A 56646-nucleotide genomic window follows, 5' to 3' on the forward strand; every position below is an offset into this window, starting at 1 on the left:
AACACGCTCTGGGCGCTGATCCTTGTCTATACCGCCCAAGGATTACCGCTTGCCGTCTTCATCCTGTCGGAATTCATGCGTCAGGTCAGCGATGATCTCAAAAATGCAGGCCGCATCGACGGGCTTAGCGAATACCGCATCTTTTTCCGTCTGGTTCTGCCGCTGGTGCGCCCGGCGATGGCAACTGTAGCCGTGTTCAACATGATCCCGATCTGGAACGATCTGTGGTTCCCGCTGATTCTGGCCCCGGCCGAAGAGGTCAAAACGCTGACGCTCGGCAGCCAGGTGTTCATTGGTCAGTTCGTAACTGACTGGAATGCGGTTCTGTCGGCCCTGTCTCTGGCGATCCTGCCGGTCATGGCGCTCTATGTCATCTTTTCCCGCCAGTTGATCCGGGGCATCACATCGGGAGCGGTGAAATGAGAGTTGTTGTCGCAGGTCTTGGGAATATGGGGCGCAGCCACGCGCTGGCCTACCACAATCACCCCGAGGCGCAGATTGTCGGGCTGGTCAATCGGTCAGATGTTGCGTTGCCCGCGCCGTTGCAGGAATACCCCCGCTTCACCCGATTTGAACAAGGGCTGGCGCAAAATCCCGATCTGGTCTGCATCGCAACCTATTCGGACAGCCATGCCGATTTTGCCATCGCGGCCATGGAAGCGGGCGCGGATGTTTTCATCGAAAAACCTCTGGCCACGACGGTTGCAGATGCCGAACGCGTTGTTGCTACGGCCAAACGCCTGAACCGCAAACTTGTGGTTGGGTATATCCTCCGTCATCACCCCAGTTGGCAACGGTTGATTAGCGAGGCCCGCGCATTGGGTGGGCCATATGTCTTTCGAATGAACCTCAACCAGCAATCAGACGGACCAACCTGGGAAACCCATAAAGCGCTGATGCAAACCACCTCTCCGCTAGTGGATTGCGGTGTGCATTATGTCGATGTGATGTGCCAGATCACCGATGCCAAACCGCTCCGCGTCAGCGGCATGGGGCTGCGCCTGTCGGATGAAATTGCGCCTGACATGTATAATTACGGGCAGTTGCAGGTCTGGTTCGACGATGGGTCGCTGGGCTGGTACGAAGCCGGTTGGGGACCGATGATGTCGGAAACCGCCTTTTTCGTGAAGGATGTGGTGTCGCCCAACGGTTCGGTGTCCATCACCGATGGCAACAAGGGCGCCTCAGACGACATCGACGGACACACCTCTGTCGGCGGCCTGCTGGTGCACCGTCCCGAAGGCGACAGTCTGATAGACCTGCCAGACGAGCCCGGCCATCAGGCGCTTTGCGATGCCGAGCAGGCATTTATGCTCGATACCATAAGCAAAGACACCGACCTCACGCGTCACATGAACGACGCCCTGCAATCCCTGCGCATCTGTATTGCCGCCGATGAAAGCATCCGGCATGGCGCACCAGTCGATTTAGGAGATCTGAAATGACCGCTCTGACCCTCACGAATGTCCATAAATCCTTCGGGGAGATCGAGGTTCTCAAGGACATCAACCTCACCGTTGAAGATGGTGAGTTCGTGGTGTTTGTCGGCCCGTCGGGGTGTGGCAAATCAACCTTGCTGCGTGTTATCGCGGGGCTTGAGGATGCCTCCAGCGGTACCGTCAACATTGGCGGCGAAGTAGTCAATGCAGTGCCACCCGCCAAACGCGGAATTGCGATGGTCTTCCAGTCCTACGCGCTTTATCCGCACCTCAGTGTCCGCGACAACATGGCCCTGGGTTTGCGGCAGGAAAAGCAGCCCAAATCCGTCATTGAGGAACGGGTGGAGAAGGCCGTGGAGATGCTCGATCTCGCGGCATACGTGGACCGCCGCCCGTCTGATCTGTCAGGTGGCCAACGACAGCGGGTGGCGATTGGACGGGCCATTGTGCGAGACCCCAAGCTCTTTCTATTCGACGAACCGCTGTCGAACCTCGATGCCGCATTGCGGATGAATACACGGATTGAGATCGCTGAGTTGCATCGCACACTCAGCGCGTCGATGATCTATGTTACCCATGATCAGACCGAAGCGATGACGCTTGCCGACAAAATCGTGGTGCTTCGGGATGGCCGGGTTGAACAGGTCGGAAGCCCGATGGAGCTTTACAACAATCCGGCAAACCAGTTCGTTGCGGGATTTTTGGGATCACCATCGATGAACTTCCTGCAAAAAGCTCCGCTGGCGATCCCGGCAAACGGAACGCTTGGTATCCGGCCAGAGCATTTACGTATCGTGCCAAAGGGGCGGATCAAAGGCGCCGTCACCCATGTGGAGCGTTTGGGTGGTGATACCAATCTTCTGGTCGCAACGGACGAAAAAGAAGCGCTGACCGTGCGCCTCTTCGGTCAGAACGGCACGAACGTCGGTGAGAAGATCGAACTGGATTTCGATGATCACGCAGCATTTGTTTTTGACGCGGAAATGCAAAGAGCAGCGCTGTAGATAATCTGGAGTTCAGGTCGCCTGTGAACGGATGCGATTTGGTGCCAGCTTCTTAGGTTGGTCCGTTGCGCTTAGTTCAAAAGTAGCTGCGCACCAAGCTACTTGCGATCAATCCCCAGCCGTCGGCGATAACAAAAAATGCCAGTTTAAACGGAAGCGACACAATTACCGGGGGCACCATCATCATGCCCATCGACATCAACACGGCCGCAACAACCAGGTCGATTATCAAAAAGGGCAGGAATATCAAAAACCCAATTTGAAATGCACGGGATACTTCCGACAATAGGAAACTTGGCACCAAAACTGAAAGAGGCGCATCCGGGGTTGGCGAGGTGCCAATTGTATCTGGACGAAGCTCTGCCATGGCAAAATAGGTTTCAGGGTCCAACCGACTGGCCATAAATACGCGAAATGGTGCCAGCACGCGCTGAAATGCGACCTCAATTTCTATTTCCTCATTGTTCAATGGAACAATACCATCTGTCCATGCTGCAACGAAAACCGGTTCCATCACGAAATAGGTCAGGAACAGAGCCAGGCTGACGATAAGCATATTTGGCGGGGATTGTTGCAGTCCAATTGCCTGGCGCAGAATTGAAAGAACGGTGACGATGAAGGGAAAGCAGGTCACCATTATTGCGAGCCCAGGCGCAAGGCTCAAGACCGTTATAAGCGCGAATAGCTGGATCGTGCGCGCGCTTAGCGAACCATCCTCTCCCAGAGAAATGGATAGTTCCTGCGCGTTCGCCTCCCACGGAAATACTATGAGTACGAGGAGAACAGCTGCAAGTTGCCAGCGATGCCAGAACAAAAAATTACATACCCGCTTGAAGGTCGACGACTTCGGTCAACCTGACAATCAACTGACCATTCTGATCACCTTCCTGTTCTTCAAGGAGGCCCCGTGCGATCAGCCTGTCGCCAACATAAAGCTCGACAGGATCTTCAACTGATCTATCGAGCGCAAGTACGGCGTTTTCTCCAAGTGCGACAAGCTCTCTTATGAGCGGCCGAGCCTTCCCGACACACACGCTGACCTCAATCGGGACAGAGGTAAAGGGATTTGAAGAATCCAAGGCCGAACTCCGGGAAACACTAGCTTCATCCATCTTTATTCTCCTGCTCAGCTTCATGGAAAAACGCGGTCATCGCTTCTGAAATACCCGAAACAACCGCATCAAGGTCTACACTCTGCTCGGCGGACCCAATGCGGACAAAAGCCTGCCCTTCACCCAGCGTGGCTTCCGAAATCAACTCGAATGGGGCAGAAATCTTTCCCTGCGCCAACTCCCGAACGGTTTCGACATTGGCGGGTGCGACCACGATCTCTACTGGCTGCTCGGCATTTTCTTTGATCATCTGGCATGTCTGCTCGATGATGTGGGCGCCAAGTGCATTTTTCACGAGCTCTGGCAGCAGCTTGTCGATGATCTCTGCCATTATCGGCTCGATTGAAACCGTAAGCTTTGAAAGCGCCTCTTGGTATGTGAAGGTCATGTCCTGGAGGTTTTGACCAAAATCCGCACTGATCTTGGCGACGGTATCTGATTGCGCCTTTACGGCATCATCCCATCCAGCCTGATATCCTTTTTCAAAGGCGGCAAGCTTTTCATCTTCCAAACCTTCAATGCTGACGTCACCCGACGCCTCCTTATCAGCCTTCGAACCACCAAGATTGCGGTATCTGTGTGATAGGGACATCAGACACTCTCCTCTTTATCTTCCAACCAGCTCCGCAGAATTTCGACGGTTTCTTCCTGCCGTTCGCCGATCATTGCGCGAAGGCGATCTACCGGATCCTCCGAAAGCCCACCCGCCATTGGTAATTCTGGCAGCTCACCACCTTCACCCCCAAACCCGGAAATGATCGGCAACTCAGGCAAATCGAAATCCTCGGATGTAACTTCTCCGGTTAACCCTGCTTGGTCTGATGATGCGTCAGTGCCTGCTGGCAACGCCGGCACATTTGAACTCGCCGGCTCAGCTGGCTTCATCAAAAGCGGCCGCACAACAAACAGACCCAATATTAGCGTAACCAGCGCCAACACCGCCATCTGAATGGTCGACATCAAATCGATGTGGAACCCATCCAAAAGAGACGTTCCCGCTTCTGTCCCGACGGGCGGCACATTTTGGAGCGCCATTGATTTAATGGTGATGATATCCCCTCTGGATTCATCAAACCCGACAGCTGAGGCAACCAGATCTTTGAGCGCATTCAGCTCACTCTCTTCGCGTGGAGCAAACGTTTGGGACCCATCATCGCCCGCTATCGTCGCTTCATTTACCAAAACCGCGACAGTCAGCCTCTTGATTGCACCGGGAACGCGCACGATTTCCCGCTCAGTTTCAGAGACTTCGTAGTTGACGCGTTCGCGGGACTCACTGTTTTGGGAGGATGAGTTTTCACCACCAGCACCTTCTTCATCAGGTAGGTTCGAAGCAACCGTTACGTTTCCGCCCCCCGCTTCATTGGAGGTATTGCTCCGCTCTTCAGTGTCTGTGCTGATTGCAACACGGCTTTCAGGATCAAATGTCCTCTCCCGAATGGCTTCGCTTTCGGTCACTGTGTCGACGCTGACTTCGACAACTGCATTGCCAAAACCTACGCGCGCCTCCAACAGGCGTTGAACCTTGTCTCGCAACAATTGGGCTTTGTCATCGCCACCATTGGCAGGAACGACATCTTCCGCCGTACCAACAAGTGTCCCATTTGCGTCGATAACAGCAACGTCTTCTGAAGCCAGGCCTGCGACCGCAGAGGACACAAGGAAGCGAATAGCCTTCGCTTGCTGAGCGGTAATTGTGGCTCCAGTGGATGTCACGGCAACGGACGCCTTGGGTGTCACACCTCGTTGAAAGGGATTTGATCCGGTGCTGGCAATATGAACGCGTGCCATCCCGATATGAGGGCTCGAAACGATTGTTCTAGCGAGCTCCCCTTCCTTCGCGCGCCAATAGGCCGCGTCAAACATTTGTGACGTTGTGCCAAATCCGGAAAGCGTGTCGAGAAGTTCATAGCCACTGCTGGAATTGGCAGGAAGACCTTCACTTGCCAGCGTCATACGCAACTGGTCACGTTGCTGCGCATCGACGAATATTGATCCCCCGCGGACCTCGAATTCAGCGCCACGCTGTTCCAATGCGCGAACAACGTCTCCTGCCGCACCGTTCTCCAATCCTGCATACAAAAGTGTCATGGTCGGCGCTGATGCCATTCTCGACATTGCCAGGATCGCGAAGAACATTGCGCCAGTTGCTACGACAACAATTATTTGACGGCGTATATTCATCCCCGTCCAGGCATTTAGTAGTTGCTGCACATTCGCCTCCGTCAAGCCAAACGTTCTGTTTAGCGATGACAACAGCAATGAACGATCTGGCTTAACAATCGGTTAGTGCAATCGCGTCTATAACGATTTTCGTAACCGCAAACGGAAATAATATGGCAGATGCGACGGCCGACGAACCGGCAACTGAAACAAAATCATCGAAAATGCCTTTGATTATTGGGCTCGTTCTGCTTATGGCAGGCGGCGGTGGCGGGTTTTTCGCCACATGGTCTGGCATGATCCTTAGCAGCGAATCGGTGGATGAACATGCGGAAGAGGCGAAAGAACCGGATGCCCTTCCGGAAGTCGCCTTTGTAACGATCGATCCTATCACGATATCGCTTCCCAGTCGCAGCGTACAACAACATTTAAGGTTCAGGGCATCGCTTGAGGTACCAAGCGAACATGTCGACGATGTTGAAGCCATCTTGCCCCGTGTCGTCGATGTATTGAACAGCTACCTACGCGCACTTGAGTTAAAGGACCTCGAAAACCCTTCCTCACTGACGCGACTGAGGGCGCAAATGCTGCGCCGCGTTCAAGTAGTTGCCGGACCAGACCGCGTAAACGACGTACTGATCATGGAATTCGTGTTGAATTAAGGAGGGTGAAATGGACCTAATTGCAGACATTTTGTTGGCAGCAGGCGCTATTGGCGCCGGAATTTATTGTTTCGTCCTCGGGCGACGCCTCAACCGTTTCAACGACCTTGAAAAAGGTGTTGGCGGTGCGGTGGCGGTGCTTTCGGCGCAGGTCGATGATTTAACCAAGACCCTATCTGCGGCTCAGGCCACTGCATCGACGTCAGCTCAAACGCTTACCGATCTTACCCAAAGAGCAGAAGAGATGTCGCGTCAGCTAGAGCTTCAAATGGCGTCCTTGCATGATATCCCAACCGCCGGCCAAACAAGTGCGCCGATCACACCCAGCGAAGCCCCATCGCAGCAATCAAGCAATGAACCGATGTTTGTTCGGCATCGGGGAGCGGAGGCACATCAGTGATGATTAATTTGTCTTTCGGCGGCCGAAACGGTCGCGGGTCAATTTTGCTCATCGCCGGTCTTTTAATCGCGTCAGCTGCTCTTCGGGTCAGTTCGGGAGCGGGCCAAGCGATCGCTACCGAAAATCCCATGGCACCAGCTGAGGAAATGGCTGAGGCCAAAAACAATACGCCGTCTCTGACCAAAGCGGAAAAAGCCGACATGTCCAATATGCTCAGAGCATTTCAGGACCGCGAACAGCGCATCAGTGAGCGCGAAATTCAAATCGATATGAGAATGAAAGCTCTAGCGGTTGCAGATGAAGAAATCGAACGCCGCCTGACCGTTTTGCAAGATGCCGAAGAGACATTGAAGGGTTTGTTAGCGCTTGCGAATACAGCCGCTGAAGACGACTTGGCGCGGCTGACGTCCGTTTACGAGAACATGAAGCCCAAAGATGCCGCACCACTTTTCGAAGAAATGGAACCAGCATTTGCAGCCGGTTTTCTCGGTCGCATGAGGCCTGATGCCGCCGCCGGAATCATGGCGGGGCTTTCGCCGCAAGCCGCCTACTCGATCAGTGTGATTTTAGCCGGTCGCAATGCCGATGTTCCAAAAGGTTAGGTCTTGCTGAGGCTTTCTTAACCTCCATTTGCGATGGTGCAACAGTACTCTGGACTGGGGAATGACATGATTGGAATCATCGGCATTATCACCATTTTTGTCATGGTGTTCGGCGGCTACCTAGCCGCTGGCGGCAAAATGGGCATTATTTTCAAAGCATTGCCGTTCGAGCTCACGATGATTGGTGGCGCAGCGATTGGTGCTTTTCTGATCAGCAACGACATGTCCGCCATCAAGCAAACGGCTCGCGACATGGGAAGAGTATTCAAGGGACCCAAATGGGCACACGAAGACTATCGCGACCTTTTGTGCTTGCTGTTTGAACTCATTCGCCTTGCGCGTCAAAATCCAGTCGCAATCGAAGAGCATATTGAGGCACCCGATGATTCATCGATTTTTTCCAAGTATCCAAAAATCTTGAAGGACCGCGAGGCAATCGCATTGATTTGTGACACAATGCGATCCGCTTCGATGAACTATGACGATCCGCACCAGGTCGAAGAAGTTCTTGAAAAGCGAATGGAAGCCAACATGCATCACGCCATGCATTCAAGCCATGCCTTGCAAACAGTGGCAGACGGATTGCCCGCGCTAGGTATCGTTGCGGCCGTCTTGGGCATCATCAAAACGATGGCATCGATCGATCAACCACCGGAAGTCTTGGGAAAGCTGATCGGCGGGGCGCTGGTAGGCACATTTCTTGGTGTATTTTTAGCTTATGGTTTGGTCGGGCCATTTGCCGCAAAAGTGAAAACAGTAACGGAAGACGACGGTCATTTCTATCAATTGATCCGTGAAGTCCTCGTCGCCAATCTTCATGCACATGCAACTAATATCTGCATCGAAGTTGGTCGCCAAAATACTCCTTCACACTGTCGTCCCAGCTTCTCCGAACTGGAGGAAGCGCTGAAGTCTGTAAAACAGGGTGCCGCATGAAGATACTGTTGGCCAGCTTGTTGGTTGGTACCGCAACTGTAGCAGTAGCCGAACCAATTGTCGTCCGCTCTGGAGATCATGAAGGATTTACGCGTCTTGTAATGCAACTTCCACAATCGGTTGACTGGCAGCTGGAAGGTGCAGCAGGTCAACAATCGATATTGTTTTCAGGACATTCCGACGGCTTCGACACAAGCCAAGCATTCGATGTAATCTCCCGGGATTTCCTGACTGAAATAAGGACCTCTCCTTCACGATTGGATTTAGAACTTTCCTGCCTGTGCGAGCTGAATACATTCATTGACCAAGGGGATTTTCTGGTCATCGATATTCTGGACGGGCCCGCACTTCCGGAAGAACTCCCGTCCGCTACAGCCCGTCGTGTTCAAGCGGTACCCAGAACTGCGTTCAATTTCGGAGACTTGCTATGGTCCGCTCCGGAGTCGAGTTTAGAAACTCAAAACAGCTCGGAAATCGATACGACTGCACCTCAACTTTCAAGTTCGCCGTCTACAAATGACGAGAACAAACGGCAGCAAGCTCTGATCGAGGAAACCCGAAGCCAGCTTTTGGCGGGAGTAAGTAATGCGGCATCGCGAGGCATTCTGCAGCCCGCGACCCCAAATTTGGGAGACCTCGTCAAAAATAGCGATGAACAAGAGGTCATTTTTGATTCATCGGAACAGATAACAGAAGCGGCAAAGCCGACTCCCGGGAATATGAGAGTTACCAACAGCCGTGATGTTCCTGAGAGCGATTCCGATATCGATTTAATGACTTCAGGAGCAACCTGTGGGGATCCTAAAAAACTAGCAATTTCAGATTGGGGAAATGACGAAGCATTTTACCTACAAATCGCAGCTCAACGTACGGCGCTCTATAACGAACTTGACAAGCTTAACACTGATCAAGCTCTGCAACTTGCTCGATTGTACCTTTACTTTGGCTTCGGCGTTGAAGCCAAACAAGTTCTCCGACTGGCCGAAGATTTAGAAGCCAACTACCCAGAGTTACTCGACCTCGCAGATATAATGGAGTTTGGCCATGCTAGAAATCCCCGCTTCGCTCACCGATACCTCGATTGCGATTCCGATCTAGCGCTTTGGGCCCTGATGGCAGCAAAAGATGTGCCCGTAGATCAGATACTGAATGAAAAGGCAGCACTTCGTGCACTCTCAAAGCTCCCGTTCCACCTCAGAGCGTTTCTCGCTCCTATCGTGAGCAAAAGACTGACGCGTTACGGTGACTTAGAAGCTGCATCGATTGCATTGAGAAGTGTGCAATTGGGTAGTGCGACGCCCACAAAACAATCCGAGTTAGCAAAGGCTAAAATTGAAACTGAACTTGGAAACAATGCTACAGCAAACGAACTCTTGGAGGGCGTCATCCGATCCAATACTCAAGAGACACCTGAAGCGCTGATCGAGTTGGTCAATAGCTCAGTGGAGGAAGATAGCCCAATATCGGCGGATGTAGCTTTGCTAATAGAATCGTTTAATTTCGAACTTCGCGATAGTGACATTGGGGCGGAACTGCTTCGAGCTCACACGATTGCGTCAGCGAAATCAGGCCAATTCGAAAAGGCATTCCTCGCCATGCAGAGTCCGGAAATAGTCGCTGACAAACAGTTGATTGCGGAACTTCAGTCCCACGTTTTTCATGAGTTGGCGCGCTCTAGCGATGACATTATCTTTTTGGAGAACCTGTTTTCTCGATTCCCGCCGCAGCCTCAAGAGCTTGATCCAAAAACAATAGTGGCGACGGCTTCCAGGCTACATGACCTTGGATTCTTTCGGGAAGCTGAGCGCGTTTTAGCAAACGGGATTTCGGACAATCACAATCCTGAGACTTCGCTGTTGCTAGCGCAAATTCAGTTAGCCCTTGGTCACCCAAATGATGCACTCGTTTCGCTCGGAGATATCACTGGGCAGGACGCGAACAGAATCCGAGCGGAAGCATATTTGTCGCTTGGGGACGGTCGCACTGCAGCCACGCTGTTTCTTTCAGCAAATGACTTAGAATCCACATCGCGTTCAACTTGGTTATCCGATGATTGGGTTGATCTTGCGCCGACACACGCTCCAGAGTTATCTGAAGTTGGCGCTCTGACTAGCGAAACGGTCGCTGAGATTCCAAGTGACAACAGAATGCTGGCTGTTACTGGAACAGCTTTGAAGCAAAGTGCCTTAGCACGTGGAACTTTGGCAAATTTATTAAATGAGTTTTCTGTCACGAATTGAACGATTTTGGTAAATTCGCTGATTCATCTGTCGGTTACTAAAAATAAACTTTGAATAGCTACCCTAAATGCAATCCGCAGAATGCGGCTTTGAGGGATCAGAATGTCAATTGTTGAGCAGTTCAAGCATCTGTCATATTCGCGTTTGTTGGTTGTGCTCAGTTTAGTGTGCCTAAACGCGCCAGCACATTCCGCAGAAGATAACTTATGCGACCAAGCAGCAGCCATAGCCGCCGAAGAAGTTGGCGTTCCATTAGAGATACTTCGTGCGATCAGTAGAACCGAGACAGGGCGAACAACTAATGGCCGCTTTGAGCCTTGGCCATGGGCAATTAATGTCGAGGGAAAGGGGCTTTGGCTAACGACCGAGGTCGCAGCCGTAGATTTCACTCGGAACCACCTCTCTTCTGGAAAAGAAAATATCGATATTGGATGCTTCCAACTGAATTATCGATGGCATGGCGACGCATTCGCCTCGATCTCGGAAATGTTCGACCCCGTCAGAAATGCTCAATATGCCGCCAATTTTTTGTCTGATCTCTTTGCTGAGAAAGGTGATTGGGTGTCGGCTGCGGGAGCATACCATTCGCGAACGCAAGAGCACGCAACACGTTATCAACGGAGGTTTTCAAGGGTGCTCTCGGGCTTGGGCGAACCGGGCCTTCAAACTGTCGATGCGGGTTTATTGTCATCTCAACAAAATCAATTCCTCCTATTGCGAAAAACTAATCATAAACCTTTGCGAGGATCTCTTGTTCCTCTGAGTACAACGTCAGGCCGGTCGCTCCTTCGGCGTGGAACTAAAGGTAGCGGATTGTGAAAAACCTGTTTGACAAAGCTCTGTTTAACCCCACTATCCTCCTAGCGGTAGCTCTCATGGCCATCATCGTAATGATGATTTTACCCATGCCGGCGTGGGTGTTGGACGTAGGGCTTGCAGCATCTTTTGCGTTGGCAATACTGATATTTACTGTCACTCTTTTCATAGAACGGCCGCTTGATTTTTCAGCTTTCCCTACAATTTTGCTAGCGTCACTGATGTTAAGGCTGTCGTTGAATGTTTCATCGACCAAGCTGATCATTGGTCAAGGCCACACCGGGACGGATGCAGCGGGTGATGTCATTGAAGGCTTCGCTCAGTTCGTCATGGGCGGCAGCGTCTTCCTGGGTCTTGTCGTATTCTGTGTGCTTCTGATCGTTAACTTCATGGTAATCACCAAAGGTGCGACTCGAATGGCGGAAGTCGGTGCGCGGTTTGCGCTGGACGGAATGCCAGGAAAACAACTCGCCATCGATAGCGATATGGCAGCAGGGGCGATAACGCATACAGAAGCGCGCGAGAGACGCGAAAGAGAACAACAAGAAACCACGTTCTTCGGATCTTTGGATGGTGCGTCAAAATTTGTGAAAGGCGACGCAGTAGCAGGTTTGCTGATTACGCTGCTGAATCTCGTTGCGGGATTGGTGATGGGTGTTGCCGTTCATGGTATGCCTATCGGTCAGGCATTCGAAACATACGCAATTCTGACTGTTGGGGATGGGCTCGTATCCCAAATCCCTGCAGTTGTGATCTCGATAGCATCGGCCCTGTTGCTCGCTCGGGGCGGTGCGCAGGGTGCCACCGATCTCGCTGTCTTCAGCCAACTTGGGAAACACCCCTCAGCGATCGCAACTGTGGCCGCTCTAATGATCCTGTTTGCGTTGTTCCCCGGACTGCCTTTTGCACCCTTCATATTTGGCGGCGCCAGTCTGGGCGCGGCCGCATATTGGCTGCACCGACAAGCTAAGGCCTCAACGCAATTGTCAGAAACCGGTCCCACCGAAGAGGCATTGCCCAAAGACAAACCACTCGGAGATATTTTGGAACTGGATGACATTCACGTCGAATTCGCGCCAGATTTAGTGAACATGGTTCTTGATCCTGGAACGGGGTTAGATGCGCGCATTTCAAACATGCGTACGCATGTTGCTTCAGTTTTTGGCCTTATTTTGCCGGAGATTCGGCTTACCGATAATGCAGCATTACCAGTCGGAACCTATGTGTTGCGAATCCAGGGCGTTGAACAAGCGCGTGCCGAAATTAACCCAGACCAAATACTCGCGCTCGTTCCAGATGGTTCGACCACTGCGCCCAATGGTACTGACACGACCGAACCAGTATACGGCGCACCTGCGAGATGGATAAACAACCGGGATCAAGAACAAGCCGCTCTTGACGGGCTGACTTTGGTTACGCCTGCCGAAATTCTGGCTACGCATCTATTAGAAACTGTGAAGCGCAACTTCTCAAGATTGTTATCGCTCAAATCCTTGCGCCGACTGTTGTCTGAAATGGTAAACATTTCAGATCCCATCCGTGCCGAAGCAAATCGCAAACTACTCGATGAGATGATCCCGGACAAAGTGCCGATTGATGTATTGCACGCCGTGCTGCGACTCTTGGTCGATGAACAGGTCTCAATCAGAAACCTTCCCTTGATCTTGGAGGCAACGGCCGAAGCACGGGCACAAAACGCGCAGCCTGAGGCGATTTGTGAACATGTCCGGCAACGACTGGGCTTTCAGCTTGTTGCTGAGCTCAAAAGGGAGGATGGAACCTTACCACTTGTTCAACTTGCTCCGGAGTGGGAAGAAACATTTAATACCTATCAAGTCGAGGCAGATCGCGGGCTCGACATTGCGCTGCCGCCAGATCTCTTCAATCAACTTGCTGAAAACGTTTCGGAAAAGCTGCTCTCGGCAAGCCAAGATGGGATCAACGCAGCAATAGTCACGAACACTCGAAGAAGAAGATTCTTGCGGACTGTCATGCGCGCAAAAGGTATTTCCAATCCTGTTCTCTCCTTTGAGGAGATTGGTTTGGATGCCCGTCCTGCATTGGTCGGTGTTGTTGCTGCATGACTGCACTGGCGGAACTGATGCCAATTTTGAACGATGCGCTATGGCATGGTTTTTTGGTTTTCCTAAGGGTAGCGGCTTTGGCGTCGTTGTTACCGGCATTCGGAGAGCAATCTGTCCCTGCCCGCGTTAAACTAATCGTCGCCTTGGCTTTCACCGTGGCAGTGGCCCCAGCCATTGCACCCATACAAACACCTGTCGATCTGGGTAATTTCGTACTGGTGATGCTACCAGAGATACTGGCCGGGTTGGCACTCGGTATCGGCATCAGATTATTTGTCTTGGCACTTCAGACCGCTGGTACGATCGCCGCACACTCGACATCGCTCTCGCAGGTTTTTGGCGGTGCGGGCGTGGACCCGATGCCTGCAATGGGATACGTGCTTATCATTGGCGGGTTGGCCTTGGCCGTGATGACGGGTTTGCACGTTAAGGCGGCGGAAATGATCATCCTGTCCTATGACTTCATGCCGATGGGAAAGTTTACGGACGGATCAGTCCTTTCCGAGTGGGGCGCTGCTCATGTCGCACGGGCCTTTACTCTTGCCTTCACCCTTGCCGCTCCTTTCATCATCCTGTCGGTTCTTTATAACGTCGCGCTTGGCGCTATAAATAAAGCGATGCCGCAACTCATGGTGGCTTTTGTTGGCGCACCAGTTATCACCGCGGGCGGCCTGTTTCTGCTTCTCGTGGCGTCGCCGCTCATCCTGTCTGTTTGGGTGGGCGTCATGGATGAATTCCTGAGCAACCCCTTTGGTCCACTCCCATGAGCGAGCAAGCCGACCAAAGTGACAAGACATATGATGCAACGCCTCAAAAACTCCTTGAGGCGCGAAAAAAAGGCGAGATCGCACGCTCAACAGAAGTGTTGACAGCTGCCGCCTACGCGGGCTTGTTACTTGCCTTTGTATCGGCAGGCAGCAGCGGTTTGATACAATTGGGGTCTTCCTTGATGGTCCTGATCGATCAATCTGCTCAACTTGCACCGCTCTTTTTTGAAGGATCTGCGGCAGCGCCCACTCAAGGGCTACTAAGAAGCGTCACAAGTTCTCTGGCACCCATTTTCTTGCTACCTGCATTGGCAGTTTTATTGTGCCTCATTGCGCTCAAAGGGATTGTTTTCGCGCCTAATAAAATTGCGCCCAAACTTTCCAAAATCTCCATCATCTCAAATGCAAAGAACAAGTTTGGGCGAACTGGTCTTTTCCAATTTGTAATCAGTTTTGCGAAACTGCTGATTTACTCTGCTTGCCTGGCTATCTTCATCAACTCAAGATTGGAAGAAATGGTTTCGGTCCTGCAGACCAACCCACGGATCGTTATCGTTCTCCTTGCCGAAATCTGTCTTTCCTTCCTTCTCGTCGTGGTCGTTGTTTCCGGAATAATCGGTGTCATTGATGCGACATGGCAGCACTTCGAGCATCTAAGAAAAAACATGATGTCACGAAAAGAAATCATGGATGAAACCAAAAACAGCGAAGGCGATCCGCACATGAAGCAGGAACGCCGACAACGCGCGCAATCCATCGCAGGGGCACAAATGATGGCGGATGTGCCGACTGCTGATGTGATTATTGTGAACCCAACGCATTTTGCGGTTGCATTGAAATGGGATCGAAAGCCGGGTCAGGCACCAGAATGTGTGGCAAAAGGCGTCGATGAGATAGCCTTGCGGATAAGAGAAATCGCTGCGGAAAACAACGTACCCATTCACAGTGACCCTCCGACTGCCCGTGCCCTTCACGCGACCACGGAAATAGGCGATCAAATCGCACCGGATCACTATCGTGCGGTTGCAGCTGCTATAAGATTCGCAGAAACAATGCGTCAAAAAGCCAAGGCGCGTCCGTTTTGAAAATTGCTGAATTGGAACAGTTACGGAAACTGGTCGACGCCAGGTACCAGGTCAGGCAGCAAGCCTTTCGGTCTTTGCTGACCCGAGAAAACACACTGCGAAATGAATTAATCAAGTTAAGCGAACAAAAGCGCGCCTCCGAAAAGAATGGAGAGCTCCAGATGAGGGCTATTGGCGCTGACGTGATATGGAATGCTTGGTTGGAAAAAGCAAAAATATCTTTGAACATGCAGCTGGCATTGGTTCTGGCAGAAAAGGAGCAACACGTTCGACAAGTTAGACAGGCATTTGGAAAAGTGATGGCAGCTGATGAACTTCTGGATGATCAGCTATCCAGACTCCAGCGCAGTAAGAATGAAAGCCGGTTGGAGCAGGCTATTTCACAGACTGTTTTCAAGTAAGCGAGCGCTCGGAATTGGCGTTCTCTGTCAGATTTGATCTTCACAGCGGATTTTCATAGATTTTCCCCGAGAACAACTTTGCTGGCCCATTCCATTTCGCATGAGCCAACCGTCGCACCTAAGCTCGAAATGCAAACAGGTGCCCGTTGACCTGCTCGCCATTTAACCCGCCATTTTGCAAGCCCCGGTTCAGAAAGCCTCGCAAAGTTCTTTCTAATTTGACGATGATTGTTCAAAGTCACACGTAGAGCGGTGGGGGCGCTATGGATAATACGGATTCAGCAGATATCGAGATGGGCCCGGGCATGGATCTGGTGATTTCGCTTCTGGCTTTTGTGGTGGTTATCCTCACGCTCTTGGCTATTGAGCGCAAAGCCGAAGTTGCTTCACAAGCGCTAGGAAGCGCAAATATCGTGAGCATTCCAGCCGAAGAGTATCAGGAATTCCAAAGTTCGCAGGACATATCGGAAGGGCGTATTGTTGAGGTAGAAAACGATCTGGCGCGAAGTCAGGCAGAAGCGAATGCGGCGCGCGATGATGCCCGGGCGGCAGGCATTGCTCGCGATCTGGCACAATCCGAAGTTGATGCGTTGCGTGCAGAGATTACCGCTTCCGCAAACGCCGCGATTGATCTGGGCAAACAGTCAGATTTTCTTAGTCGTAGAGAGGGCGAGTTGACCAAGCGGTTGGATGAGCTTGGCCGGAGTTTGAATACAGCGCTAGCCTCGCTTGCTCAAAAAGAACGCGCGCTGAACGGACAGACCGAACGTACCAATAAGCTTGTTGAGGAAAACGAACTGTTGGCGCAAAAATTGGCGGTGAAAGTACTAAATAAAGAATCTGCTTCCAATGCCGGGCAACAATCCATCAGCGAGGTGGACAATCTTAAACGCGCTTTGGAGCGGCAACAGTCCGAAAACGCAGCACTCCTGGAGGACGCGAACGCGCAACTTTCTGCGTTTGACTCACGGATAGCTCAATTGCAGCAACTGCTGGATGCGGCCAACGAGCAGCTTCGGCTGCAAGAAAGGCGCATTGCCGTAAATTTGAACGACAGCAGTGATCTCGAAGTATTCGAGCAAGGTAAGGCAAATCTGACGCCCCGAGGTCGGATCGAAATGTACCGGCTGCTGCCGGGGCTGTTGAACAATATGGCGCTACAGAAAACCAATGTTGTACGCGTTGCGGGCCACGCGTCGCCCGAGCGCATGGCGCGGGGTATTCGCCGTGGTTTCGACAACCACCTCCAGCTTTCTGCGGAACGGGCCCTGACCATTGCATATGAATTAGCATCTTTGGGGGTGCCGATGCGTTGTATTGCGATCGAAGGGTATGGGCGCAGCCGTTCCGCGACCCTGCAGAATTTTCTGCAGGGATCACTGGATCTGGATAGTTTCGACAACATTTACTCCAAAGTGGATTCGACGCAGCGGCTCTTCTGGCGGCGGAGTTTTCCAAAAGAACGTCGTGTCGAGATTCTCGCCACCTTTGAGAAAGACGGACAATGCAGTTATCAATTGCTGCTGAATGGCTTTCGCAAAGCGGTTACCGAAGCGCGTAGCCGGGTCAGGTAGGCGTCTGTAGCCGCGAACCCAATTCCTCCAGCGGGACCGGTGCCATTTCTTCTATGAGCGGCGCATACAAGGGGAAGCCGCCATATAGTGCCGCGCCGGTCAACCCCAGCAGAATTAGAACCCAAACCCAACCATCTTTGCGCTTCCTTTTTGGCGCTTAGTCTTTGGCGGCCAGGGTTTTTAGCTCGCGGGTCAGGGCCGAAATCGCAGCCGTCAAGTCAGCTTCACGTGCTAGGGATTCACCTTGCAACTGGTCAAGCGTTGCGCCGACTTGGGTGTTGGATTTTGACAACGTGGCAATGGTGTCGCTTATGGAGGCTGAAACCCGGCTCTTGCAGCTGCCAACCATCCAGACCCTAGAGGCGATGGCTAAGACACGGTCTCACCTCGGCTTGGATGGCTACAGAGCCTTGCCATCCAAACTGGTCACGAAGCTGCCTGAAGTTATGGCAGCTGGTGACGACGCAAACGGTCGGGCGTTGCTAGAGGGCCTGAACCGGTATGCTCAGGCGCGTCACGTCTTGATGAGCGATGCTGCCTTGTCTCCTCGCGATTTGCGCGATCGGGTTTGGGCAATGCACGAAGCTCATCTGGCCATCCTGCGTAATTCCTTGCCAACTGCGCGCTATGCGATGGTCGCTCCTGTTTTGCGCACACGTGTCAGCCTTCTGATTGGCCTTGAGCGCGGATTTGAAGTCGTTTCTCGTGTCAGTGCACCTGTTGCACGTTGGTTGGCAGCTGTCACCGGCGACACAGGTATCGAACGTTGGGCACATCGTACGGCGGGCATTCTGCGCCAGTTCTTCACCCATGAAGCGCTTCTATACACCGGTCTTGAAACCAGTTGGGGCTTTCGCGTCGTCATCCCAGGGACAGGCGGGATCGGGGCGAATATGGGCGGTTGGGTTATGCTCTACTCTGGCAGCCTTAAAAACTACCTTTCAGATGCTGTGCCCATGCGCATCAACCCTGGTTTCACTCTGGCCACTGCGGTCTTTGTCTGGACATTTAACCGTCCCGGCATCGGTTTCGGACCAAGTGTACCTTGGGGGAACGCTTATGTAGACGCGCACCGCTACAAGCTGCTCATCGGGTTTGATGGGGTCGGGTATGTGCGCACTGGCGAATGGCGTGGCCGCGGACCCTACAGCACGGTATCAGGCTCCTTGCCCCTTATGCCCGGGATCAGGATCACATGGAACGCCTCGGTTTTCAGCCCCGGTTTTGTGCCCCTAGTTCGCTATAGCACGCCCTTTGCCCAGCGCATGCAAAAACACGCAGAGGGTCTGACAAATTGGATTGCCAGCCCGTTCAAGAAAGGGAAATGAATCCATTCTAAAAACAGGGCGGTCCCGCTTCTGCGGGCCTGCCATTTAACTTTTCAAGGCACCCGTTGCCATAGTCTAGGCAAACCTCTGTTCCTCAGTAGATATCTGGTCGATATTTCGAAATCGATTGCTGCTGAAGCTGCCAGGTCAGCGACAAAAAAATATCGGAAAAACGACTGCTAAGCTGGTAGTCGCGCTGAATAGTCAAGTGAATTCCACCGCGATGGCGATCGCGACATCCTGACCAAAGAACTAAGTAGAAAATTTCAAAGTGAGCCACGCCCCAGGCTTCCTGGCAAATGCGAGGGCGGGTTTGGCGATACTATCAAAATGTATTCGTTTACATTTAAGATGTATTCGTTTACATAAATCCCTGAAAGTGATCCGTGGGAGGAAAATCATGAAAGCAATTATTGGAGCGAGTGCGCTGATCGCCGCGTTTCTAGCGATGCCGATCTCGGCGCATGCACAATCTGAAGTGGTTGTCTGGGTGGCGGGTGAGCCGGGGCAGACAACCGTCTATGATGATCTCGCCGCAGCATTCAATGCACAGAATGCAGCCACGACAGTGACCGTCGTCAAGAATTCGTCAGACCTCTTTAATCCGGCACTTATTCCCGCCTTGTCTGCGGGGGAAGGGCCGGACCTTTTTTCTTTTGGCACTGGGCCGGGTCAACCCGCAGCGCTGATCGCTGGTGGATTGGTGGCTGATCTGACTGACGCTTATTTCGAGCACGGCTGGGGTGCCACGATCCCCGCTGGCATCGTGGCGCAGACCTCCAGTGACGGAAAGCTATGGGCCTTTGGCAATGAGGTCGAGACAACTGGCATGTTCTACAACAAAGCGATCTTTTCCGATCATGGTATTGAAGTGCCAACCAATTGGGCAGAAATGGAGGTCGTCGTTTCCAAGCTGCAGCAGGCGGGGTTCGACACCCCCATCGGTCTTGGCGCGGCGGATAAATGGCCAATCTCCCACTGGCAATCCATGATGTTTGGTCGCTATGCAGGGCCGGAGGGCATCGAACGCGTGCTCTTCGGGGATGGTGCGTGGACAGACGCACCTTTCGTCGCGGCCTCTGCCAAGCTACAGGAGATGGGTAAGGCCGGATGGTTCGGGCCAACGCCCGTCGCGATTGGCTACGGCGAATTGATGGATCGCTTCTGGGCTGGCGAAGTGCCGATGACCTTTACCGGGCCGTGGGTGATCGGCGGCGGAACAGAGGCTACCGGCGATCGGATTGGCGAATTCGGCGTCTTTGCTGTGCCACCTATCGAGGATGAGCAGAAAATCCATCCAACAAACTCGATCGGCAGTGGTTGGTACATCCGCGAAAGCTCTGAGAACAAGGAAGCTGCGATCGACTTCCTGAATTTTATGTTCACATCAACCGAGGGTCGGGTAGCTCTGCTGAATGCAGGCACGGTTCCTGTCGGACCGCTGGACACCGCTCTGGCCGAAGCGAAGATGCCAGCCCTTGCGGTCGACATCTGGAAAGCCTCCGATGATCACGCGGCAAACGGCTCGGTTCCGGCATTCCTAGATACGATCACACCGGGTAGCCTGACGACAGTGTCCTACGATGGCCTGCAAGCGTTGCTGCTGGACGTGATGACGGCGGAGGAGTTTGCTGCCGAGATGCAAAACGCCTGGGTCGCGGCGAAAGAAGCAGGTGAGATCATGCTGCCCGGCGGCATCGCCGAACGCTAGATTTGACGCACCTAATATTGCCTCCCCCGGGGAAACTCTTCCTTTCTCCGGAGGCGTGAACATCCGCCGCACAACTCAAACCATTCCGCCGGGAATAGCCGTATGTTTTCTGATCCGGACTCCAAATGGGCGCAGCGCCTGAACCCCGTTCTGTTCCTGCTGCCTGCTCTGACGATCTACGCTGTATTCGCCCTTTACCCAACCTATTCCGTGATCGAGTACTCCTTCACGGACTGGGATGGAATCAGACCCGAACGTAACTTCGTCGGGCTGGAGAACTATCAACGCCTCTTCACAGACAAGATATTTTGGGAGGCGTTTCGGAATACCTTCATCTGGTCTGGCGTAATCATAGTGATTAATGTCGGTCTTGGGTTGGTGATCGCAGCGATGCTGGCGCGGGTCTGGAAGGCCCGGCTTTTGATCCAGACCTGCATTGTGCTTCCGGTGGTGATCTCGCCCATGGCGGTCGCCACAATCTGGCGCTGGATGTATCAGCCTGCAGGCGTCATCAATCAGCTGCTTGAGAACATTGGTTTGGGCGCTCTGGCGACCCCGTGGCTCGGCAGCCCCGATGCCGTGCTCTACGCGCTGGCCTTGGCACATAGCTGGTCGACCATTGGCCTCAGTGTCATCATCTTTCTGGCAGGGCTTCAGGCCGTGGACGAAGATCTCTATGAGGCGGCGCGCGTTGATGGTGCGAACCCGTTTCAGGCGTTCCGCTTCGTCACCCTTCCAGCACTGCGGCCCGTTACCGCTGTTGTCTTCATCCTGACGCTCACGCAGTCCTTCAAAGTGTTCGACATCGTCTGGGCCACAACACAGGGCGGCCCGATCCGGTTTTCCGAAATTCTGTCGACCTACATGTACAAGCGCGGGGCGCTCGAGAACCAATACGGGTATGGCTCCGCCATTGGCGTCGCGCTTTTGGTGATCGTCAGCATCGCGACCATACTATACATGCAAATTCAGAATAGGGAGGACCGTTAGATGGGACGGTGGCTCCTTCTTTTCGTTTTGGGTGTCATCGCCATTTTGATGGTCTCACCGCTGATCCTAACGGTCTTCACATCGCTGAAACCCACGACGGAACTGGTGAACCCACCGTGGTTTCCGCCGTTCAATCTGACGTTCGAGCACTATGTCCGTGTCTGGACCGAAGGCGGTTTCAGCCGTTATTTCTTCAACACGTTGGTGATCTCCGTGATCGACGCGCTGGTGATGATCCTGATCGCTTCGCTCGCGGCCTACGCCATGGTTTTCATGGAGTTTCGGGGCAAGATTGTGCTGCAAGTGCTGTTTTTGATTGGCCTGATGATCCCTGTCACGGCCATCGTCCTGCCTCTGTTCCAGATTGTGCGATCCTTCGGGTTGCTCAACACCCATCTCGGTGTGATCTTTGCCGACCTTGCGCTGGCGGTTTCGATCTTCGTGTTTATGTTTTCGTCTTATTTCATGGGTGTGCCCAAAGCGCTACATGAGGCGGCGCGGATCGACGGTGCGACCGAATTTCAGATTTACCGGCGCGTTGTAATGCCAATCGCCACACCCGCCGTCGTGACCACGGCGCTTCTGGAGTTTCTATGGAGCTGGAACGACCTGCTGCTGCGGCTGCTGCTTATGACACAGGACCAGATGCGAACGCTATCGGTCGGACTCCTGAACTTCCAAGGTACAATGACTCGTGATGTCACTGGCCTGTCCAGCGGCACCGTTATCATGGCGATCCCGGTCGTGATCCTGTTTCTCTTCTTCCAACGTCACTTCGTGCGCGGGATGACCGCAGGCGCGGTGAAATGAGGCAAATCCAAATGTCGAAACCACTTATCATTATGGACCAGCACTTTAGGCAGGTCGAAGAGCTGTTCCGACCAAGCGCATTTGCCGGATTAAGTGAGCACTGCGACATCCATGGCGGAGTGAACTGGCCCATGACGCGCGAGGATTTCCTTTTACGACTACCCGAAGCAGAGTTCGTCGTCGCAGCAAAACCAGAACTGGACCGGAGCGACTTGGACAAAGCGCCAAATCTCAAGGCAGTGATCGAAGTTTCGGGCACCTTCCAGACCGGCATCGACTATGAAGCCTGTTTCGAGCGCGATATAGAAGTTCTGTCTTGCGCGCCCGGGTTCCGCCGGTCGGTCGCGGAGATGGCCCTCGGACTGATGATTGCAGGTGGACGTGGCATCGTAGATGAGCACGAACGGTTTCGCGCAGGGTCAGAACGCTGGTTCAATGACAACCTCGGAACCGACTTCTCACTCTACGGGCAAAGCATCGGTTTTGTTGGTTTTGGGTCAATCGCGCAAGAATGTCTGCGCCTGCTCAAACCTTTTGCACCAAGGGTCCATGCATTCGATCCCTGGCTGAAAGGCGCTGGCGCGTCCTTTGATGACATAACTTTTGTCGCGCTAGAGGAGATTGTGAGAACCTGCCGCTGCATTGTCGTGGCAGCGACCCCCACAGAAGAGAATTACAAGTTGGTGTCGCGCGGGCTGATCGAACAGATGCGCCCCGGCACTTTGGTCGTCGTCATCAGTCGGTCACATCTTGTGGATTTTGACGCGCTAGTCGAGGCCGCTGATGCGGGCCGCATTCGGCTCGCCAGTGATGTGTTTCCACGCGAGCCTGTGTCGAAACGCGCAGAGATGCGACAGGCCGAAAATGTCATCTGGTCGCCGCATCGCGCGGCCGCCGTTGAGGGAGGGCGTCACCCGATCGGCGACATGATCCTGCATGATGTCGCGGCGATCCTTTCGGGATCGAAGGATCGGCTCCTGCAAGCCGCATCCCTGGAGACTGTTCGCAAAATCATTCGTGCCCCGCTGGTGGCAGGATAAGGGAGGAACAAATGGCTGGCGTAGAACTAAAAAACCTGTCGAAGGCTTACGGCGATGTTGAGGTCTTGCATGACATCAACCTGTCGATTGCCGACGGCGAATTTGTCGTTTTTGTCGGGCCTTCGGGTTGTGGCAAGTCCACTTTACTCAGGATGATCGCTGGACTTGAAGAGGTCACGGGCGGCGACCTGATGATCGGCGGCAAACGTGCCAACGATCTGTCGCCACGCCAACGGGACATCGCGATGGTCTTCCAGTCATATGCGCTCTACCCGCAGATGACCGTGGCGGAAAACATGGGGTTTTCCCTGAGTCTGGAGCGCCGTTCGAAGGATGAGATCGCGCAAAAGGTACAAGAAGCTGCGGACGCGCTCAAACTGGGTCCTTACCTTGACCGGAAACCCGGTCAGCTCTCAGGCGGTCAGCGCCAGCGTGTGGCCATTGGCCGTGCGATCGTACGCAAGCCGCAAGTCTTCTTGCTGGACGAGCCGTTGTCGAATCTTGATGCCGCCTTGCGCGCGGAAACACGCGTCGAAATTAGCGAACTGCACCAGCGCATGGAAACAACTATGGTCTACGTCACCCATGATCAGGTCGAAGCCATGACCATGGCGGACCGGATCGTCGTCCTGAACGCTGGTAATATTGAACAGGTCGGCAGCCCGATGGAGCTCTATAACCATCCGGCAACAGAGTTTGTCGCCGGATTCATCGGTTCTCCGAAGATGAATTTCGTCAAAGGCCGATACGCCGATGCCGTAGGCGCCGCCACACTCGGCGTTCGTCCTGAGCACTTTGCGATCGGTGCAGGTGACAATACGTGGGAGGGAAAAGTGACCTTGGTCGAACGCCTCGGCCATGACACCATTCTTTACGTGAAAGTCCCCGGTGCTGGAGTTTTGACTGTCAGTCTTGACGGGCAACATGACCAGCAAGTCGGAGAGACTGTTTACTTGCGTCCACAACCTGAATTCATTCATAAATTCAATGACAACGGCAGGCCTGTTGCTGCCTGATCAAGCTGGGATAAACCTATGAGCAGAAAGCGGCCCACGGTGAAGGACGTCGCGCGTGAGGCGGGGGTTTCAATTGCAACCGTATCCCGTGCCATGTCGCGTCCCGGTGACGTGAAATCCGACACCCGAGACCACGTTTTCCAAGTGATGAAGGATCTCGGCTACCGTGCCAATCAAGCCGCCGGTGACCTGCGGCGCGGGCGCAGCAAGACACTGCTCGTTCTGGTCTCCGAAATCACTAATGCATTCTTCGCGGAGTTCTTCAAAGGCATCGAGGAAGAGGCGCGCGCGCAGGGCTATGTCATTCTGATCGGCGACACATCTGAAGATGCCGACAATGAACGCGCCTTCTCAGACATGTTGCTGATGAACCAGGCGGGCGGCTTGATCCTCAACACAAACGGTTTTCTGGAAGACCTGCTGCCAAGCGATGCTGAGGGTGTCTATTCTGGGCCGCCCTTGGTCTCTTGCGGCGGCCACAAGGAGATCGAGTTGCCGACCGTGCGCACAGATGACGTGCTTGGCGGACGGCTTGCAGCAAGCCACCTTATTGAATTGGGTCACCGCGACATCGTGCAGGTCTGTGGCCCCTTACAGGTCAACGGTTTTGAACGCCGCTACCATGGGTTTTCTCAGACGCTCAAAAATGCCGGCATTCGCGTTCAGCGGGATCGGGAGCTTTATGGGTCGCTTTCCGTAGATTACGGACTCGAAGCTGCAGGCCGTCTGATCGAGGCGGGTGGTTTGCCCACGGCGGTTTTTGTCCACAATGATGAGACCGCAACCGGCCTATTGCATGGGTTAGTAAGTGCCGGAGTGCGTGTGCCGGAAGATATCTCAGTGATAGGCTATGATGATATGCCCTACTCCGCGATTTTTAATCCTGGCCTTTCCAGCATACGTCTTCCACGTCGCGAATGGGGTCAGCTGGCCTGTCGCAAGCTCATTTCAATTCTTGATAACTCAGACGATGCCTTGGACCCGGTGATAATCACACCAGAACTGATCCCGCGCGCGAGCACCGCCGCTCCGCGCAAACTGACAAATGGCAAGCAACGATGATCAGAGCCGTCGTCTGGGGAGAAAACGTCCATGAACAAACCAACAAGACGGTGGCAGATATCTATCCTGAGGGTATGCACGCCTGCATCGCCGACGCCCTGAATGCTGACACGGGGATAGAGGCCACCACCGCCACTCTGCAAGATCCGGAACACGGATTATTGCAGTCGCGCATCGATCAGACGGACGTCCTGCTCTGGTGGGGTCACGCCGCACATGGTGATGTTTCCGACGACATCGTAGATCGAGTTACAGAGGCGGTCTGGGGCGGAATGGGCCTTATCATTCTTCACTCCGCACATTTCTCGAAAATCTTCAAAAGGCTTATGGGAACACCATGCAATCTGACCTGGCGCGAGGCTGGAGAGCGGGAGCGCCTCTGGGTTAGCGCCCGGGGCCATCCGATTACACAAGGCCTTCCCGATCATTTCGAACTGGAACATGAGGAAATGTACGGCGAGCCCTTTGCTGTGCCGGAACCGCTTGAGACGGTGCTTATTAGTTGGTTTCAGGGCGGGGAGGTCTTCCGGTCAGGTCTCACCTATCGGCGCGGCGCGGGCAATATATTCTATTTTCGACCCGGCCATGAAACCTACCCGACCTATTACGATCAAAACGTTCGAAAGGTCCTAACCAACGCCGTCAAATGGGCGGTTAACCTAGAAGCGCGCATATCAGATGTCGCTTCAGCGCCGAACAGAGTGGTCGAAGACGCGCTGGAGCCCATCAGCACACGTGGACCGAAACTGCATGCTGATGGCGAAGCAGGATACCGCTAGGCAACCTTGCATTTACGCGGCATCTTACTCCGTCACCCTGTAGATGGGATTGACCCCAGCGCGCCGGATGATACATGGCGGGCAGCGGATCACAAACCGGTTTGGTTCAAGCAAGGTGACTGTTGGCGCCGCGCTGTCGTCAATTGACTTGGTGTCATCTTGGTCGATGGAACTGCAGTTCTCCAGCTTTGGGCAGCTCCCCGGACAACGCCTCGAGCGATGCTCGGCTTTCTGCCCGATGTGCATTTTCAAAACCTTCAGGGATGAACTGTGCCAGCGGGCTGAGTGCCTCTTGTTCAGGCACGATATGCATGAGGTGAAGCGTGTTCTCCGATCTGGCCAAATCACGCACTTCGGGTAAAAGCGTTGGCCAACAATCAGGGTCCTGGATGTCGACTGCGATCAAGACTTGTCGTGTCATCTTTTCACCTGTTGGATGTCAGATATTCAGGGAGCCATAGCGCGATTTGCGGAAATAGGGTCAGCAAGACGACACCTACAACCATCAACAGGAACATCGGCAAAGCCGAGCGGGCAATAAATCCCAAGTCGCGCCCGGTCATGCTCTGGACCAGAAACAGGTTGAAGCCGACTGGCGGTGTGATCATTGCCATCTCGGCGACAAGTACCACGAAGATGCCAAACCAGATCATGTCGATCCCAGCCCCTCGCACAAGCGGCTCAACGACCGCCATCGTCAGAACGATCGAAGAAATCCCATCGAGGAAGAACCCCAGAACAACGTAGAATAGGGTGAGCGCGGCAATCAGCATCCAGGGGCTGAGGTTCATGCCGCCAATCCATTCCGCCAGGGCGCGCGGCAATCCAGTAAAACCCATTGCCAGCGTCAAAAATGCCGATCCGGCCACCAGAAGCATGATCATTGCGGTGGTTTTAGTGGCCCCCATCAACCCTTCAATGAAGTTGCGCCGGTTCAACGATCTTTCAAGACCTGACAGCAACAATGCCCCAAGAACGCCCAACACGGCGGCTTCTGTCGGAGAGGCGATGCCGGCATAAATCGAGCCGATGACAATCAGGATCAACCCGGCGACGGGTGACAGGTTCAGAATGCCGCGGCCGCGTTCGCGCCACGTTGCACGCGGTTCACGCAGCGATCGACCCTCCGGGTTCAACATACCCCAGATAAAAATGTATCCCATGAAGAGCGCGGCAAGCATCAAACCCGGAAAGATGCCCGCCATAAACAGGCGGGTGATCGATTCCTGCGCCGCGACCCCATAGACAATCATGATGATCGAAGGCGGGATCAACAGCCCCAGCGTCGATGCGCCCGCCAATGTCCCATAGGCCATGTTGTCAGGATACCCCCGTTTTTTCAGCTCAGGCACTGTGATCTTGCCGATCGTCGCAAGGGTCGCGGCGGAGGAACCCGAAATTGCAGCAAAGGTGGCGCATCCGACAATATTGACGTGGATCAGACCACCCGGCATGTGCCGCATCAATGGGGCGAGGCCGCTAAACAGACCCTGTGATAATCGAGACCGAAACAGAATTTCACCCATCCAAATAAACAACGGCAACGAGGCCAGGCCCCATAGCGCTGAATGACTCCAAACCGTTGTCGCCAGTGCATCACCAACGGGCCGCGAGGTGAACAGTGCCATCGCGATGAAGCCCACACCCATGAGCGCTAGCCCGATCCAGACCCCCAAAGCCAGCAGACCAAGAAGCGCGACAACCATCAAAATCGCAAGCCAGGTCTCAGCCATTGCTTATTCCCAACTTTCTGATTTGTGCTCGGCCGCCAATCCGTGAAGATCACCTCTGAGCAGCGCGCGTATGAGCGCAAGCAACAGAACCAGGGCGAATAAGCAGAAACCAACTGCAAATGGCACTTGTGGTATCCAGATGAGAATTTCGTCGGAGCCGTCGCTACGGTCTTCGTAAATCCAAGAGGTGTGCGTCATCCGAACCAGATAGAACGCCAGATAGCTGGCCATGGCCGCCGAAATTGCAAGGATCAACACTTCAAGGACATAGCGCGATCGCGCAGGCAAGCGATCAACGATCATTTCTACACGAATATGTCCGTGTTGACCGAATGTGTAGGCCATTCCCATCGCGCCGGCACCCGCAAGGCAGTAGGCGGCATAGTCGGTCAGCCCGGGCACATAGACGCCGATCGCGCGGCTGATCACACTGGTGACAACCAAGCCGGTTAGCAACAATATCGACAATGCAGCAAGCCCACCGCATAGGTTGCAAATTGCCTGGATCGACCGCCCGATCAGTTCCTGCATGACGCATCTCCTGCTTCCTCCGGCCAGACGGGGCAAACCAACCGACCCGAGAATTGCTGGGTTCCTACTTGGCCGCCTGATAGGCCTCAAGCGCTGTGGCCCCGGCCTCACCCGCTTTCTCCGCCCACTCTGCAGACATCGTGGCACCAATTTCCTTGAAGGCAGCGGCAAGCTCTGGGGAAGGTTCAGTAACTGTCATGCCGTTTTCAGCCATGGTCTTGTTATAGCCGTCGGTAACCCCGCTCACCGCTGCCCAGACATCTGCCTCTGCTTTTGTAGCCACATCCATGACGACCTTCTGGGTCGCCTCATCCAGCCCATTCCAGGCATCCAGATTCACGATGACAGCGCTTTTGGGCATCCATGCATTTACCGTATAAAAGTGGTCCACATAGTCCCACATCTTTTGGAAGACACCGATTGCCCCCGAACCCATCATGCTGTCGGCGACGCCGGTCGAAAACGCCTGGCTGATCTCGGTGGCTTCGGTTTTGGTTGGTGTCGCCCCCATGAGCACTGCAAGCCGAGAGGTGTTAGCATCTGCTGCGCGGAACTTCGCACCGTTCATGTCCGTCATGGAATTGATCGGGCTGGCCGAGAACAAACCTTGGGGCGGCCACACCGGCATGAACAGCAGCTTCATGCCGCGTTCTTCCAACGCAGCTTCGATGGCGGGTTTTGATGCTTGGTAGAGTGCCCAGGCTTCATCAAAATCTGTCGCGACAAAAGGGACAGTGTCCAGTCCGAAGATCGGATTCTCTTTGGCGTGTGCCCCCATGTAGCGCCCGCCAATTGGCACCTGCCCCGATCGCACGGCGCGCAGGATTTCCGACCCTTTGTAGAGCGATCCAGCCGGGTGTACGACGATCTCGAGCTCGCCCCCAGAATTCGCAGTCACCTCTTCGGCAAATGCAATGTATGCCTGCGAAATGAAGTTTTTTCCAGAATAGGCTGCGGGCATGTCCCATTTTTCAGCCGCTTGAGCAAAGGTTGATATCGCAACGAATGCAAGCGTGGCGACGGCGGTTCTGAGTAGTGTCTTTGACATTTTGATCTCCCTTGATTTCCTGTTCAATCCACGATCACCAAATCCCGGGGGTAACAGGTGAGCAGTTCGCACCCCGTTGCTGTGACCCGCACGCTGTCGCTGATGGCCATTCCAAAATCCTCACGGAACATCGTCGGGATGATGTGGAAAGTCATGTTTTCTTCGATGATCATGGGATCACCCGGACGAATTGCGTAGATGTGACCTTCGGCCCAGTTCGGAGGAAAACCGATACCGATACCATAGGCGACGCGGCTCTTGAAATATTTGGCCAGCCCCAGTTCTTCGATCCCGACACGGCAGCGGCGATCAATTTCGCCTGCCGTTTCTCCAGGCTTGATCGTTTCGATAGCGGTTTCAAGAACGCTAATGAGCGCGTCGGCGGTGGCCTTGTGCTCATCGGTCGGCTTTCCAACAACGGCCGAACGCGCCATCATCACGTGATATCGGTCTATGCAAGCGGCCCCTTCGAGCAGGACAACATCTCCGCGCTCAATCACTTTGCGCTTCCACAAGGCAAAACAGAGCGCACTGCGCTTGCCGGTCACAACCATCGGGGGGTGGCCAATATATTCGCTGCCTGCAGCGATGGAGCCATGATAGAGTGCGGCAGCTACATCGTTGTCGCTCTTCCCAGGTTCTATCGATTTGAGTGCCGCATCCATGCCAACCTCGACGGCGCGTGCTGCTTTCCGCATACATTCGATTTGCGATGGCGTTTTGATCCGGCGCTGATGCTCGATCACACCGTCCCAATCGACAAACGTACTTGTGCACACGTCGGTCAGGCGACGGTAGTCACGCACACTAAGGTAACGTGAACCCGTTTCCAGTCCGATCTGAACCGCTCCGATTTGATTCAGAACCGTCGACAAGACATCGACTGGGTCTTGGGTATCCAGAACCGCTTCGACACCGCCAATCGTTGGAAGGGCCAACGCCATATCCCGGTTCACGATACGCGTGATGACCTTGGGGAGCCCATGAACCGGAACGAACATACATTGAAAGGTGAAATAACCAATGGTTTGGAAACCCGTCAGCCAGAACATGTTCTCGGGATCAAACAGAAGCCCACCAGCAAGACTGCGATTGGACAGATGCGACTGAACGAACTTCAGTCTTTCGGCATAATCGGATGGATCGAAGGCAAGTTCATCAATCCAATGTCCCGCAGTTTGCGTAGGCGCGCGCGTATCCGGATATAGGTCTTGCATGATGGAATTTGCCTTACCGACGAATTTGCAATCAGTTTCGGACTCAATGTATATAATTTCAAATTACTTCCTTTCTGGTCAGAGAGAGAAAAAGTTATGAATGCGCGTCAAGTCGAAATATTTCGCCGCGTCATGCTAACGGGTTCGATCACGGAAGCAGCAAAGCACTTGCATGTCAGCCAGCCAGCCGTAAGTAAGCAGATGCGCCTGTTGGAGGATGATGTCGGGTTCACGCTTTTTGAGCGCAGCGGAAACCGATTGAGTCCGACCGACGAGGCCATGGCGTTGTTCGAACAGGCCGAAATGCTGTACCGCGGCTTGGATCAACTAGATCGATTTGCCGATGACTTACGAGAGAGTCGGTTGGGCATGCTCAGGCTTGCGGCGATGCCTCTGCTGTCTCAGGGATGGCTCCCCAGGACCGTCGCCGGTTTTCTCAGCGAACGGCTAGACGTCTCGCTTTCGTTGGTTGCCCGCAGTACGGATTGGATAGCCAGGTCAGTTGCGTCTGGGCAATCTGATCTGGGGCTAGGTCTGTTTCGCGACAACGAACTTGGCGTACTGCAGACCCCTTTGTTGCAGTTACCCTTGGTTTGTGCGTGTCCAGTCGGGCATCCCTTAGCCAAGCGGGCAAGGATCGAAATCGAAGATCTTGATGGCTACGATCTGATCGCCCCTTCAAATTTCGATCCGCTTCACCGGGCGCTTCCTCAAGCGCTCTCACAGCAAATATCGACCCAGAAGAGACGGCTGGAAGTCTTCACAACGCAGACCGCTTTGGAATTGGCCGTGAACGGCCTTGGTGTGGCGATCATCGACGCCTTAACCGCGCTTGAGCGACCAGCCGAGGGTCTTTGCGTAAGGCCACTGGAGCACAATGTCGGATTTAACATCGTGATCATGTCACCCCGGCACAGGTCACAATCACGGCTGGCCCAGGCATTTCAGCGGCAACTTGTGTGGGATGCGCGCAAAGCGCAGGAGACAGCGATGCAGTTTTTCGAGAAGCCACAAGTATAACTGAACTTGTGTGTGGGCAAGAAGTTGATTGGTAGAATTTATTCCCATTAAGGGTTCCTCCCAGCTTCACGCAGAGAGGGCGCGACTTGAATTTATTACCCGCGCTAACGTTCCCCGCCATTTTTGGCGTTGCTACCTCAGCACATTGATTGGCCAGCCGGTAAGGCCGATGCTTGGCCTTGGATGTCACAGTCGCAGGCAGTCTGGTCTTGCAAGTCATTGAACCGCGTCTGAGCCGGCCCCTTCGAGAATTGCCTCCTTTGCTTCATTAGGCTGGGCGCCGCGCAACGCGTGTATGCTGCGATCAAGGGACGGCCTTGCTTCAAGGCATGGCGCTCACGGCAAAGTTTGAAGATCGATCCGGACGCGTTCATGGCAATGGGTATGGGAGAACCGACACCGAAAGATAACGATGGCAGCTGCAATCCCGGATTGCTGGCAGGCGATAAATGTCACATCAATGTAGTGGATCGTTGGGGCAATATGGTGTCAGCAATATCTTCGGGCGGGTGGATGGAATCTCGCCTGTCGTCCTTCAGCTTGGCCTCTGCCCGGGGACCCGTTTACGTATGAAAGTCATCAAACGAGAACAGCTTTGCCGAAGCCGCATCGCAACATTTGACGACCAGCTAGAAGTCCGGTCTGCGCCGATAGCGGGGCTTTGCTCGACGCGTCCCTCCTGTTATGTCGATCAAAGGAGTGCCAGTTATGACCCCAGAAAAGCTCAGAGAGATTTACGGCCCCGCTTCACCGCACGCGACAGCAAAAACGCTCTCTCATTTTGACATGCATTGCCGCCACTTCATCGAAAACGCTACTTTTCTTGTTGTGACAACATCCGATGGAACTGATCTTGACGTATCGCCGAAAGGGGATGCCCCGGGGTTTGTCAAAATCGAAAATGATACAACGTTGCTTGTTCCGGATCGACCGGGCAACAACCGGATTGATGGTTTGATGAACATTCTGGCCTATCCAAAAGTAGCTGTTTTCTTCATGATCCCGTCAATTGCAGAAACGCTACGTGTGAATGGCACTGCCGAAATTAGCGATGATCAGGCGCTTTGCGATGCGTTTAAGGTGAACGAGCGAAGCCCAAAAACAGTACTTCGCATTACTGCTGAAGAGATATTCATTCACTGCGGCAAGGCCTCGATACGCGCTGGACTATGGCGTCCGGAAACTTGGCCTGAAAGCCGTCCAATCCCTTCGATGTATCAAATAGTCCAAGACCATTCCAATCTGGAAGTTACCTCGACCGATCAATCTTATGCCGAGCAACGCTATCGGGAAACCCTGTACTGAAAGGGCGGTGTTCGCGTTGAATCAGAAATAGGCGAGACCAGCGAAAACAGCGTTGTTGCAACCGGCCTATAGGCAAACAAAAAACCTGCTATTGTTCGCGCGCTGAACTATGACTTGGTCTATGCGCTTTTAGCCCAGGACGAATTTCCGGAAGACCTGCTCACTCCATGTGGCGTCCGATCTTCGGAAGACCGAAAGCGGCTGCGCAGGCAAAGTGACGTTGCTTTCCGAGAGGCCGAATGCCAAGCCGGTCCAGCCGTTCTGGTATCACATTGACGCCCCTTAGGCACAATGGACGAGATCGGCACACCGACGGAATGGTTGGCGGACCTTGACGCACTGAAAGAGGTTTGTTGCCCATGCGCACCCCAAGAGGCGCATGCAGGGTTCCGTGCCAGAGCACGCCGCCTGGTGCATTTACGTGCGTGAGTTGGCCCGGCGCATGGCCTCTTGGGCTTTTCATTCTCCGCACGGGACCGGCGCTTTGGTGAATCTAACTACGGGCGCACCAATGAACGCGACTTCCTTGGTGGAAGACATTCGGCAAGCGATAGCTGGTTTCCGATGGGTGCTTCTGCAAGAACGGCGGGATACCGCGCTTTGACTCCCACTTGATTATTTGCGGAAACCATTGCCAATGGGCGAAACAGATTTAATCCACTCCGGCAATGATTTCATTGCGCTTCACTGTGTTGAGATGAAGAGACCCATAACCCAAAGCAGACAGATCGCTATCCATCCGGCTTAACATCGCTCTGAGGCTTATTTTGACAAATCGAATTGGCAGCGCGAAGACGTTGCAGTCGCGGAACACGGCACATGAAGACGGCGAGCACGTTTCGTCAGTTACTCAACGAGTGACAAAACTGCCTCGAGCCTATCGACAACCGAGTCCGCACCAACATCAAACAAGCGTTGCGAGTGCCCATTTGTGCAGTGTGACCCACCAGAAAAACCGATGCATGTCATACCCGCTGATTTAGCTGCTGTGACGCCTGCAACGCTGTCCTCGATCACGATACAATGGGACGGAGAAGCCTCCATTTTCTCTGCGGCATAAAGGAAAATATCTGGATGCGGCTTTCCCCTTTCAACCAATCTGGTCGAGAAGATGTTCGGATAGACCAGCTCGTACAATTCGGTTTCGATCAAGCCTAGTGTTAATTTTGCGGGAGAGGCTGACGAAGCAATACACTTGGCTGTTTTTAGCGAAGTAAGCAGAGTTTCTGCACCGCAAATCGGTTGCAATTCTGTTCTGTATTTTTCGATGACGGCGCTTTTTATTTCTGCCCTAAAGTTAGCAGGAAGAGGTTTCCCAATTTCAGCAGCAAGAGCAGCGTCAACAGCTTCATCCGGCATACCTGCAAATCTCATTGATACTTCTTCAGGTGAAATTTCATATCCTATGCCTGTGAACGCTTCAGCATCTGCACGGCATGCAATGATCTCGCTGTCGAGTAGCACCCCATCACAATCGAAAATCACCAGATCGAACTTTGTCATTACAGGCCTAGCATCATTTGAAGTTCCAACCGTTAGAACAGGAATGGCCTGCAAATCCAACGTTCGCAATATCCTGTGTTGCAGTCATTCTTTGATCCAGATTTTTTTGCGATCCTTTACCAACGCCCACTTCATGGAAACTGCACTGCAGCATTGCATCAACTCTTCGAAAGACCTGTGCAGATGGCTCCAGAACGGCCGTGTGTCCGGCCTGCTTGTCTGGCATTTACCACCAGCCCTGATGGGTTCCGCAGGCAGGGGTCCAATCGGCCAATCGCAAAGGGATCTCAGAACACCTCCTACAGGTACCCACAACCGTTTCATTGGCGTAACGTCAGCTTTTGTGCTAATTTCTTACATATTCTAGGAATTTTTTGCCCCATAGCGCGCCAAGGCGATTTGAGATGCGTGTAGTTCTGAGTTTGATCGTGGCGATTTGCCTGCTGGTACATCCAGTTGGGCAATTGATGGCGCAATCAACCAATACCGTGCCCCGGGGTGCTGAACCGATCCCGGGCTATTCCGGCCTGTATGTCGCGAATGCCTCAAGGTTTATGAAGAGTGCTTTTCTGGTGGTTATGCTGACCCGACCCCGAAATGTTCGGGAGTTTCTGGGAAAGGTCAAAACCTGTACGGCGACGCGAGAGGTGTTTATCCGGCTAAGGGGCGAAGGCATTAGGTCAGACCTCATACGGCTTGCTCAGGTCGCCACTGTTCTAACTGCTGGTGATTGCGATGTCTTTATTGGCCGGGATTTCAATTTCGCTCAACTTGACCGGCCGCTGGACTCGGGCGGTGATACATCAGACACGGACAACCCGGAGACGGATAAAAATGCGGGGAGCAACGACAAGGGTGACGATGTCGAACGTACCGACAGGACGCGCCCGGACATCGCGCCTGAAACGCAAACTGTGCAAGGCCAAGGTCGCACCGCACCAGTCAGGGTAAAGGTGGCCGACGGCGAAAGCGGCATTCAATCGGTCTTTTTCATTTACGAGGATAACAACCGCGTACCTATGTCCGCGCCTCAGGGTTCCTCCAACTACTCGGCAACCATAGATCTGCCGCGGGACTTCAACGAGCGTTCAGCGACAATCCTGGCAACGAATTCAGCCGGTCTTTCAGCGCGCGCGAAGGTTGTGCTCCGGCTTTTGCCCTGGTGTGGCCCGCGTGTTGCGGTAAGCAATGCGCTGGTCAGGCAAGTGCAGGAAAATCTTGCATGTGTCGGGAATTCGCCGGGCGGGAGCGATGGTGCGCTTGGGCCCAATACCTGCAAAGCCATCGGCAGCTACCTGGGTGGTCGCATGGATAGGTTCAACGCGGGAGGTATCCTGTGGACGGCGCTGCGGGACGAATTGAACAGCGCGTGTATTGCCGTTCAACCTGTTGAACTGGATTTACCGAACGAGGTCGAGGTTGATAGTCCTCGCACGAATGTCGGCGTTGGTTTGCGGCAGGCAGGGCCCACCAGATGGATCAGGATCACAGGTCCCGGTATCAGCAATCAAACCCAGGAATGGGGTGGGTCGCCGCTTTACTTTGACCTACCGATGCCACCGCCGGGTCAGAAGGCCGCGTTTCAGGTGGAGGCTCTGGGACCGGAAGGTAGGCCGCGCGACGCCGCAACCTTGCGTCTGATCCGACCGTCGGTGCGGATTGATGTGAGCCCCTCAGGTGTGGTGAATGTCGATGCCCAGAGCGTTGGGTTTATGGTCACAATCCCAAGTGGTGCTTCCGCAGTGTCCCGGCTTGAAGCCCGCAGAGTCGGGGTGGCTTCAGTCGGTAAGGAATTCAGTGGTGGCTCCGAAGTTCTCACACTTCCTTCACCCGAGCCCGGCGGCTCTGAGAGGGTGACTTTTGTGGCGCTTGATCGGAGCGGTCGGCAATTAGCTGAGCAAACCGTGACGCTGACCCGCCCGGAGCCGGTCGTGCCGCCGCGCCTTACGCTGGAGAGTTCCGCAGGACAAGTTGTCGATGCGAATGAGGTACAACTGAATCTCGTACTGGAAAACGCCGGGACTGTGACAGATCTGATCATCCGCGGTGCACCGGAGATGATCGAATTAGCGCGATGGCCCGTCGGAAATGGCAAGTGGAGCAATACACAGGCAATGCCCGCCCCGGGTCAAGCACTCGTTTTTCATGCACAGGCCGTCGATCGAGGGAACATTGTTCTGGCTGAAGACAGTTTGCGTGTTGAACGCCCCGCAGTTCGTCTGCAAGTGCAGCCAGACGGACGGTTTGAGGCTGATACGGACATGATCACGGCCGAGGCCCATGTCACGACCGGCGCGGACTGGATCGAGAGCATCATCGCCAGGGGTGCGGATGACGGTTCGGATCAAACGGCGATGGCCGAGAGCGCGTTGGTTCAGGGTCGCGCGGAACTGCAAATCGACATGCCAGACCCCGGTGCGACGCGGCTTGTGAACATCGTGGCGATTGGTCGCGACGGCAAAGATTATGCGTCAGCACAGATCACGCTGGCCCGACCAGCCGCCAAACCGGTCACGCTGCTTGTAACCTCGCCGGATGGGTTTGAGATTGATGCGAGCACCACGCGCCTCTTAGTTGAGGTCATCAACCCGGCAGATACTGCGGTGATCGTTGTGTCAGATTCAGGCACGAACCAAGTGCTGGAGCGCGGTCGTTTTGACGGGGTCGAGTGGCTTGGGGAGATCAACACACCGGAACCAGGTCAGAGCCGTGCGCTTGTGATCGAGGCGCAGGACGCCGCTGGCCAAATGCTCGCAAGTTCGCAAATCACGTTGATCCGACCTGTCGCGCCCGGTTTTGCCACCCCACCTTGGGTCTGGATCGGCGGTCTCATTCTGAGCGGCATTGGCATGGGGTTTTTCGGCGCGCGCCTGCGAGGTCGCAGGCAAGGTGATACCGCGGGCCATGAAGCACATGCGCCGACACCCCAGCTACGCGTCTTTGCGGAACCCGATCAGGATCCCAGAATTGCGCTTGTACCGTCTGCCCCGGCGAGCCTTGCAATACGCATTGACGAGGATGAAGCACCGGTGGTCGAGATTGCGTTTGAAGAGAACAAGGAGCCAGTAGGTTGACTGAAACAGCAAGTGTAGAGGGCAAGGTTCTGTCCAAGGAATTGCCTGAAGTCCGCATGCAGGAACTGGCTGAAGCAGTAAGTCAGTCCTTGTTGAAGGGCGACGGCGGGCCGAAGCTGAAGGCGATAGACCTCGACGGGTCGACGCTGAGAATGGCTGTGGAGAAGGCTGTCGATGACGCGCTGGCGATCTCACCGGTAAAAGAGTTACTCAAGGCGTGGAAAGGACTGGAACAGGTCGGTGCGCTCATCGGAGACGAGGGCCCCAAGGATGACAAACCCCGGCAAGTTTCGATTGCCAGCCACAATTTGAAAGCCGAATTCACCCCTCACATCGTCATTGAACTGGGCAAAATCATCGAGCTACGTAAATTACCGGTCCCGGTGATTTTCACGCTCAAGGTCGAAGGGTTGATTGTCACCGTAACCAACCGTCGTATTACCGCGATTGCTGCGGGCCGCGCGAAGCCCACGGTCGAAGCGAAGGTTGACGGCGCCACGATTTTCAAAGAGGCGCTACCGACCATCAACCTACCGCTGGAGATCAAGTCCGAGGCCGAAACTTCGGAGGCGGCATAGGCGGACATCTCTTGCCCAAAACCAATAACAAAGCCGGGCCAACCGCAAGTGTCTTAGTATTTACTGATCTGGAGGCGCTGCCTTCTGCCCTGTTTTACAGATATTTTGTGCTCTCAAGGCAAGGACGGTATTCCCCGGATCCCGCAGTTCGGGAGCCTTCGGTCGGACGTTCACGGCCGATCCACTGGTGCCTATAGCGTTTCGACTCAATATCGGATCGCTTGTTCGCCGCCTCAAGGTAAAGTCGAAACGCTTTAGATATCTTTGAATGTGCCGGTCGCCAGAATCTGGCCTGTGGGCATGCCTGTTGGCGAGCCTCCCGGTGGTTCTTCGGAGATTGCAACTGTGCCGGTGCGCACCCCCGGGGCGATGTCATCGGGAACGCGGATACGTGTCAGACCTTCGGCTTCCAGCAGTCCCAGCGACACGGGCAGGTCGCTGCCTTGGGCAATCAGCCACAGTTCCAATACACGGCCTTCGGGGATGACATCTGCGAAACGTTCAATAACGATCTCATGTGTTGGCGGAATGACACCAGCGATTAAAATGATTGTGCCGTCCTCCGACGTAAGCTCGGCCTGAAACTGCGGGGTCAAATCGACTGTCCCGCGCAACAGCGGGCCAAATGCGAAAACCGCAATGAGCATCGCAACTGCGATACCCAATATTCCGATTGACCACCTACGCCAGAAGGGCGGCGATGACGGTGTCTGCGCGATCTTGGCCATGATAGCAGTCCTGACGTGCGCGGGGGGCATAACCTCTTCGATTTCGTCGGCGATTGGCACCAGTTGTGCTTCCCACCGATGAACCAATTGGCGCAGACCGGCGTCATCCCGCAAACGTGTCTCAAAGCGCTGACGTTCCGAAGCATCGAGAAGATGCAGGACATATTCGGCTGCGAAAACCTCGTCGTCATATGGATCATCGGCTGTGGTCATCGCGTCAGACAGTCCCTCAGTTTTTGCAGGCTGCGGCGTAGCCAAGTTCGCATGGTGTTGAGCGGCACTCCATGGCGTGCCGCGAGTTCCTTGTATGTTTCACCGCTCAAATAAGCCCGTCTGACGGCATCCGCACGCGCCGCTTCCAGCTCATCCATGCAAGCTTCAATCCGCGCCCTTTCGGAACTGGCGATTGCCTCTGCCTCGGGGCCAGGTCGATCATCCGCCAAGTCCACAACGGTGTCGATGTCCTTTGTTGGTGTCTTACGGGTTCGCAACCTGTCGATCGCCAGATTGCGGGCCAGTGTAATGAGCCATGTCATCGGGCTGTGGCCTGTGACGGCGTAGCTGTCGGCTTTGTGCCAAATCCGGGCATAGATCTCTTGCAAAACCTCTTCGGCTTCGCTGCGGTTGTTCAAGACACGAAGGCAGACGCCGAAGAGCTTCCGGCTTGTCGCGTCATAGAGCGCCGAAAACGCGGAATGATCGCGCAATGCAATTTGCGCGATCATCTTTTCGATATCTGCTGGTGTTGTCATAAAGATGTCCCCGCCCAAGACACGCTATGCCGATACAGACACGTGTCAATCAAAAGCGAAGATACCTCCCGCAGCTTCCAAAAGGCACTTGGGCTATTCGCACCTATGTCGACCTATGCTTACTGCGCGGTCACAACCGTCATCACCAGTTTATCGTCGATCCGAATTGGGCCATCTTCTTTCGCGCCAAGCGTATATTCGAAAACGCCAGTCTTTGTACCGCCCGCTTCGGAGTGAACCATGAGCATCAGCATCTCACCAGAGGAGATTTCTTCGGTGAGGATGGCTGCTACATCCATGTTGTCTCCCATACGGAGCGGGGCATACCCAACAACCGGGCCCGGCTTCATCTCAGCGTCCGTACGATGCACTACAAGCCAGCCGTTCTCTCCGGCGACAACCTTATGCGCGCTCACAACTCCGTTTGACACCGATTGGTTGGTCGCTTCAACGAGGGGTACCGGCGCGTGTCCATCTGCGAAGACACCCGTCGATATCATGCTCAAAAGACCTGCGACTACTATCTTACTCATGTTTTTCTCCTGTTCTGAAAATGGCGCTCGATGGCCAGATGCCATAGCCACGCAAGGGATCGTTGGTTAGTTTCAAAGGCGCAAAAATATTTGCAGAGCCCAGTTAAGATGGGCTCTTGCGGCGCGACCGCAGCACGCCGAACGCCCCCAGGCCTGCAAGTAACAATGGCAAGCCGGCGGGCAGTGGAACCGCTGGAACTTCCGCGTTCAAAGCATTGCGAAAAAACTGCTCACCGGCGGGATTGATAAACTGATCGTCAAGAAAGTTGCTATCGCCGATGGCGATAACGAGACCAGATCCGAAGACCTTGCTCAAACCAATGACATTGCCATTATTGGTTGCCAGGGTGGTGGACATCCCTGTCGCCAAAACCCCGGATCCGGAGTCGGTCAGATCACTGCCTGCAACGCCGTTTGACAGCAGGGCGATGCCGGGATCATTCGCCCAGACCGAGCCACTGGCGGCAGCCTGACCGACCAATTCGATACCAAATGGATTGAGAACCGCCTCATAGCTGGCTCGAAAGAAAGGGATCTCACCTGTCGACAAAAGAATCCCGCCGCCGTTGACCCAGGATACCAATGCGTCCTGCTCCGTGGAGGACAGAATGGGTGAACCGCTCCCAAAAGCCAGCACAGAAGTATAGAATACGTCGAGCCCGTTCAGATATTGGGCGGTCAACACGTCTGTCGTGTCAGCCAAAGTATGGCCCCCGTCAGCAATAGCGTTGCGCAATACATCACGATCAGCGCCCGTGTTCAGGACGCGCCTCTCAAGAACGCGCGTGTCGTCAAAAGAACCGATGGTTGCCGCATTTGAAACTCCCGCCGACAATATCAGCGCCATGGCCGTCACGATCAGTTTTCTCGTCATTGTCATGTTTTTCCCCTGTTGAACGTTTTAATCGTCAGGGGTTTTGAATTTTCCGCTGCAAAGCGCCGCGTAAACTTACCCCAACAAAACAGTCACGAGCTTGGAGCTTGAAAAGTTTCAACTGAACTCAGGTTTTTCCGTTTTCGTCCGGATCCAAGGATTTGGAACGGCTGCCGAGAGCTGACAGGCAAAGAAACCCGCCCACTATTGCCCAGTTCTTGACAAAGATAGACATCTGCCAGCCATCAGTTGGAACAAGATGGAAAAGGCTTGTGAACCCGCAGTAGGCAGCGAGCAAGAAGCATGTGGGCCTTAGATACCAATTGAAGATGACGCAGGCACCAGCGCAAAGGTTCAACAACGCTGCAGGTACGATGAGGTCCTCGGCCATCCCTTGATCAGCAAGCAGTTGCATCACCGGGCCCGGATCCAGCATCTTCTGCAACCCGCCAATCACAAAGAGGCCGCCCATCATCGACCTACCGATGACAGGCCAAATATTTTCGGGAAATGTCACTACACTCTCCTGATTGAACGACCGACGCGCGGCTGATGACGATTTGAAGTCGTCGTTTATGGCGGTACTCACGGGGCCCGTTTCAAAGAGTTTCAACCCGTTTAGAAAATTTCAAAGCGACCACTCATTCTCGTCATTTGGTTGGCCACAAAGGACTGGCTCAAGCGAACCCGCTCGTCTGCTTGAATATGCGCCGCATTGCAGACGAGGCGCGTAATACACTGGTTCGGCCAACACCCCGCCTGCTTGGCGTTGATCAAGATGATGCAATTTGTCCGCAGGGTCTCAAAATATGCGAGAGTCGTCGCATCTTGTCGCGAACCGGGATTCAACCACAGATATGAGTAGCCTGCGTCCAAAAGGCGGAATGAGAATTAGAGGAAGTCTGCCATGATCCTATATCCATTGATTGAATTGCTTGATGGCCGATGTGTCAGCCTGTTTCGGGGTCGCACCAATGAACCCCACATCTGGCACGTCGATCCCGTCGAAAAAGCCAAGAGCTTTGCCAAATCTGGCGCGGAGTGGCTCCAGATCACTGATTTTGACGCGATGTCTGGTGATGAACGCAATGCGGATCTCATAAGAGAGATCATCCGCACTGTGGGCATTCCAGTGCAATTGGGGGGCGGGTTTCGTAGCTTGCAACGCATTGCCGAATGGATCGACCATGGCGTCGGGCGCGTGGTGGTAGGTACGCTGGCCTTGCATCAGCCGGAAATCGTAAAGGAGGCCGCAAAACTGTTCCCCGATCAAGTTGTGCTCGCCGTTGATGTCTTCGAAGGCTTGGTGGTCAGCGATGCCTGGCAACATAAAAGTGCATTCACACCTTCGGCTCTTCTCAAGGCCTTCGACGATGATCCTTTTGCGGCGATCATCGTAACGGATATCGACGCAGATATCGGAGATGCCGAAGATAGCATCGCTTTGGTTACGCAACTGGCCAGTGAGGCCAAACCTCTTGTGATTGCCAGGGGATTGTCGCGCACTTTGGATGATCTTTCGCGGCTAAAATACGTCCCGTTCGTTTCGGGGGCGCTTGTCGGGCGCGCCTTGTTCGACGGAAGCATCGTATTGGAAGATGCCCTTGATTTGGTTAAGCCCGAAAGTGAAAGGCGCGCACAGTTCATTCATGACGATCTGTAGGGATTAGCAACGGATCGCTAGATTTGGTTCGCTGCTGAGGGCTGAGTGACATTGCTGAAGGTACTCAGCAAAGATTTGGGCAAAGGATGGCACGCGCTGAATTTTGGGGGGTGGGCTGTCCACTCAATGCATCGCGAAAACTGACCAGCCTGTTTGGCTGGTTAGTTTTTCCAAAGCCAGCGAGCCGAGTTTTGAATTACCGACCTCATTCAAGCCCGGGGACCAGACTGCGATAGATGCCTGTCCCGGTACAATGGCCAGAATACCACCACCGACGCCACTTTTGCCAGGCAGGCCGACACGAAAGGCGAACGCGCCGGAACCATCATAGTGCCCGCAGGTCAGCATCAATGCGTTGATACGCCGCGCGATGATCGCCGGGATGATCTGGGGACCTTCAGGACCCAGGCGCCCGCCCCACGCCAGATAGCGCCCGGCAAGCGCCAGTTGCTGGCAGGACATGCTGACCGCACAGTGATTGAAATAGACATCCAGTGCCTTCTCAGGCGCATTGCGAATGATCCCCCAATCGCGCATGAAGTTGGCCAATGCGACGTTGCGAAACCCGGATGCCTTTTCGGACTTGGCGACGACTGCATCCACGGAAATACTTTCGTCCTGCGCGACCTCGCGCAGAAACTGTAAAATCTCGGTGACGGCCTCCACCGGTGTACGGCGGCCCAGCAGCGCATCCGTCACCGCGATGGCACCGGCATTGATGAACGGATTGCGTGGTCGACCGTTTTCCGCCTCAAGCTGAACGATGGAATTGAACGGATCACCCGAGGGCTCCCAGCCCACACGGTCCCAGAGCGCTTCGCCCAATTGTCTGAGGGCCAGCGTCAGCGTGAAAACCTTCGACACGCTCTGGATGGAAAAGGGTGTATCCGCGTGCCCGCCCTTTACGATCCTCCCATCGGCGGTGACCACGGCGATACCGAACTGAAAGGGGTCCACGCAGGCCAGCTGCGGGATATAGTTGGCGACGCTGCCGCGGTCTTCAACCTGGGCCATATCGCTGTTGATCTGCGAAACAATCTGCCTGAGATCGGGTGTGTCATTCGCCATGACGGGTCCTTCGTTGCTTGGCCGGATGTGCTCGTGACCCGCGTCCCGACCGGTTACCGATACGGTCGGGACGCGGGTGTTGATCTTACAAAACCACGATCACGGTGGTCCGGATCTAGCCCTTGCCGTGGCGTGTCCAGATCGTACCGTCGATCTTGCCCGCGAGTTCGGGATAATCATCGTTGTCAAAGACGGGTTCTTTTCCGGCTGCGCGTTGGGCAAAGTAGTCCTTCGTCAGCTTGATCACCGTACCCGAGAGCAGCATGATTGCGATCAGGTTCACCGTGGCCATCAGCCCCATGGAAGCATCGGCGGCATTGAACACCGTGCGCACGCTCTGCATTGATCCCCAGATCACCATCAACACGACCAGGCTGCGCATGACCATCAACGAGGTCCTGCCGCCCAGTCCAAGGTAGGTCAGCGCGTTTTCCGCATAGGAATAGTTGCCGATAATGGATGTGAAGGCGAAGAAGAAGATGGCGATTGCCACGAAAAGATTGCCGAGCCCGCCGATATGGGCCGTCAGCGCGTTCTGCGTCAGTTCGATCCCGGTGACCTCCTGATTGGGGGCATAGATGCCCGACAGCAGGATCATCAGCGCCGTCGCGGTACAGATCAGAATGGTGTCAATAAAGACACCCAGCCCCTGCACCATGCCCTGCGAGGCGGGGTGGTGCGGAGCCGGCGTGGCAACCGCCGCGATGTTCGGTGCCGACCCCATGCCCGCTTCGTTCGAGAACAACCCGCGTTTTACCCCGTTGAGCAGGGCTGCCATCACGCCGCCCGTGACGCCCCCGGCTGCTTCCTGCAGGCCAAAGGCCGAGGAAATGATCAACCAGAACGTGCCCGGAACATCGGCGATATTGATGATGATGACGATAAGCGCCAGCAGCAAGTAGAGACCAGCCATCACCGGCACCACAATTTCAGCCACGCTGGCGATCTTCTTGATCCCGCCAAAAATGACCAGTGACACGAGCCCACCGATGATCAACCCGACAACCAGCTTGGGAATGCCGAAAGCGGCGGCTGTGGCATCGGCAATCGAGTTGGCCTGAACGGCGGAGAACACCAGCCCGAACGACAGGATCAATGCCAGCGAGAACACCACGCCCATCCAGCGCTGTCCCAGACCGCGGGCCATATAAAACCCCGGCCCGCCACGGTATTCGCCGTCTTCATTCTTGACCTTGTAAAGCTGGGCCAGCGTGGATTCAGCATAGGCGGTCGCCATGCCGACCAGCGCCACCATCCACATCCAGAAGATCGCGCCCGGCCCGCCAAGGGTTAGCGCCACAGCCACACCCGCAAGGTTTCCGGTACCGACCCGTGACGCAAGGCTGATGGTCAGCGCCTGGAGTGGCGAAATTCCCGCGGCGTCCGTTTTCGGGCTCTTAGCGATAACGCGAAAGAACTCTGGGAAATGCCGAAACTGGAGAAACCCGAGGCGCAGAGTGAAATACAAACCCACCGCCAGCAAGCCATATATCAATACATATCCCCAGAAAATGGTGTTGAGGAAGTCGATTATCGCGTCCATGTCTCTCTCCCTGATTTCTGATAGCTCCGGCATTAAACCCCACGACCATAGTGTACTTACCGATATGAGCAATGCGGGAGAGAGGCGCTTGCTAATGCGTGCCTGTCTTAGCTCAGTAGAGTTGTGCCAAAGGATGATCGGTTTTGGGTGCAAACAGATGGTGGGTTTATTTGACTTAGAAAGCCCAGAGCAGGGACTAAGAAACCGTTGGTCTCGCTTCGGCTCACCACGGCGAGACAGGACTGAAGAGGTAATACCAACATCTTTGGATCAGGTTTGGTTTCTGATCCACCACAGATTGTTTTGCAAAGCTATGCTTGCGGTGAGCAGATTTATTGTTGTCACGCTCACATGATACGTCGATCAACAGCTAAGGACGACGGCAAAACTTCAATCGTTTCGAAAGATCGAAGGTAATGGACAAAAACATTACAGAAGCGTTTGACCACAAATTGGCAAGGATTCAGCTTTGGGCATGGCAAAATTCTTTCTGCCTGTTTCCGAAGGTCAGACAGCCGAGAGGACCGCGTATTGCTAAGGCCCGGAGGCATGTCCCATCAAATACGCAACTCTCCGTAGCTTCACGACGATTAGATGGAAACTGAGGCCGTTCCAGATGCTCTGCCTGTGTTGGGCTTACAGACGGGCCACCCTCAATTTGGCATGGTGATCTCAGCTCAAAGTTATTTTATAAAGTACTAAATGATTCGCTTATCAGGGGACGCTGTTCATGCGGAAACAGGCGGCAACGCGACAATCGGATGTCTTGAAAGTACTAAAAAGGCACGGCAAGCCCATGACGGCTTATGCCATTCTGGACCGAATGAAACCTGGTGAGCCCGGTCTCGCGGCACCAACGATCTACCGTACGCTCGCGGCACTGACGGAACAAGGCCGGGCGCACAAGTTGGAATCCATGAAGGCATTTGTACCTTGCCGCTGTGATCACGAGGCATCAGTTCCTGTGCTCGCCGTCTGTGAGGATTGTGGCACCGTTGAGGAACATGATGGGTCTCCGATTTTGCCTAAGCTCAAAGCCCTGTCTGAGCAGTCAGCATTTCAGGCCACGCGCCACATCGTCGAAATCCACGGTCGCTGCCAAGCCTGCGCGACATAAGCCTTCCAGACCTCCAAATAGGATCAAAGCCATGACCAGACTCGTTCCAACTGCTCTCATCATCCTCACTGCAAGCGCTGCTACTGCAGACGAAACCCGCCAATTGGACGCCCACGAACACGGTGTAGGTCAGTTGAACATCGCTTTCGATGGTGACCAGATCGCGATGGAATTGCACGCACCGGGTGCGGATATCGTGGGCTTTGAATATACTGCCGAGAGCGCTGAAGATCGTGGCCTTGTGGACGCTGCGGTGGCCACGCTTGCACGTCCCCTTGATCTCTTCGCTCTGCCTGCGGCTGCTGGATGCAGCGTTGTGCAGGCAAGTGCTTCCCTGGAAAGTGAAGAGGCAAATGATGAGCATGGGCATGAGGATCATGCAGAACACGAAGAAGAGGGTGACGATCACGCAGAGCACGATCATAAGGACGAAAACCACGCCGCCCACGAAGAAGATCACGACCATGCCGAAGAGGCGCATCACACCGAGTTTCATGCCGAATACCTGCTGAATTGCGCAAATCCCGCGCAGGCGACGCTGATCGACTTTGCCTACTTCGACGCCTTTCCGAACGCGCTGGAACTGGAGGTTCAGGTGATCACTGACCGGGGTGCTACAGCCTTCGAGGTTGAGCGCGATGCACCCGTTCTTGATCTGCGCGACATGTTCTGAGCCAAGCGCGATTATGTGTGCGGCCAGCCCAATCCTGTCATTGCAGCATGTCCACTACCATTGGCAGGGTCGGGCGTCCTTTGCGCTCGATATTCCGGAATTCGCTGTTGACCCTTCCGAGAGCGTTTTGCTTCTGGGTGAAAGCGGGTCTGGCAAATCGACACTTCTGTCATTGATCTGCGGCACGATTACGGCGCGGTCAGGGTCTGTTGTCGTCGCAGGCACCGACATCGTGTCTCTTTCGGCGGGCAAACGGGACAGGTTTCGTGCCGAGCAGATCGGGCTGATCTTTCAGCAGTTCAACTTGCTGCCTTACGCAAGTGTCCTCGATAATATCCTGCTGCCGTTGCGCTTTGCGCCCCTGCGCCGCGCGCGCGTACAGTCACCACGCGACACAGCCAGGATGCTCTGTTTGAATTTGGGTTTGCCTGAAGACGCGATCACGGCTCAAGCCGGAACGCTCAGTGTGGGCCAGCAACAGCGGGTCGCAGCCGCACGGGCCCTGATTGGCGCGCCTCCTTTGATCGTCGCAGACGAACCAACGTCAGCATTGGATGCAGCGACGCAGACCACCTTCCTGGACCTCCTTTTCGCGCAGACCCGCGCCTGTGGTAGCACACTCCTTATGGTGAGCCATGATGCGCGTCTGGCGGAGCATTTCGATCGCGTCGTACAATTGTCGGACGTGACACTTCCACAGCAGACCGCCGCATGATGCTACGTCTCTGCCTTGGCTCGCTTATGGCACGTGCGCTGACCGTCGCCATGACCATCGTCGCTATTGCCTTGTCCGTGGCTCTGTTCCTGGGGGTCGAAAAAGTCCGGACCGGTGCGAAGGCCAGCTTTGCCGATACGATCTCCGGCACGGATCTGATTGTCGGGGCGCGGTCGGGTTCCGTGCAGTTGCTGCTCTATTCGGTCTTCCGCATCGGGAACGCCACGAACAATCTGACTTGGGCGAGCTACCAGGACATTGCCGCCCGTCCAGAGGTCGATTGGATCGTGCCTATCTCGCTTGGCGACAGCCACCGTCAGTTCCGGGTCATGGGCACATCCACCGCGTTCTTTGAGCGTTACAAATACCGCGCCGGGCAATCGTTGGCCGTAGAAAAAGGCGCGATCATGGATGATCTTTTTGACGCTGTGATCGGGGCGGATGTGGCAGCGACGCTGAACTATGCGGTGGGAGATCCCATCGTCGTGGCCCACGGGCTTGCATCTTTTGTAGAGCACGAAGATCAACCTTTTCGCGTGTCCGGCATAATGGAAAAGACCGGCACACCGGTAGACCGCACGGTGATTGTCAGCCTCGAAGCGATTGAAGCAATACACGTGGATTGGCAAAGCGGAGCCAAGATTCCGGGTCAATCGACCCCCGCCGACGTAATCCGCCAGATGGAACTGGAGCCAATTGCCGTGACGGCGGCGCTCGTGGGTGTCAAAAGCCGCTTGCAGGTGTTTGGCTTGCAACGCGCCATCAATGAATACCCGCAGGAGCCGTTACTGGCGATCCTGCCGGGTGTGGCGCTGCAGGAGCTTTGGCAAATCGTGGGGATCGCAGAGACCGCCCTGATCGCCGTGTCGGCCATGGTCGTTGTCACCGCGCTCATTGGCATGATGGCCACGATCTTCTCCAGCCTGAATGAACGTCGCCGCGAAATGGCGATCTTTCGCGCCATGGGCGCGCGGCCTCGCGTCATTCTCAGCCTGCTGGTACTTGAGGCCGCGCTGATGGCGGCCCTCGGTGCTGTCATCGGACTTGCTCTGCTTTATGCTGGGCTTTTTGTGGCCCAGCCCCTTGTGGATGCAGCCTTTGGCCTTTGGCTTCCGATTGAGCCGCCATCGCTTCGGGAGTTTTGGGTCTTGTTGGGCGTCGTGGCCGCTGGCGCAATTGTGAGCCTTGTGCCCGCGTTCCGGGCCTACCGTATGTCGCTGGCAGATGGTATGATGGTGCGAATTTAGCAGAAGGGTTTGGAACGATGACACTTTCCCGCCGACATCTCATTGCGGCTGCTGCAGCTTGCGCCGCCCTGCCACGTGCTGGCGTTGCAGCGACACCTCGCGTGATTGGTTGGGATGATCTCATCCCGCCCGGTGTGCCTTATGCCGAAATCATTGGTGAGGGTGAAATTGACGCAATCAACGACACCTGGCTGCCGGAATTCGATGAGAACGCAACCAAGCTGAACAAGGAACTGCACGGTGCCTACATCAAGATGCCGGGCTATGTGCTGCCAATCGACATGTCTACTGCGGGCGTCACCAGCTTTATCATGGTGCCCTACGTCGGGGCCTGCATTCACACGCCACCACCGCCCGCCAACCAGCTTGTCTTTGTGGATAGCAAGACGCCTTGGCCAAGTGATCAGCTGTGGGACCCGGTTTGGGTTACGGGCCGGATGCGGCATGAACTGCAATCCACTACGATTGCAGACATCGGCTATGGGCTCAGCGCTGATCTCATCGAGGTCTACGAATGGTAGCAAATCACTTGGACCGGCGAGCAGTGCTGGCCGCGCTCAGTGTATTTGTGGTGGCGCCGAGCAGTGTGGCCGCCCAGGACTTCATAGATCTGGAGTGGACCGATCTGGTCCCTGAGGGTCAACCGGCTATCCCGCCCGTCATTCAAGGGCTGTTACAACACGATGGCCCCAGCCTGTCGAACCAGCAACCACCCTCACACGGCGTGCGTACAGACTGGAACGGCGAGATCGTCCGACTGCCAGGGTTTATCGTTCCGATTGATTATTCGGGCACCGGTGTCACCGCCTTTATACTGGTACCGTTCGTAGGTGCCTGCGTACATGTCCCGCCACCGCCCGCAAACCAGTTGGTCTTTGTCACTACCGGCGTGCCCTACGAAAGCTCGGGTCTGTTTGAGCCTGTGAATGTCATTGGCATGTTCGGCACAGCTTCAACATCCACACAGTTAGCCGATATCGCCTACGCTCTGTCGGCGGATCGTATAGAGCCTTTCTGATCAAATCGGGGCCTGTGCTACGAGTTCTCGCTTTAGGATCACGTCTCGCAAGAAACTCTGTTGCGGTCGATTGATCATTTTGTCCATCTGAGCAGCATCCGCACCTATCTCGCCGATTTCTACAGCCACACTGGGCGTCCTTTTGTCGATCCTGAACTTCTCATCCGCATGCTGCTGGTGGGCTATTGCTTTGGCATCCGATCCGAAGGGCGGCTCTGTGAAGAGGTGCATCTGAATCTCGCCTATCGCTGGTTCTGCCGTCTGAATCTGAGCGGTCGCGCCCCTGATTATTCGACCTTCTCGAAGAACCGGCACGGTCGGTTCCGCGAGAATGAACTGCTGCGCCATCTGTTCGAGACAACAGTAGCACGCTGCATCGAAGAAGGCCTGGTCAGTGGTCAGCGCATGGCAATCCATGCCAGCCCGATCGAGGCGGATGCCAACAATCAGAATTCGACGCCGAAGGAAGACTGGGACGCGACAAGTATCGACCCGACAGATGCACCCCGAGCTGTGCGTGAGTGACTCGACACGCTGGATGAGGTCGCATTTGGCGCGGCCAGCGAGGTGCAGCCGAAGTTCACTTCGCATTCCGATCCTGCCAGCTAGTGAACAGCAGCGCGGAATGGGCCAGCACTCTTTAACTGTTCTGATAATTACCTCATCGATACGGGCCACGGTGTCATCGTCGATGTGGAAGCCACCCGCTTGATCCGGCAGGTCGAAGTGAGATCGGCAAAGACGATGTTGAACCGCGTGAAGGCGACATTCGATTTGCATCCCGAACGACTGATCGCGGACACGGCATACGGCACCGGGCCACTTCTGGGGTGGTTGGTCGAACGCGAAATCGCGCCGCACATTCTGGTGTTCGACAAGGCGGGCCGGTCAGATGGCACATGGTTCAATCCGACACCTGGGTAACGAGCCCGGCTATCCTTCTTCGTATGGCAAGCAACCGCTGAACAAGCCAGAGGCGGCTTAAGGCTACAAAGTTTTTTGGAGGCGTTTCTTTAAGAGGGCGATGATCTCTTGCGTGGTTGCGATATCATCCGAAGACAGGCCTCTGGCAAGATCATTCACCCATGGGATTTGTATTGCGATAGCTTCATCGAACAGCTTTTGACCTTTTGGAGTTAGAGCAACAAGATGGGCGCGTTTATGGTTCGGATTGAGTTGAAACTCTAAAACTCCTTCTTTTTCCAACTCATTGACGATGCGTTGAACACCTTGTCGATGAACCCCCATCGCGCGTGCGTGCCATGCAACAGACTCGGGTTGTTCAGCATAGGCGATGGCACCAAGAATTTGCCAGCGTGCACTGGTCAACCCGAGTTCTGCAACGAGCCGATCGCCGGCAAGTTGTAGCCGGCCATTCAGCCGAAAAACATCCAGAATCAACGCCGTCACAGCTTTTCCGGCCTCAGTCCATTGCTCATTTGACATGTGAGTACGCTATAATATTGACAACATATTGTCAAATGAACTAGTGAAGGCAAATTGACAACACGGCACCAAATAACACCACTCATGGAGTAAAACAGATGGTCAACTTCACGCCCCTCGATCCTGATTTTCCAATCGAACAACAACTGGGCATCGATGCGGGGCCTGTTGTTCTCGTAAATTTGTTCACGATCGACCCCGCTGATCACAACGCTCTCATCGAGGCGTGGAAAGCTGATGCCCTCTGGATGAAAAAACAGCCCGGTTACATCAGTACGCAAATGCACAAGGCCATCGGCGATGGCGGCATGTACCTAAATTACGCCATCTGGGACTCTATCGCAGACTTCCGTGCGGCGTTCGCAAATCCCGAGTTTCAAGAAGCGCTCAGCCACTACCCATCCAGCGCTGTCACAGCTCCGCATCTGTTCGAAAAGATCGCAGTCCCTAACTGCTGCACGGCCTGACGAAACCAACCGCGAAGGATCAATTTGGAGGACACACAAATGACAACACGCATTCATGCAATAGCAGGCGGCGTCGGCTTCCTGATGATCCTTCTCTTCTGGACGTCCACAGCTATCAGTGAACTGTTTGCGAGCCACGAGACGATTGCCGCGGTCAAGGCCATGATTTTGAGGGGTATGTTCATCCTTATTCCGGCAATGGTGATTGCTGGCGGATCGGGCACCGTGATGGGCAAGAGTCGCACCGATGCAAAGGCTCTCGCGAAGAAGAAACGGATGCCTCTTATTGCGCTGAACGGGCTTCTGATCTTGCTGCCCTCGGCGTGGTTTTTGGCTGGTAAGGCAGCCGCCGGAGAATTCGATACCGTATTCTACACCGTTCAGGCTATCGAATTGGTCGCAGGCGCTGCAAACCTGACGATGATGGGCCTAAACATCCGCGATGGCTTGACCATGACCGGGCGAATTGGTGGCTCAAAAGTTTCATCTGAGGACCCGCAACAGCCTGTGATCGAAGAGCGTCCCTCTGGGCCGTTGGTGGCCAAATCGATTCCTCGTCTTACCAGCTCCGCAGGAGAAAACCTCGAAACCCGATCTGCCGTCGCCTTGTGCCGCTGCGGGCAGTCGAAGAAGAAACCGTATTGCGACGGATCACATAACGATATCGGTTTTTCGTCCAACCCTTCGCCGAACCGCACGTCTGATGGCGTGAAGGTCTTTGGCGGTGAGCAGATTGACGTCCACTACAACCGCCTGCTTTGCTCTCACGCAAGGGAATGTGGGACACGGCTGAAAGCCGTTTTTGACACCGGACGTGATCCCTGGATTATACCCGACAATGCCAGTCCTGGTCAGATCAGGGACGTTGTAGAGATGTGCCCATCTGGTGCGCTTTCCATAAGTGAACCGGGCGGGCAAACACGGCACATCGTCGGTGGCAAACCGGGCATCACGATTGAAAGCAACGGGCCCTATCGTATCACGAAAATTCCACTGGCTTCCGGTGTTCGAGCGGAAGGCGCATCACCCGCCAAATATGTTCTTTGCCGCTGTGGGGCGTCCAAAAACAAACCGTTTTGCGATGGTTCTCATTCCGACATCGGGTGGACTGACCAGTAACCGTGAAAACCCGAAAGGAACGGTCCGATGAAAAGCACGCCTCAGAAATACGGAACAGGAGCCGTCACCATTCACTGGGTGAGCGCCGCGTTGATCCTGGTTCAGCTTGTGTCCGGGTTTCGGGCTGCGTCCACGGTCGACTACGCAGCGAAGGAAGCGATACTGGCGATGCATGCCCCCTTGGGAATTGCCATCCTCGTGTTGACGATAGCGCGGATTCTCTGGTGGCAGTTTGTTGACAATAAGCCAGCTCCCGTCGCTGGCGATCCGGTCTGGCAAACCTTCGCGGCCAAGGCCGTACATGTGATGTTTTACATCGTGCTTCTCGGCATGGCTGCAAGCGGTATTGGGACAATGGCGGCATCGGGCGCGGGTCAGATTCTGTCTGGCGCAGTTGATGCGCCGCTCCCAGACTTTTCGGACTATGCACCGCGCGTTCCTCACGGCATCGGTGCCCGCTTGATGGTTGGCCTATTCGTGTTTCACGCAGGGGCGGCCATTTATCACCACTTTGTCAAACGGGACGGGCTGCTCGCACGCATGTGGTACGGCGCGAACTGAGGACCAATTGTCTTCCTAAAGCAGGAGAGCTGAATGCTCCGCTATTTATTGCTCATTGTGATTGTACCTCTCCTGTCAGGTTGTTTCGAGGAAGACGATAACAAAGACACATCCGTGGATGAAGTCGTTCGCGGCTTGGTCACAACCGTCGTCAGCTCGGCGGCGAGTACCATCACCCGCCGTTATCCTGGTGTCCTGGAGCCAAGTGAAATCACGTCACTGTCCTTTGAGGTCGGCGGCAAGCTGGGGCGTCTGGATCTTTCGATCGGCCAGCGGGTCTCTGAAGGGGAGTTAATTGCGGAACTCGATGGTGAGAAATTCCTTGCGGCTATCAAAAATCGGCAGGCTGCGGTGGAAGAAGCTGAAGCCACGCTGCAGCAAGCCGAAGAAGATCTCGAAAGGTCCGAGCAACTTTTGGAGCGGGGCGTCGTAACCCGGGTCGACAGGGATAATGACAGGACGGCTGTCCTCACCAGCCGAGCACAGTTGAAACAAGCTGAGGAAAACCTGGTCACGGCCCGGGAAGATCTGGAAGATACAAAGCTCTTCGCGCCATTCGATGGCATCGTAAACTCTGTCGATGTCGACTCATTCGACACCGTCGGCTCTGGAACACTGATCATCTCGGTTTATGAGGCGACATCTTACGAAGTGTCGTTTTCTGTGAACTACGCCACGGTCGATCAGTTGCATCTGGGTGCTCGTGCCAAGGTCAGATTGTCCGACAGACCCGATGCTGCGTTAGAGGCCACGGTAAGTGAAATCGGCGAGCGTGCGGACGCCGTCGCGTCTTTCCCGGTCTCAGTAAAACTCGTTGATACCCTTGGTGTAATCCGGGCGGGCATGGCGGTCGAAGTTTCATTTGAACTGGATGTTCTGGGGGGCAAAGGGTTCCTTGTGCCGATCTCCGCTGCCATCCCGGAAGGGGAGATATCAGAAACATCCGGACCTACCGATCCGTCGCCCGTATCCTTTTACCTCTTCGATCCGACGGACAGCACCGTACGACGCAAAAAGGTTACGATGGCCGGGCTAGAAGACAACAAGTTTGTTATCGTAGATGGCTTGAACGAAGGCGACCGTGTTGCCATCGCGGGTGTTTCCTTTCTGCATGAAGGCATGAAGGTCAAACTGCTCGAGCCAAAGGAATGACCCCATGGATTTCCTGACATGGTTTGGGTTGGAAAAGACGCGTTTCACCAGCTTTCTGATGGTGTTGCTGATTGCGCTCGGGACGATGTCATATCTGAGCATTCCAAAGCGCGAAGACCCCGCGATCACGATTAGAACGGGCGCTGTGATTGCCAGATTTGAAGGCATGTCGCCGGAACGCATTGAGAGCCTGATCGCTGACCCGATTGAGCGAATAATCCGGGAAATAGGGGAAGTCGAGGATATCGAGACAATTATCACCTCAGGTCAGGCGCTGTTTTATGTGCATTTGTACGACACGGTTGCCGTGGCGGACATCGAAGAGCCATGGGAAGACCTGCGAAACAAGATGCAGGCGGTAATCCCTGAGCTACCAGAAGGCACAACAGCACCGATTGTGAACACTGATTATGGCGATGTTGCAATCGCGACCATTGCCGTAACGGGTGATGGTTTCAACCTAGTGGCTCTGGAAGACATTGCCAAGCAGCTCCAGCGCGAACTCTATACCGTCGCCGGTATCACCCAGGTCGAACTGTTTGGTGTTCAGGAGCAACGTATCTGGCTTGATCTGGATATCAGCAAAATCGCAGCAATCGGTGTCCAAATGGATCAGCTCCTAGCGGATCTTGAAGCCCAAAACGTGATATTGCCCGCCGGCGAAATTGATGCCCAAGGCACTAACATCGTACTTGAAGCCAATGGTGATTTGGGCACGATTGAAGACATCCGCAACCTTTTGACTAAGGTGCCCGGGCTGGCCGGTTACGTGCGCCTGTCTGATCTGGTCGACGTAAGAAGAGGGTATGTCGATCCCAAAGTTGAACCTGTCTTCTTTGACGGTCAACCGGCGATTGTTCTTGCATTGGAGATGTCAGAGTCCACTGACATTCAGGAACTGGGCCGCCGTCTGAAGCAAAGAATTCCCGAATTTGAGCGTCGGCAACCGATTGGTGTATCTTACAATATTTCGACCTTTCAGGAGGCGAATGTCACCAACGCGGTAAACAATGCGCTTTCCAATGTCGGGCAGACATTTGTGATCGTCTTTGTGGTTATGTTTCTGTTTCTGGGCCTCCGGCCCGCCATCGTCATCGCGTGTATCGTGCCTTTTACGCTGTCGATCGCGCTTGTCGGCATGGGGCCGCTTGGCGTCGATATCCAGCAGGTTTCGATCGCGGCTGTCATCATCTCGCTGGGTCTGTTGGTCGACAACGGGCTCGTCGTCGTTGAAGATATCCAAGGCCGAATAAACAACGGAATTTCTGGTCGGGATGCCGCGCTACAGGCCGGTCGGCAATACGTCGTGCCGCTTGGGGTCGCGTCGACCACAACGATTTCGGCCTTTGTACCGATGTTGCTCCTTGACGGAACGGAAGGCGAGTTTGCCTATTCTCTCGGTGCGGTTGTCGCAATTATGCTGTTTGGATCCTGGATCACGGCACTCTATATTCTGCCATTTCTTTGCTCGCTCATGCTGAAGCCCAAGAAACAAAAAGAGACCGGCGCCAAGGAAGGCGAAGGCAAATTCTATGAACTCTACGGTGGATTGATCCGCCGCTTGCTCCCCTTTGGCATAATCATAACAGTAGCCGTCTATGCCGTGGTTGCCTTCAGCGCAATGCAGTTGGCTACACTGAAGAAAGAACAATTCCCTCTCAGCGAAAGATCAGACCTCCTTGTCTATATGGATATGCCAAAAGGGACCGCAATCTCGGCCACGGAAGATTTGGCGCTAAGGGCCGAGGCATGGCTGTCTGACGAAGCTTTAAACCCGGTCGTCGTGAACACGACAGTCTATGTTGGAACAGGTGGTCCGCGCTTCAACCTTAGTCTCGACCCTGCTGACCCTGATCCGGGGAGTGCATTTTTTGCCGTCAATACCGTCAGTCTGGAGGCTGCGATCGACACGGTGGAACGTGCCAGGGATCACTTTATCG

The 56646-nt window shown here is 54.5% G+C and carries 56 protein-coding genes and 1 pseudogene (2 of these 57 running past the window's edge); 39 read left to right on the plus strand and 18 right to left on the minus strand.

What is annotated here, in order from left to right:
* The 3 genes in view from ACOTTU_RS18815 to ACOTTU_RS18825 are tightly spaced (each overlapping or abutting the next) and all read left to right on the plus strand, a layout consistent with a single transcriptional unit that may run on beyond the window.
* Positions 1 to 423 carry the 3' portion of a carbohydrate ABC transporter permease gene (locus ACOTTU_RS18815; protein WP_425660147.1) on the plus strand. It extends 417 nt beyond the left edge of the window, so only the last 423 of its 840 coding nucleotides appear in the window; its start codon lies off the left edge, out of view; the stop codon is at positions 421 to 423.
* Entirely contained in the window at positions 420 to 1445 is a 1026-nt protein-coding gene (locus ACOTTU_RS18820; protein ID WP_425660148.1) for a Gfo/Idh/MocA family protein, read from the plus strand. The genes ACOTTU_RS18815 and ACOTTU_RS18820 overlap by 4 nt, the downstream gene beginning before the upstream one ends.
* Positions 1442 to 2443, plus strand: coding sequence for an ABC transporter ATP-binding protein (locus tag ACOTTU_RS18825; protein ID WP_425660149.1), 1002 nt, complete (start codon positions 1442 to 1444; stop codon positions 2441 to 2443). Before ACOTTU_RS18820 ends, ACOTTU_RS18825 begins: the two co-directional genes overlap by 4 nt.
* 76 nt (positions 2444 to 2519) lie before the next feature.
* On the opposite strand, the gene fliP is transcribed toward ACOTTU_RS18825, so the two are convergent.
* The 4 genes from fliP to fliF are packed head-to-tail and all read right to left on the minus strand — an operon-like array spanning position 2520 to position 5769.
* On the minus strand, positions 2520 to 3257 hold the full coding sequence (gene fliP, locus ACOTTU_RS18830) for a flagellar type III secretion system pore protein FliP (RefSeq protein WP_425660150.1): 738 nt from the start codon (positions 3255 to 3257) through the stop codon (positions 2520 to 2522).
* 4 nt (positions 3258 to 3261) lie between these two features.
* The gene (locus ACOTTU_RS18835) at positions 3262 to 3555 is read right to left on the minus strand and encodes a FliM/FliN family flagellar motor C-terminal domain-containing protein (RefSeq protein ID WP_298921820.1); all 294 of its coding nucleotides are present in this window, start codon (positions 3553 to 3555) and stop codon (positions 3262 to 3264) included.
* Positions 3548 to 4147 carry an ABC transporter ATP-binding protein gene (locus ACOTTU_RS18840; protein ID WP_425660151.1) on the minus strand — a complete coding sequence of 200 codons (600 nt, stop codon included), beginning with the start codon at positions 4145 to 4147 and terminating at the stop codon, positions 3548 to 3550. The genes ACOTTU_RS18835 and ACOTTU_RS18840 overlap by 8 nt, the downstream gene beginning before the upstream one ends.
* Positions 4147 to 5769 (minus strand): flagellar basal-body MS-ring/collar protein FliF, encoded by a 1623-nt coding sequence (fliF, locus tag ACOTTU_RS18845; protein ID WP_425660152.1) that lies wholly within the window; start codon positions 5767 to 5769, stop codon positions 4147 to 4149. Before fliF ends, ACOTTU_RS18840 begins: the two co-directional genes overlap by 1 nt.
* A 122-nt stretch (positions 5770 to 5891) precedes the next feature.
* On the opposite strand from fliF, the gene ACOTTU_RS18850 reads away from it, so the two are divergent.
* From ACOTTU_RS18850 to ACOTTU_RS18940, 19 genes are all read left to right on the plus strand, one after another.
* The gene (locus tag ACOTTU_RS18850) at positions 5892 to 6380 is read left to right on the plus strand and encodes a flagellar basal body-associated FliL family protein (RefSeq protein ID WP_425660153.1); all 489 of its coding nucleotides are present in this window, start codon (positions 5892 to 5894) and stop codon (positions 6378 to 6380) included.
* Positions 6381 to 6390: 10 nt separating this feature from the next.
* The gene (locus ACOTTU_RS18855) at positions 6391 to 6780 is read left to right on the plus strand and encodes a hypothetical protein (RefSeq protein WP_425660154.1); all 390 of its coding nucleotides are present in this window, start codon (positions 6391 to 6393) and stop codon (positions 6778 to 6780) included.
* Positions 6780 to 7382, plus strand: coding sequence for a MotE family protein (locus ACOTTU_RS18860; RefSeq protein ID WP_425660256.1), 603 nt, complete (start codon positions 6780 to 6782; stop codon positions 7380 to 7382). The genes ACOTTU_RS18855 and ACOTTU_RS18860 overlap by 1 nt, the downstream gene beginning before the upstream one ends.
* Before the next feature lie 66 nt (positions 7383 to 7448).
* Positions 7449 to 8318 carry a flagellar motor stator protein MotA gene (motA, locus tag ACOTTU_RS18865; RefSeq protein ID WP_298921814.1) on the plus strand — a complete coding sequence of 290 codons (870 nt, stop codon included), beginning with the start codon at positions 7449 to 7451 and terminating at the stop codon, positions 8316 to 8318.
* Complete coding sequence (locus ACOTTU_RS18870) at positions 8315 to 10558, plus strand: hypothetical protein (RefSeq protein WP_425660155.1); 2244 nt, start codon at positions 8315 to 8317, stop codon at positions 10556 to 10558. The genes motA and ACOTTU_RS18870 overlap by 4 nt, the downstream gene beginning before the upstream one ends.
* Before the next feature lie 102 nt (positions 10559 to 10660).
* Positions 10661 to 11377, plus strand: a complete 717-nt coding sequence (locus ACOTTU_RS18875) for a transglycosylase SLT domain-containing protein (protein ID WP_425660156.1) — start codon at positions 10661 to 10663, stop codon at positions 11375 to 11377.
* Between the two features lie 56 nt (positions 11378 to 11433).
* Positions 11434 to 13458 (plus strand): flagellar biosynthesis protein FlhA, encoded by a 2025-nt coding sequence (gene flhA, locus ACOTTU_RS18880; RefSeq protein WP_425660258.1) that lies wholly within the window; start codon positions 11434 to 11436, stop codon positions 13456 to 13458.
* Positions 13455 to 14225, plus strand: a complete 771-nt coding sequence (locus ACOTTU_RS18885; protein ID WP_298921809.1) for a flagellar biosynthetic protein FliR — start codon at positions 13455 to 13457, stop codon at positions 14223 to 14225. The genes flhA and ACOTTU_RS18885 overlap by 4 nt, the downstream gene beginning before the upstream one ends.
* Positions 14222 to 15310, plus strand: a complete 1089-nt coding sequence (gene flhB, locus ACOTTU_RS18890; protein ID WP_425660157.1) for a flagellar type III secretion system protein FlhB — start codon at positions 14222 to 14224, stop codon at positions 15308 to 15310. Before ACOTTU_RS18885 ends, flhB begins: the two co-directional genes overlap by 4 nt.
* Positions 15307 to 15711 (plus strand): hypothetical protein, encoded by a 405-nt coding sequence (locus tag ACOTTU_RS18895; protein ID WP_425660158.1) that lies wholly within the window; start codon positions 15307 to 15309, stop codon positions 15709 to 15711. The genes flhB and ACOTTU_RS18895 overlap by 4 nt, the downstream gene beginning before the upstream one ends.
* A gap of 305 nt (positions 15712 to 16016) precedes the next feature.
* On the plus strand, positions 16017 to 17285 hold the full coding sequence (locus ACOTTU_RS18900; protein ID WP_425660159.1) for an OmpA family protein: 1269 nt from the start codon (positions 16017 to 16019) through the stop codon (positions 17283 to 17285).
* 299 nt (positions 17286 to 17584) lie between these two features.
* Positions 17585 to 18613 (plus strand): hypothetical protein, encoded by a 1029-nt coding sequence (locus ACOTTU_RS18905; protein ID WP_425660160.1) that lies wholly within the window; start codon positions 17585 to 17587, stop codon positions 18611 to 18613.
* Between the two features lie 400 nt (positions 18614 to 19013).
* Positions 19014 to 20324, plus strand: coding sequence for an ABC transporter substrate-binding protein (locus tag ACOTTU_RS18910; RefSeq protein WP_425660161.1), 1311 nt, complete (start codon positions 19014 to 19016; stop codon positions 20322 to 20324).
* Between the two features lie 102 nt (positions 20325 to 20426).
* Positions 20427 to 21314 carry a carbohydrate ABC transporter permease gene (locus tag ACOTTU_RS18915; protein ID WP_425660162.1) on the plus strand — a complete coding sequence of 296 codons (888 nt, stop codon included), beginning with the start codon at positions 20427 to 20429 and terminating at the stop codon, positions 21312 to 21314.
* The gene (locus ACOTTU_RS18920; RefSeq protein WP_425660163.1) at positions 21315 to 22124 is read left to right on the plus strand and encodes a carbohydrate ABC transporter permease; all 810 of its coding nucleotides are present in this window, start codon (positions 21315 to 21317) and stop codon (positions 22122 to 22124) included.
* Positions 22125 to 22135: 11 nt separating this feature from the next.
* Positions 22136 to 23164: an NAD(P)-dependent oxidoreductase gene (locus tag ACOTTU_RS18925; protein WP_425660164.1), complete on the plus strand. Its 1029-nt coding sequence runs from the start codon at positions 22136 to 22138 to the stop codon at positions 23162 to 23164.
* An 11-nt stretch (positions 23165 to 23175) separates the two neighbouring features.
* Positions 23176 to 24180, plus strand: a complete 1005-nt coding sequence (locus tag ACOTTU_RS18930; protein ID WP_425660165.1) for an ABC transporter ATP-binding protein — start codon at positions 23176 to 23178, stop codon at positions 24178 to 24180.
* 18 nt (positions 24181 to 24198) lie between these two features.
* Positions 24199 to 25242, plus strand: a complete 1044-nt coding sequence (locus ACOTTU_RS18935; RefSeq protein WP_425660166.1) for a LacI family DNA-binding transcriptional regulator — start codon at positions 24199 to 24201, stop codon at positions 25240 to 25242.
* The gene (locus ACOTTU_RS18940; protein ID WP_425660167.1) at positions 25239 to 26021 is read left to right on the plus strand and encodes a ThuA domain-containing protein; all 783 of its coding nucleotides are present in this window, start codon (positions 25239 to 25241) and stop codon (positions 26019 to 26021) included. The genes ACOTTU_RS18935 and ACOTTU_RS18940 overlap by 4 nt, the downstream gene beginning before the upstream one ends.
* Before the next feature lie 154 nt (positions 26022 to 26175).
* On the opposite strand, the gene ACOTTU_RS18945 is transcribed toward ACOTTU_RS18940, so the two are convergent.
* The 5 genes from ACOTTU_RS18945 to ACOTTU_RS18965 form a co-directional block, all read right to left on the minus strand.
* The gene (locus ACOTTU_RS18945) at positions 26176 to 26442 is read right to left on the minus strand and encodes a hypothetical protein (RefSeq protein WP_425660168.1); all 267 of its coding nucleotides are present in this window, start codon (positions 26440 to 26442) and stop codon (positions 26176 to 26178) included.
* A 4-nt stretch (positions 26443 to 26446) separates the two neighbouring features.
* Entirely contained in the window at positions 26447 to 27754 is a 1308-nt protein-coding gene (locus ACOTTU_RS18950) for a TRAP transporter large permease (protein ID WP_425660169.1), read from the minus strand.
* A gap of 3 nt (positions 27755 to 27757) precedes the next feature.
* On the minus strand, positions 27758 to 28285 hold the full coding sequence (locus ACOTTU_RS18955; RefSeq protein ID WP_425660170.1) for a TRAP transporter small permease: 528 nt from the start codon (positions 28283 to 28285) through the stop codon (positions 27758 to 27760).
* Between the two features lie 64 nt (positions 28286 to 28349).
* On the minus strand, positions 28350 to 29333 hold the full coding sequence (locus ACOTTU_RS18960; protein ID WP_425660171.1) for a TRAP transporter substrate-binding protein: 984 nt from the start codon (positions 29331 to 29333) through the stop codon (positions 28350 to 28352).
* Positions 29334 to 29356: 23 nt separating this feature from the next.
* The gene (locus tag ACOTTU_RS18965; RefSeq protein ID WP_425660172.1) at positions 29357 to 30550 is read right to left on the minus strand and encodes a M24 family metallopeptidase; all 1194 of its coding nucleotides are present in this window, start codon (positions 30548 to 30550) and stop codon (positions 29357 to 29359) included.
* Between the two features lie 96 nt (positions 30551 to 30646).
* Between ACOTTU_RS18965 and ACOTTU_RS18970 the strand changes: the two genes are divergently transcribed.
* Together ACOTTU_RS18970 and ACOTTU_RS18975 are read left to right on the plus strand one after the other, a co-directional pair.
* The gene (locus tag ACOTTU_RS18970; protein WP_425660173.1) at positions 30647 to 31570 is read left to right on the plus strand and encodes a LysR substrate-binding domain-containing protein; all 924 of its coding nucleotides are present in this window, start codon (positions 30647 to 30649) and stop codon (positions 31568 to 31570) included.
* Between the two features lie 708 nt (positions 31571 to 32278).
* Positions 32279 to 32875 carry a pyridoxamine 5'-phosphate oxidase family protein gene (locus ACOTTU_RS18975; RefSeq protein ID WP_425660174.1) on the plus strand — a complete coding sequence of 199 codons (597 nt, stop codon included), beginning with the start codon at positions 32279 to 32281 and terminating at the stop codon, positions 32873 to 32875.
* An 846-nt stretch (positions 32876 to 33721) separates the two neighbouring features.
* Here the strand turns inward: ACOTTU_RS18975 and ACOTTU_RS18980 are convergent.
* A complete protein-coding gene (locus ACOTTU_RS18980) occupies positions 33722 to 34378 on the minus strand; it encodes an HAD family hydrolase (protein WP_425660175.1) in 657 nt (218 codons plus the stop codon).
* 404 nt (positions 34379 to 34782) lie between these two features.
* On the opposite strand from ACOTTU_RS18980, the gene ACOTTU_RS18985 reads away from it, so the two are divergent.
* Entirely contained in the window at positions 34783 to 37452 is a 2670-nt protein-coding gene (locus tag ACOTTU_RS18985; protein ID WP_425660176.1) for a hypothetical protein, read from the plus strand.
* On the plus strand, positions 37449 to 38030 hold the full coding sequence (locus ACOTTU_RS18990) for a hypothetical protein (RefSeq protein WP_425660177.1): 582 nt from the start codon (positions 37449 to 37451) through the stop codon (positions 38028 to 38030). Before ACOTTU_RS18985 ends, ACOTTU_RS18990 begins: the two co-directional genes overlap by 4 nt.
* A 254-nt stretch (positions 38031 to 38284) precedes the next feature.
* Here the strand turns inward: ACOTTU_RS18990 and ACOTTU_RS18995 are convergent, their stop codons facing one another.
* From ACOTTU_RS18995 to ACOTTU_RS19015, 5 genes are all read right to left on the minus strand, one after another.
* On the minus strand, positions 38285 to 38971 hold the full coding sequence (locus ACOTTU_RS18995) for an anti-sigma factor (RefSeq protein WP_425660178.1): 687 nt from the start codon (positions 38969 to 38971) through the stop codon (positions 38285 to 38287).
* Positions 38968 to 39510 carry a sigma-70 family RNA polymerase sigma factor gene (locus ACOTTU_RS19000; protein WP_425660179.1) on the minus strand — a complete coding sequence of 181 codons (543 nt, stop codon included), beginning with the start codon at positions 39508 to 39510 and terminating at the stop codon, positions 38968 to 38970. The genes ACOTTU_RS18995 and ACOTTU_RS19000 overlap by 4 nt, the downstream gene beginning before the upstream one ends.
* Before the next feature lie 119 nt (positions 39511 to 39629).
* The gene (locus tag ACOTTU_RS19005; RefSeq protein ID WP_425660180.1) at positions 39630 to 40043 is read right to left on the minus strand and encodes a DUF7282 domain-containing protein; all 414 of its coding nucleotides are present in this window, start codon (positions 40041 to 40043) and stop codon (positions 39630 to 39632) included.
* Positions 40044 to 40146: 103 nt separating this feature from the next.
* Positions 40147 to 40923 (minus strand): VPLPA-CTERM sorting domain-containing protein, encoded by a 777-nt coding sequence (locus ACOTTU_RS19010; protein WP_425660181.1) that lies wholly within the window; start codon positions 40921 to 40923, stop codon positions 40147 to 40149.
* Positions 40924 to 41044: 121 nt separating this feature from the next.
* Positions 41045 to 41434 (minus strand): DoxX family protein, encoded by a 390-nt coding sequence (locus ACOTTU_RS19015; RefSeq protein WP_425660182.1) that lies wholly within the window; start codon positions 41432 to 41434, stop codon positions 41045 to 41047.
* 390 nt (positions 41435 to 41824) lie between these two features.
* On the opposite strand from ACOTTU_RS19015, the gene ACOTTU_RS19020 reads away from it, so the two are divergent.
* Positions 41825 to 42580 carry a HisA/HisF-related TIM barrel protein gene (locus tag ACOTTU_RS19020; protein WP_425660183.1) on the plus strand — a complete coding sequence of 252 codons (756 nt, stop codon included), beginning with the start codon at positions 41825 to 41827 and terminating at the stop codon, positions 42578 to 42580.
* Positions 42581 to 42703: 123 nt separating this feature from the next.
* Here ACOTTU_RS19020 and ACOTTU_RS19025 read toward each other — a convergent pair whose 3' ends face one another.
* Positions 42704 to 43648 carry a glutaminase gene (locus ACOTTU_RS19025; protein WP_425660184.1) on the minus strand — a complete coding sequence of 315 codons (945 nt, stop codon included), beginning with the start codon at positions 43646 to 43648 and terminating at the stop codon, positions 42704 to 42706.
* Between the two features lie 115 nt (positions 43649 to 43763).
* A complete protein-coding gene (locus tag ACOTTU_RS19030) occupies positions 43764 to 45191 on the minus strand; it encodes an alanine/glycine:cation symporter family protein (RefSeq protein WP_425660185.1) in 1428 nt (475 codons plus the stop codon).
* 730 nt (positions 45192 to 45921) lie between these two features.
* On the opposite strand from ACOTTU_RS19030, the gene ACOTTU_RS19035 reads away from it, so the two are divergent.
* From ACOTTU_RS19035 to ACOTTU_RS19065, 7 genes and pseudogenes are all read left to right on the plus strand, one after another.
* Positions 45922 to 46308 (plus strand): Fur family transcriptional regulator, encoded by a 387-nt coding sequence (locus ACOTTU_RS19035; RefSeq protein WP_425660186.1) that lies wholly within the window; start codon positions 45922 to 45924, stop codon positions 46306 to 46308.
* Positions 46309 to 46339: 31 nt separating this feature from the next.
* Positions 46340 to 46981, plus strand: coding sequence for a zinc uptake protein ZrgA (gene zrgA, locus ACOTTU_RS19040; RefSeq protein WP_425660187.1), 642 nt, complete (start codon positions 46340 to 46342; stop codon positions 46979 to 46981).
* A 13-nt stretch (positions 46982 to 46994) separates the two neighbouring features.
* Positions 46995 to 47696 (plus strand): ABC transporter ATP-binding protein, encoded by a 702-nt coding sequence (locus ACOTTU_RS19045; RefSeq protein ID WP_425660188.1) that lies wholly within the window; start codon positions 46995 to 46997, stop codon positions 47694 to 47696.
* Positions 47693 to 48943 (plus strand): ABC transporter permease, encoded by a 1251-nt coding sequence (locus ACOTTU_RS19050; RefSeq protein WP_425660189.1) that lies wholly within the window; start codon positions 47693 to 47695, stop codon positions 48941 to 48943. The genes ACOTTU_RS19045 and ACOTTU_RS19050 overlap by 4 nt, the downstream gene beginning before the upstream one ends.
* Before the next feature lie 17 nt (positions 48944 to 48960).
* Positions 48961 to 49464, plus strand: a complete 504-nt coding sequence (locus ACOTTU_RS19055) for a DUF3299 domain-containing protein (RefSeq protein WP_425660190.1) — start codon at positions 48961 to 48963, stop codon at positions 49462 to 49464.
* Positions 49458 to 49961 (plus strand): DUF3299 domain-containing protein, encoded by a 504-nt coding sequence (locus ACOTTU_RS19060; protein ID WP_425660191.1) that lies wholly within the window; start codon positions 49458 to 49460, stop codon positions 49959 to 49961. Before ACOTTU_RS19055 ends, ACOTTU_RS19060 begins: the two co-directional genes overlap by 7 nt.
* Positions 49962 to 49973: 12 nt before the next feature.
* Positions 49974 to 50864, plus strand: a pseudogene (locus ACOTTU_RS19065) (transposase); the annotation flags it as partial.
* Between the two features lie 84 nt (positions 50865 to 50948).
* Here ACOTTU_RS19065 and ACOTTU_RS19070 read toward each other — a convergent pair.
* Positions 50949 to 51407, minus strand: a complete 459-nt coding sequence (locus ACOTTU_RS19070; RefSeq protein ID WP_425660192.1) for a MarR family winged helix-turn-helix transcriptional regulator — start codon at positions 51405 to 51407, stop codon at positions 50949 to 50951.
* A gap of 98 nt (positions 51408 to 51505) precedes the next feature.
* Between ACOTTU_RS19070 and ACOTTU_RS19075 the strand changes: the two genes are divergently transcribed.
* The 5 genes in view from ACOTTU_RS19075 to ACOTTU_RS19095 are tightly spaced (at most 39 nt apart) and all read left to right on the plus strand, a layout consistent with a single transcriptional unit that may run on beyond the window.
* Positions 51506 to 51874, plus strand: a complete 369-nt coding sequence (locus ACOTTU_RS19075; RefSeq protein WP_425660193.1) for an antibiotic biosynthesis monooxygenase family protein — start codon at positions 51506 to 51508, stop codon at positions 51872 to 51874.
* A 39-nt stretch (positions 51875 to 51913) separates the two neighbouring features.
* Complete coding sequence (locus ACOTTU_RS19080) at positions 51914 to 52993, plus strand: CDGSH iron-sulfur domain-containing protein (protein ID WP_425660194.1); 1080 nt, start codon at positions 51914 to 51916, stop codon at positions 52991 to 52993.
* Positions 52994 to 53020: 27 nt separating this feature from the next.
* A complete protein-coding gene (locus tag ACOTTU_RS19085; protein WP_425660195.1) occupies positions 53021 to 53554 on the plus strand; it encodes a cytochrome b in 534 nt (177 codons plus the stop codon).
* Between the two features lie 33 nt (positions 53555 to 53587).
* Entirely contained in the window at positions 53588 to 54706 is a 1119-nt protein-coding gene (locus ACOTTU_RS19090) for an efflux RND transporter periplasmic adaptor subunit (protein ID WP_425660196.1), read from the plus strand.
* Positions 54707 to 54710: 4 nt separating this feature from the next.
* Positions 54711 to 56646, plus strand: partial view of an efflux RND transporter permease subunit gene (locus ACOTTU_RS19095; RefSeq protein ID WP_425660197.1) — the 5' portion only. The gene runs 1142 nt beyond the window's last position; the window shows 1936 of its 3078 coding nt (coding positions 1–1936); the start codon lies at positions 54711 to 54713; its stop codon lies beyond the right edge, outside the window.

It is taken from the genome of Roseobacter sp. EG26, from assembly GCF_049830555.1.
Lineage (GTDB): Bacteria > Pseudomonadota > Alphaproteobacteria > Rhodobacterales > Rhodobacteraceae > Roseobacter.

Bases quoted from the DNA above. Each gene is read 5' to 3' on its own strand.
- ACOTTU_RS18820 (WP_425660148.1), top strand. From the start codon at position 420: ATGAGAGTTGTTGTCGCAGGTCTTGGGAATATGGGGCGCAGCCACGCG.
- ACOTTU_RS18825 (WP_425660149.1), top strand. From the start codon at position 1,442: ATGACCGCTCTGACCCTCACGAATGTCCATAAATCCTTCGGGGAGATC.
- ACOTTU_RS18835 (WP_298921820.1), bottom strand. From the start codon at position 3,555: ATGGATGAAGCTAGTGTTTCCCGGAGTTCGGCCTTGGATTCTTCAAAT.
- ACOTTU_RS18840 (WP_425660151.1), bottom strand. From the start codon at position 4,147: ATGTCCCTATCACACAGATACCGCAATCTTGGTGGTTCGAAGGCTGAT.
- ACOTTU_RS18850 (WP_425660153.1), top strand. From the start codon at position 5,892: ATGGCAGATGCGACGGCCGACGAACCGGCAACTGAAACAAAATCATCG.
- ACOTTU_RS18855 (WP_425660154.1), top strand. From the start codon at position 6,391: ATGGACCTAATTGCAGACATTTTGTTGGCAGCAGGCGCTATTGGCGCC.
- ACOTTU_RS18860 (WP_425660256.1), top strand. From the start codon at position 6,780: ATGATTAATTTGTCTTTCGGCGGCCGAAACGGTCGCGGGTCAATTTTG.
- motA (WP_298921814.1), top strand. From the start codon at position 7,449: ATGATTGGAATCATCGGCATTATCACCATTTTTGTCATGGTGTTCGGC.
- ACOTTU_RS18870 (WP_425660155.1), top strand. From the start codon at position 8,315: ATGAAGATACTGTTGGCCAGCTTGTTGGTTGGTACCGCAACTGTAGCA.
- ACOTTU_RS18875 (WP_425660156.1), top strand. From the start codon at position 10,661: ATGTCAATTGTTGAGCAGTTCAAGCATCTGTCATATTCGCGTTTGTTG.
- flhA (WP_425660258.1), top strand. From the start codon at position 11,434: ATGGCCATCATCGTAATGATGATTTTACCCATGCCGGCGTGGGTGTTG.
- ACOTTU_RS18885 (WP_298921809.1), top strand. From the start codon at position 13,455: ATGACTGCACTGGCGGAACTGATGCCAATTTTGAACGATGCGCTATGG.
- flhB (WP_425660157.1), top strand. From the start codon at position 14,222: ATGAGCGAGCAAGCCGACCAAAGTGACAAGACATATGATGCAACGCCT.
- ACOTTU_RS18900 (WP_425660159.1), top strand. From the start codon at position 16,017: ATGGATCTGGTGATTTCGCTTCTGGCTTTTGTGGTGGTTATCCTCACG.
- ACOTTU_RS18905 (WP_425660160.1), top strand. From the start codon at position 17,585: ATGGTGTCGCTTATGGAGGCTGAAACCCGGCTCTTGCAGCTGCCAACC.
- ACOTTU_RS18910 (WP_425660161.1), top strand. From the start codon at position 19,014: ATGAAAGCAATTATTGGAGCGAGTGCGCTGATCGCCGCGTTTCTAGCG.
- ACOTTU_RS18915 (WP_425660162.1), top strand. From the start codon at position 20,427: ATGTTTTCTGATCCGGACTCCAAATGGGCGCAGCGCCTGAACCCCGTT.
- ACOTTU_RS18920 (WP_425660163.1), top strand. From the start codon at position 21,315: ATGGGACGGTGGCTCCTTCTTTTCGTTTTGGGTGTCATCGCCATTTTG.
- ACOTTU_RS18925 (WP_425660164.1), top strand. From the start codon at position 22,136: ATGTCGAAACCACTTATCATTATGGACCAGCACTTTAGGCAGGTCGAA.
- ACOTTU_RS18930 (WP_425660165.1), top strand. From the start codon at position 23,176: ATGGCTGGCGTAGAACTAAAAAACCTGTCGAAGGCTTACGGCGATGTT.
- ACOTTU_RS18935 (WP_425660166.1), top strand. From the start codon at position 24,199: ATGAGCAGAAAGCGGCCCACGGTGAAGGACGTCGCGCGTGAGGCGGGG.
- ACOTTU_RS18940 (WP_425660167.1), top strand. From the start codon at position 25,239: ATGATCAGAGCCGTCGTCTGGGGAGAAAACGTCCATGAACAAACCAAC.
- ACOTTU_RS18945 (WP_425660168.1), bottom strand. From the start codon at position 26,442: ATGACACGACAAGTCTTGATCGCAGTCGACATCCAGGACCCTGATTGT.
- ACOTTU_RS18950 (WP_425660169.1), bottom strand. From the start codon at position 27,754: ATGGCTGAGACCTGGCTTGCGATTTTGATGGTTGTCGCGCTTCTTGGT.
- ACOTTU_RS18955 (WP_425660170.1), bottom strand. From the start codon at position 28,285: ATGCAGGAACTGATCGGGCGGTCGATCCAGGCAATTTGCAACCTATGC.
- ACOTTU_RS18960 (WP_425660171.1), bottom strand. From the start codon at position 29,333: ATGTCAAAGACACTACTCAGAACCGCCGTCGCCACGCTTGCATTCGTT.
- ACOTTU_RS18965 (WP_425660172.1), bottom strand. From the start codon at position 30,550: ATGCAAGACCTATATCCGGATACGCGCGCGCCTACGCAAACTGCGGGA.
- ACOTTU_RS18970 (WP_425660173.1), top strand. From the start codon at position 30,647: ATGAATGCGCGTCAAGTCGAAATATTTCGCCGCGTCATGCTAACGGGT.
- ACOTTU_RS18975 (WP_425660174.1), top strand. From the start codon at position 32,279: ATGACCCCAGAAAAGCTCAGAGAGATTTACGGCCCCGCTTCACCGCAC.
- ACOTTU_RS18980 (WP_425660175.1), bottom strand. From the start codon at position 34,378: ATGACAAAGTTCGATCTGGTGATTTTCGATTGTGATGGGGTGCTACTC.
- ACOTTU_RS18985 (WP_425660176.1), top strand. From the start codon at position 34,783: ATGCGTGTAGTTCTGAGTTTGATCGTGGCGATTTGCCTGCTGGTACAT.
- ACOTTU_RS18995 (WP_425660178.1), bottom strand. From the start codon at position 38,971: ATGACCACAGCCGATGATCCATATGACGACGAGGTTTTCGCAGCCGAA.
- ACOTTU_RS19000 (WP_425660179.1), bottom strand. From the start codon at position 39,510: ATGACAACACCAGCAGATATCGAAAAGATGATCGCGCAAATTGCATTG.
- ACOTTU_RS19005 (WP_425660180.1), bottom strand. From the start codon at position 40,043: ATGAGTAAGATAGTAGTCGCAGGTCTTTTGAGCATGATATCGACGGGT.
- ACOTTU_RS19010 (WP_425660181.1), bottom strand. From the start codon at position 40,923: ATGACAATGACGAGAAAACTGATCGTGACGGCCATGGCGCTGATATTG.
- ACOTTU_RS19020 (WP_425660183.1), top strand. From the start codon at position 41,825: ATGATCCTATATCCATTGATTGAATTGCTTGATGGCCGATGTGTCAGC.
- ACOTTU_RS19025 (WP_425660184.1), bottom strand. From the start codon at position 43,648: ATGGCGAATGACACACCCGATCTCAGGCAGATTGTTTCGCAGATCAAC.
- ACOTTU_RS19030 (WP_425660185.1), bottom strand. From the start codon at position 45,191: ATGGACGCGATAATCGACTTCCTCAACACCATTTTCTGGGGATATGTA.
- ACOTTU_RS19035 (WP_425660186.1), top strand. From the start codon at position 45,922: ATGCGGAAACAGGCGGCAACGCGACAATCGGATGTCTTGAAAGTACTA.
- zrgA (WP_425660187.1), top strand. From the start codon at position 46,340: ATGACCAGACTCGTTCCAACTGCTCTCATCATCCTCACTGCAAGCGCT.
- ACOTTU_RS19045 (WP_425660188.1), top strand. From the start codon at position 46,995: ATGTGTGCGGCCAGCCCAATCCTGTCATTGCAGCATGTCCACTACCAT.
- ACOTTU_RS19050 (WP_425660189.1), top strand. From the start codon at position 47,693: ATGATGCTACGTCTCTGCCTTGGCTCGCTTATGGCACGTGCGCTGACC.
- ACOTTU_RS19055 (WP_425660190.1), top strand. From the start codon at position 48,961: ATGACACTTTCCCGCCGACATCTCATTGCGGCTGCTGCAGCTTGCGCC.
- ACOTTU_RS19060 (WP_425660191.1), top strand. From the start codon at position 49,458: ATGGTAGCAAATCACTTGGACCGGCGAGCAGTGCTGGCCGCGCTCAGT.
- ACOTTU_RS19070 (WP_425660192.1), bottom strand. From the start codon at position 51,407: ATGTCAAATGAGCAATGGACTGAGGCCGGAAAAGCTGTGACGGCGTTG.
- ACOTTU_RS19075 (WP_425660193.1), top strand. From the start codon at position 51,506: ATGGTCAACTTCACGCCCCTCGATCCTGATTTTCCAATCGAACAACAA.
- ACOTTU_RS19080 (WP_425660194.1), top strand. From the start codon at position 51,914: ATGACAACACGCATTCATGCAATAGCAGGCGGCGTCGGCTTCCTGATG.
- ACOTTU_RS19085 (WP_425660195.1), top strand. From the start codon at position 53,021: ATGAAAAGCACGCCTCAGAAATACGGAACAGGAGCCGTCACCATTCAC.
- ACOTTU_RS19090 (WP_425660196.1), top strand. From the start codon at position 53,588: ATGCTCCGCTATTTATTGCTCATTGTGATTGTACCTCTCCTGTCAGGT.